General features: G+C 55.8%; 50 protein-coding genes and 1 tRNA gene (1 of these 51 running past the window's edge). 29 read left to right on the top strand and 22 right to left on the bottom strand.

Annotation, left to right across the window (positions count from 1 at the left end):
• Positions 1–54: 54 nt before the first annotated feature.
• A complete protein-coding gene (locus IE102_RS14780; protein WP_189488069.1) occupies positions 55–291 on the bottom strand; it encodes a hypothetical protein in 237 nt (78 codons plus the stop codon).
• A 778-nt stretch (positions 292–1,069) separates the two neighbouring features.
• On the opposite strand from IE102_RS14780, the gene typA reads away from it, so the two are divergent.
• The 3 genes from typA (at position 1,070) to IE102_RS18115 (ending at position 4,907) form a co-directional block, all read left to right on the top strand.
• Positions 1,070–2,905 carry a translational GTPase TypA gene (gene typA / locus IE102_RS14785; RefSeq protein ID WP_189488071.1) on the top strand — a complete coding sequence of 612 codons (1,836 nt, stop codon included), beginning with the start codon at positions 1,070–1,072 and terminating at the stop codon, positions 2,903–2,905.
• 227 nt (positions 2,906–3,132) lie between these two features.
• Positions 3,133–3,573 (top strand): hypothetical protein, encoded by a 441-nt coding sequence (locus tag IE102_RS14790; RefSeq protein WP_189488073.1) that lies wholly within the window; start codon positions 3,133–3,135, stop codon positions 3,571–3,573.
• A gap of 1,139 nt (positions 3,574–4,712) precedes the next feature.
• A complete protein-coding gene (locus IE102_RS18115; protein ID WP_373295615.1) occupies positions 4,713–4,907 on the top strand; it encodes an HU family DNA-binding protein in 195 nt (64 codons plus the stop codon).
• 171 nt (positions 4,908–5,078) lie between these two features.
• On the opposite strand, the gene IE102_RS14800 is transcribed toward IE102_RS18115, so the two are convergent.
• The 3 genes from IE102_RS14800 to IE102_RS14810 form a co-directional block, all read right to left on the bottom strand.
• Positions 5,079–7,991: a TonB-dependent receptor domain-containing protein gene (locus IE102_RS14800; protein WP_229807792.1), complete on the bottom strand. Its 2,913-nt coding sequence runs from the start codon at positions 7,989–7,991 to the stop codon at positions 5,079–5,081.
• A 217-nt stretch (positions 7,992–8,208) separates the two neighbouring features.
• Entirely contained in the window at positions 8,209–10,215 is a 2,007-nt protein-coding gene (locus IE102_RS14805; protein ID WP_229807793.1) for an alpha/beta hydrolase family protein, read from the bottom strand.
• Positions 10,216–10,509: 294 nt separating this feature from the next.
• Positions 10,510–10,647: a hypothetical protein gene (locus IE102_RS14810; protein ID WP_189488075.1), complete on the bottom strand. Its 138-nt coding sequence runs from the start codon at positions 10,645–10,647 to the stop codon at positions 10,510–10,512.
• A 1,090-nt stretch (positions 10,648–11,737) separates the two neighbouring features.
• On the opposite strand from IE102_RS14810, the gene IE102_RS14815 reads away from it, so the two are divergent.
• Complete coding sequence (locus tag IE102_RS14815) at positions 11,738–12,376, top strand: hypothetical protein (protein WP_189488077.1); 639 nt, start codon at positions 11,738–11,740, stop codon at positions 12,374–12,376.
• 10 nt (positions 12,377–12,386) lie between these two features.
• Here the strand turns inward: IE102_RS14815 and IE102_RS14820 are convergent, their stop codons facing one another.
• Entirely contained in the window at positions 12,387–13,235 is an 849-nt protein-coding gene (locus IE102_RS14820; RefSeq protein WP_189488079.1) for a DMT family transporter, read from the bottom strand.
• Positions 13,236–13,402: 167 nt separating this feature from the next.
• Here IE102_RS14820 and IE102_RS14825 point away from each other — a divergent pair, with 167 nt between their 5' ends.
• The 4 genes from IE102_RS14825 to IE102_RS14840 all read left to right on the top strand — a co-directional run bounded on the left by IE102_RS14825 (position 13,403) and on the right by IE102_RS14840 (position 22,188).
• Complete coding sequence (locus IE102_RS14825) at positions 13,403–14,491, top strand: FUSC family protein (protein ID WP_189488081.1); 1,089 nt, start codon at positions 13,403–13,405, stop codon at positions 14,489–14,491.
• 644 nt (positions 14,492–15,135) lie between these two features.
• Entirely contained in the window at positions 15,136–18,279 is a 3,144-nt protein-coding gene (locus IE102_RS14830) for a TonB-dependent receptor (protein WP_189488083.1), read from the top strand.
• A 211-nt stretch (positions 18,280–18,490) separates the two neighbouring features.
• Positions 18,491–20,296 (top strand): DUF885 domain-containing protein, encoded by a 1,806-nt coding sequence (locus tag IE102_RS14835; protein ID WP_189488085.1) that lies wholly within the window; start codon positions 18,491–18,493, stop codon positions 20,294–20,296.
• Positions 20,297–20,364: 68 nt separating this feature from the next.
• The gene (locus IE102_RS14840) at positions 20,365–22,188 is read left to right on the top strand and encodes a DUF885 domain-containing protein (RefSeq protein WP_189488087.1); all 1,824 of its coding nucleotides are present in this window, start codon (positions 20,365–20,367) and stop codon (positions 22,186–22,188) included.
• A gap of 125 nt (positions 22,189–22,313) precedes the next feature.
• Here IE102_RS14840 and IE102_RS14845 read toward each other — a convergent pair whose 3' ends face one another.
• Entirely contained in the window at positions 22,314–23,087 is a 774-nt protein-coding gene (locus IE102_RS14845; protein WP_189488088.1) for a hypothetical protein, read from the bottom strand.
• A gap of 164 nt (positions 23,088–23,251) precedes the next feature.
• On the opposite strand from IE102_RS14845, the gene IE102_RS14850 reads away from it, so the two are divergent.
• Positions 23,252–24,100, top strand: coding sequence for a hypothetical protein (locus tag IE102_RS14850; RefSeq protein WP_189488090.1), 849 nt, complete (start codon positions 23,252–23,254; stop codon positions 24,098–24,100).
• Here IE102_RS14850 and IE102_RS14855 read toward each other — a convergent pair.
• Both IE102_RS14855 and IE102_RS14860 read right to left on the bottom strand, forming a co-directional pair.
• Complete coding sequence (locus IE102_RS14855; protein ID WP_189488092.1) at positions 24,081–24,686, bottom strand: YdeI/OmpD-associated family protein; 606 nt, start codon at positions 24,684–24,686, stop codon at positions 24,081–24,083. The two genes, IE102_RS14850 and IE102_RS14855, sit on opposite strands and share 20 nt — an antisense overlap.
• Positions 24,679–25,113: a VOC family protein gene (locus IE102_RS14860; RefSeq protein WP_189488094.1), complete on the bottom strand. Its 435-nt coding sequence runs from the start codon at positions 25,111–25,113 to the stop codon at positions 24,679–24,681. Before IE102_RS14860 ends, IE102_RS14855 begins: the two co-directional genes overlap by 8 nt.
• A 139-nt stretch (positions 25,114–25,252) precedes the next feature.
• Here IE102_RS14860 and IE102_RS14865 point away from each other — a divergent pair, with 139 nt between their 5' ends.
• From IE102_RS14865 to IE102_RS14885, 5 genes are all read left to right on the top strand, one after another.
• On the top strand, positions 25,253–26,020 hold the full coding sequence (locus tag IE102_RS14865) for a CPBP family intramembrane glutamic endopeptidase (RefSeq protein WP_189488096.1): 768 nt from the start codon (positions 25,253–25,255) through the stop codon (positions 26,018–26,020).
• The gene (locus IE102_RS14870) at positions 26,017–26,496 is read left to right on the top strand and encodes a hypothetical protein (protein ID WP_189488097.1); all 480 of its coding nucleotides are present in this window, start codon (positions 26,017–26,019) and stop codon (positions 26,494–26,496) included. The genes IE102_RS14865 and IE102_RS14870 overlap by 4 nt, the downstream gene beginning before the upstream one ends.
• A gap of 102 nt (positions 26,497–26,598) precedes the next feature.
• Positions 26,599–28,113, top strand: a complete 1,515-nt coding sequence (locus IE102_RS14875) for a cellulase family glycosylhydrolase (protein WP_189488099.1) — start codon at positions 26,599–26,601, stop codon at positions 28,111–28,113.
• Between the two features lie 40 nt (positions 28,114–28,153).
• Positions 28,154–28,339 (top strand): hypothetical protein, encoded by a 186-nt coding sequence (locus IE102_RS14880; RefSeq protein WP_189488101.1) that lies wholly within the window; start codon positions 28,154–28,156, stop codon positions 28,337–28,339.
• Positions 28,340–28,542: 203 nt separating this feature from the next.
• Positions 28,543–28,884 (top strand): hypothetical protein, encoded by a 342-nt coding sequence (locus IE102_RS14885; protein WP_189488103.1) that lies wholly within the window; start codon positions 28,543–28,545, stop codon positions 28,882–28,884.
• A gap of 294 nt (positions 28,885–29,178) precedes the next feature.
• Here the strand turns inward: IE102_RS14885 and IE102_RS14890 are convergent, their stop codons facing one another.
• The 3 genes from IE102_RS14890 to IE102_RS14900 all read right to left on the bottom strand — a co-directional run bounded on the left by IE102_RS14890 (position 29,179) and on the right by IE102_RS14900 (position 31,855).
• The gene (locus tag IE102_RS14890) at positions 29,179–29,781 is read right to left on the bottom strand and encodes a hypothetical protein (protein ID WP_189488105.1); all 603 of its coding nucleotides are present in this window, start codon (positions 29,779–29,781) and stop codon (positions 29,179–29,181) included.
• On the bottom strand, positions 29,771–30,271 hold the full coding sequence (locus IE102_RS14895; RefSeq protein WP_229807794.1) for an RNA polymerase sigma factor: 501 nt from the start codon (positions 30,269–30,271) through the stop codon (positions 29,771–29,773). The genes IE102_RS14890 and IE102_RS14895 overlap by 11 nt, the downstream gene beginning before the upstream one ends.
• Before the next feature lie 369 nt (positions 30,272–30,640).
• A complete protein-coding gene (locus tag IE102_RS14900; protein WP_189488107.1) occupies positions 30,641–31,855 on the bottom strand; it encodes an SGNH/GDSL hydrolase family protein in 1,215 nt (404 codons plus the stop codon).
• A gap of 58 nt (positions 31,856–31,913) precedes the next feature.
• Between IE102_RS14900 and IE102_RS14905 the strand changes: the two genes are divergently transcribed.
• Positions 31,914–32,258, top strand: coding sequence for an MmcQ/YjbR family DNA-binding protein (locus IE102_RS14905; RefSeq protein WP_189488109.1), 345 nt, complete (start codon positions 31,914–31,916; stop codon positions 32,256–32,258).
• 98 nt (positions 32,259–32,356) lie between these two features.
• On the opposite strand, the gene IE102_RS14910 is transcribed toward IE102_RS14905, so the two are convergent.
• Positions 32,357–32,920: a fasciclin domain-containing protein gene (locus IE102_RS14910; RefSeq protein WP_189488111.1), complete on the bottom strand. Its 564-nt coding sequence runs from the start codon at positions 32,918–32,920 to the stop codon at positions 32,357–32,359.
• 188 nt (positions 32,921–33,108) lie between these two features.
• On the opposite strand from IE102_RS14910, the gene IE102_RS14915 reads away from it, so the two are divergent.
• From IE102_RS14915 to IE102_RS14925, 3 genes are all read left to right on the top strand, one after another.
• Positions 33,109–33,807 carry a hypothetical protein gene (locus IE102_RS14915; protein ID WP_189488113.1) on the top strand — a complete coding sequence of 233 codons (699 nt, stop codon included), beginning with the start codon at positions 33,109–33,111 and terminating at the stop codon, positions 33,805–33,807.
• A 150-nt stretch (positions 33,808–33,957) separates the two neighbouring features.
• A complete protein-coding gene (locus IE102_RS14920) occupies positions 33,958–34,629 on the top strand; it encodes a DUF1134 domain-containing protein (protein ID WP_189488115.1) in 672 nt (223 codons plus the stop codon).
• Between the two features lie 304 nt (positions 34,630–34,933).
• Complete coding sequence (locus IE102_RS14925) at positions 34,934–37,228, top strand: TonB-dependent receptor (protein WP_189488117.1); 2,295 nt, start codon at positions 34,934–34,936, stop codon at positions 37,226–37,228.
• A gap of 100 nt (positions 37,229–37,328) precedes the next feature.
• On the opposite strand, the gene IE102_RS14930 is transcribed toward IE102_RS14925, so the two are convergent.
• From IE102_RS14930 to IE102_RS14955, 6 genes are all read right to left on the bottom strand, one after another.
• A complete protein-coding gene (locus tag IE102_RS14930; RefSeq protein WP_189488119.1) occupies positions 37,329–38,372 on the bottom strand; it encodes an oxidoreductase in 1,044 nt (347 codons plus the stop codon).
• On the bottom strand, positions 38,362–38,997 hold the full coding sequence (locus IE102_RS14935; protein WP_189488121.1) for a TIGR02466 family protein: 636 nt from the start codon (positions 38,995–38,997) through the stop codon (positions 38,362–38,364). The genes IE102_RS14930 and IE102_RS14935 overlap by 11 nt, the downstream gene beginning before the upstream one ends.
• Before the next feature lie 232 nt (positions 38,998–39,229).
• A complete protein-coding gene (locus IE102_RS14940) occupies positions 39,230–39,709 on the bottom strand; it encodes a DUF805 domain-containing protein (RefSeq protein WP_189488123.1) in 480 nt (159 codons plus the stop codon).
• A 107-nt stretch (positions 39,710–39,816) separates the two neighbouring features.
• Positions 39,817–40,677: a M23 family metallopeptidase gene (locus tag IE102_RS14945; RefSeq protein WP_189488125.1), complete on the bottom strand. Its 861-nt coding sequence runs from the start codon at positions 40,675–40,677 to the stop codon at positions 39,817–39,819.
• Entirely contained in the window at positions 40,674–41,414 is a 741-nt protein-coding gene (locus IE102_RS14950; protein WP_189488127.1) for a hypothetical protein, read from the bottom strand. The genes IE102_RS14945 and IE102_RS14950 overlap by 4 nt, the downstream gene beginning before the upstream one ends.
• A 166-nt stretch (positions 41,415–41,580) precedes the next feature.
• On the bottom strand, positions 41,581–42,321 hold the full coding sequence (locus IE102_RS14955; protein WP_189488128.1) for an SIMPL domain-containing protein: 741 nt from the start codon (positions 42,319–42,321) through the stop codon (positions 41,581–41,583).
• A 278-nt stretch (positions 42,322–42,599) separates the two neighbouring features.
• Here IE102_RS14955 and IE102_RS14960 point away from each other — a divergent pair.
• The 3 genes from IE102_RS14960 (at position 42,600) to IE102_RS14970 (ending at position 44,914) form a co-directional block, all read left to right on the top strand.
• Positions 42,600–42,675 (top strand) — tRNA-Ile (locus IE102_RS14960).
• Positions 42,676–42,720: 45 nt separating this feature from the next.
• Positions 42,721–43,290, top strand: coding sequence for a hypothetical protein (locus tag IE102_RS14965; RefSeq protein WP_189488130.1), 570 nt, complete (start codon positions 42,721–42,723; stop codon positions 43,288–43,290).
• A gap of 553 nt (positions 43,291–43,843) precedes the next feature.
• A complete protein-coding gene (locus tag IE102_RS14970) occupies positions 43,844–44,914 on the top strand; it encodes a DNA topoisomerase IB (protein ID WP_189488132.1) in 1,071 nt (356 codons plus the stop codon).
• On the opposite strand, the gene IE102_RS14975 is transcribed toward IE102_RS14970, so the two are convergent.
• Positions 44,907–45,410: an SLATT domain-containing protein gene (locus IE102_RS14975; RefSeq protein WP_189488134.1), complete on the bottom strand. Its 504-nt coding sequence runs from the start codon at positions 45,408–45,410 to the stop codon at positions 44,907–44,909. The two genes, IE102_RS14970 and IE102_RS14975, sit on opposite strands and share 8 nt — an antisense overlap.
• A gap of 104 nt (positions 45,411–45,514) precedes the next feature.
• Between IE102_RS14975 and IE102_RS14980 the strand changes: the two genes are divergently transcribed.
• From IE102_RS14980 to IE102_RS14990, 3 genes are all read left to right on the top strand, one after another.
• Positions 45,515–46,441, top strand: coding sequence for an SMP-30/gluconolactonase/LRE family protein (locus tag IE102_RS14980; protein WP_189488137.1), 927 nt, complete (start codon positions 45,515–45,517; stop codon positions 46,439–46,441).
• Positions 46,442–46,545: 104 nt separating this feature from the next.
• Positions 46,546–48,213, top strand: coding sequence for an MFS transporter (locus IE102_RS14985; RefSeq protein ID WP_189488138.1), 1,668 nt, complete (start codon positions 46,546–46,548; stop codon positions 48,211–48,213).
• A gap of 67 nt (positions 48,214–48,280) precedes the next feature.
• A complete protein-coding gene (locus tag IE102_RS14990; protein WP_189488140.1) occupies positions 48,281–49,540 on the top strand; it encodes a spinster family MFS transporter in 1,260 nt (419 codons plus the stop codon).
• Positions 49,541–49,564: 24 nt separating this feature from the next.
• Here IE102_RS14990 and IE102_RS14995 read toward each other — a convergent pair whose 3' ends face one another.
• Complete coding sequence (locus IE102_RS14995) at positions 49,565–49,984, bottom strand: DUF6644 family protein (protein ID WP_189488142.1); 420 nt, start codon at positions 49,982–49,984, stop codon at positions 49,565–49,567.
• Between the two features lie 2 nt (positions 49,985–49,986).
• Positions 49,987–50,388, bottom strand: a complete 402-nt coding sequence (locus IE102_RS15000; protein ID WP_189488144.1) for a DUF6152 family protein — start codon at positions 50,386–50,388, stop codon at positions 49,987–49,989.
• 215 nt (positions 50,389–50,603) lie between these two features.
• Here IE102_RS15000 and IE102_RS15005 point away from each other — a divergent pair, with 215 nt between their 5' ends.
• From IE102_RS15005 to IE102_RS15020, 4 genes are read left to right on the top strand one after another with little or no spacing between them, the layout of a single operon-like run.
• A complete protein-coding gene (locus IE102_RS15005; protein ID WP_229807795.1) occupies positions 50,604–52,256 on the top strand; it encodes a GH35 family beta-galactosidase in 1,653 nt (550 codons plus the stop codon).
• 46 nt (positions 52,257–52,302) lie between these two features.
• Positions 52,303–53,202 carry a transglutaminase family protein gene (locus tag IE102_RS15010; RefSeq protein WP_189488146.1) on the top strand — a complete coding sequence of 300 codons (900 nt, stop codon included), beginning with the start codon at positions 52,303–52,305 and terminating at the stop codon, positions 53,200–53,202.
• A 9-nt stretch (positions 53,203–53,211) separates the two neighbouring features.
• The gene (locus IE102_RS15015; RefSeq protein ID WP_189488148.1) at positions 53,212–54,024 is read left to right on the top strand and encodes a transglutaminase-like domain-containing protein; all 813 of its coding nucleotides are present in this window, start codon (positions 53,212–53,214) and stop codon (positions 54,022–54,024) included.
• Positions 54,021–54,740 carry an N-formylglutamate amidohydrolase gene (locus IE102_RS15020; protein ID WP_189488150.1) on the top strand — a complete coding sequence of 240 codons (720 nt, stop codon included), beginning with the start codon at positions 54,021–54,023 and terminating at the stop codon, positions 54,738–54,740. The genes IE102_RS15015 and IE102_RS15020 overlap by 4 nt, the downstream gene beginning before the upstream one ends.
• Positions 54,741–54,788: 48 nt before the next feature.
• On the opposite strand, the gene IE102_RS15025 is transcribed toward IE102_RS15020, so the two are convergent.
• Complete coding sequence (locus IE102_RS15025) at positions 54,789–55,766, bottom strand: phosphatidylinositol-specific phospholipase C1-like protein (protein WP_229807796.1); 978 nt, start codon at positions 55,764–55,766, stop codon at positions 54,789–54,791.
• Between the two features lie 298 nt (positions 55,767–56,064).
• On the opposite strand from IE102_RS15025, the gene IE102_RS15030 reads away from it, so the two are divergent.
• Positions 56,065–57,671 carry the 5' portion of a TonB-dependent receptor gene (locus IE102_RS15030; protein WP_189488154.1) on the top strand. 1,144 nt of this gene lie beyond the right edge of the window, so 1,607 of the gene's 2,751 nt are visible here — the first part of the coding sequence; it begins with the start codon at positions 56,065–56,067; its stop codon lies off the right edge, out of view.

A 57,671-nucleotide genomic window follows, 5' to 3' on the forward strand; every position in this document is an offset into this window, starting at 1 on the left:
CTCTCCTTGCTTCCGTTTTATAACGAGCAAAGCGTCTACAATTCTAGGGGCACCTCAATTAATGTCGATGCGAAGCTCGTTTCCACCTCTTAAAGCACGTTGAATTTGATTTCGAGTTTCCTTAGCTCCTCTATTGAAATCAGTGACTAGAGTTGATGCAATTTCCTGAGAACGTCTAGCTGCTTTCAGATCGGCCAATGCTCCCAATGTAAGGGGGAGTTTTTCACGAAGCCATGCTTCATTTTGTTTCAACTCTTCAGTCTTGTTATATTCGCGCAAAGCCGCGTCCATAACTTCTTTATTCGCGCAATTATGTCCTATAAGCGCAACGTGCCCGCTGTGGAGCATGTGCACAAGGTAACCAGTCTTTGTAAACTTGCTGCGATTCCAGCACATAGGGCATGGTATTAAATCTCCTACCCTTCGCGCCTTTCCAAGGTCTGGCAGTCGCGCACGTATCTTGAACAATTCGTCCCGCGATAATGGAAGATACCATAGGCCTGGGTATGTCTCAGGGCGTGAGGTCACCTTTACATGCTCTATAAAGCCACGAACATAATCATCAGGAATTTCCGTGAATGATTGTGGTTGGTGATTTTCAATTAGGGGGACGTTGCGTGGTTGCCCACGAGCCGTTTGTATTGCCATGGAACAAATCAAGCACGATTCGCGTAAAATTAAAAGTTTTAGCTGTAATGCTTAGTCTCACAACTGGATTCCCGTGGCCTTAACCCCCTCCGACAAAATGCCGGTGTCCCCCCTGAAATCAGGGGGGATTCTTATTATGCCCGGTTTTGGGTGCAGGGGGCTTGCCCCTTGCGAACCTTTGCTTACCGTCTCACCACCCCTTCCACGCTGCGTATGCGAAAAAATATGCACAGGCGGGGGTGGCGCTTGCGCTCAGTTTCGGTTATACAGCGCGCGATTCAGACATTCTGAGCCGGTGCCGGGACCATATCTCTTAAGCGGGCTCACGATTTGACGCGCATCTTTTACCCGTTTGGGGGTGCGCCCCAACCCCGCAGCCTCTCTGATGCCTGAGAGGCTTTTGTGCGTTTAAAGGCCTTTTATGAACTTAAGAAATATCGCGATTATCGCTCACGTTGACCACGGCAAGACGACGCTGGTGGATGCGCTGCTGGCACAGTCCGGCGTCTTCCGCGCCAATGAGGCGACGGTTGAGCGCGCCATGGACTCTAATGACCAGGAACGCGAACGCGGCATCACCATCCTTGCCAAATGTACCTCCGTTCTGTGGAACGGTAAGGCCGGTGAGACGCGCATCAACATCATCGACACGCCGGGCCACGCGGACTTCGGCGGCGAAGTTGAGCGTATCCTCGGCATGGTGGACGGCTGTGTGATCCTGGTGGACGCCGAAGAAGGCGTCATGCCGCAGACCAAGTTCGTGCTGGGTAAGGCGCTGAAACTGGGCCTGCGTCCGATCCTGTGCATCAACAAGGTTGACCGCCCGCACGCCGATCCTGACCGCGTTCATAACGAAGCGTTCGACCTGTTCGCCATCATGGGTGCTACCGAAGAACAACTCGACTTCCCGCACATCTATGCGTCGGGTAAGGCCGGTTGGGCGACTATGGATATGAAGGAGCCTTCGGAAACGCTGGCACCGCTGTTTGACCTGATCGTTGATCACGTCCCGCCGCCCGCCGCGCAATCGCGTGTGGATGAGCCGTTCCAGATGCTGAGCGTTCTGATCGAATCCGATCCGTTCCTGGGTCGCATCCTGACCGGTCGTATTGCTGCCGGTAAGGCCGTTGCCGGTCTGGCCATCAAGGCGCTGAACCGTGACGGCGTTGAAATCGAGCGCGGTCGGATCACTAAGGTTCTGGCTTTCCGCGGCCTTAAGCGTCAGCCGATCGACGAAGGTACCGAAGCCGGTGACATCTGCGCGATTGCTGGTTTGTCCAAGGCGACTGTGGCCGATACCCTGTGCGATATGTCGCTGAATGAAGCTCTGCCCGCACAGCCGATCGATCCGCCGACCATCTCGATGACCGTATCCGTCAACGATTCACCTCTGGCCGGCCGTGAAGGTTCCAAGGTGCAGTCGCGCGTCATCCGTGACCGCCTGCTGAAAGAAGCCGAGTCCAACGTCGCTATCCGCGTAACGGAAACGGCTGAAAAAGACGCCTATGAGGTTGCCGGTCGTGGTGAACTTCAACTGGGCGTTCTGATTGAAAACATGCGCCGCGAAGGCTTTGAAGTGGCCATTTCGCGTCCGCGCGTGGTCTATCAGATCAACGAAGAAACCGGCGAGCGCATGGAGCCAATCGAAGACGTCATGATCGACGTGGACGATGAGTTCTCCGGCATCGTTATTGAGAAGCTATCGGCCCGTAAGGCTGAGCTTAAGGACATGGGCCCGTCCGGTGGTGGCAAGACCCGCATCCAGCTCAAGTCGCCATCGCGCTCGCTGATCGGGTATCAGGGCGAGTTCCTGACCGATACGCGCGGGTCGGGCGTGCTGAACCGCGTGTTCTCGCACTATGAGCCGTACAAAGGCATCATCGACCAGAACCGTAAGGGCGTGCTGGTCTCCAACGGTGACGGCGAAACGGCGGCCTTTGCGCTGTGGAACCTCGAAGACCGCGGCACCATGTTTGTGGGTGCGGGCGAAAAGACCTATCAAGGCATGATCATCGGCGAAAATGCCCGTTCGGACGATCTCGATGTCAACCCGATGAAGGCCAAGCAACTCACCAACGTGCGCGCTTCGGGTAAGGATGAAGCCATCCGCCTGACGCCGCCGCGCCGCCCGACCCTGGAGCAGGCGATTGCCTATATCGAAGACGATGAACTGGTCGAAGTGACACCGCTCAACATCCGTCTGCGCAAGCGCGAGCTGAACCCTTCGTTCCGCAAGAAGCGCGTGAAGGCGGACTGATTTCATGGGGGAAATGACTTTCCCCCATGTGCCCCCTTTAAGAATTGAAAAGGCCCCTGCGATTAATCGCGGGGGCTTTTTTGTGATTTTAGGGGCTTTAGGCGGAGAGGGCAGATGTCGGTATTGCGCCCAAGGCAGACATTAACCGGCACCTGCGGGTCATTCGATTGCAAGAGCCCCCCTCTACATTTATAGGAATCTGCACAAACTCAACGGGCAACCATACCATGAATGACCTGGAAAAATTATTAGAGCGATTTGCCCGGAGCTCGAATGCGCGCTGGTGGGTGGGAGAAAGGCCAGAAGGTCGTGACGGTCAGGTATCGCGGCTCATTGCGGACCGTATCGACTATCCCACGTCAAAAGCCGACCCCTTCAAGGACTATGGCTTAGTTCGCTTAGACCGAAATCAAGCTGCCCATGTACTTGCTGTGGCTGGGACCATGAGCTTGGCTCATTTCAGCGGCTCAGCATCAAAAGGCCAAATTGAAAATGCCAGCGAGGCGCTAAAGCTGCTGGATGGCGACGCGGTTTTCCTTAGTAATGGCTTTTGGGGCCTTCGTGGCCCACTTTCTTGGACTCCGCTCACAGACGCGACCTTCGATTGCGGTGTGATTGGCTATGATGCCGCTAGCGCTTTCATATTTTGGGTCGAAGAGGAGGATTAGGACTAACGGCTCCACACACCCATTTATGATTTTAACTGGGTGACATTTGTCTGCTCGTGGGCAGGAAAGGTCTTCTCCTGTGCGCCCCTTGCGGACATTGTGCCCAACCGCGTGCGAGCACACCATAAGCGGACTTTTCCAAACCGCACGCTTATTCTCAGCCGTCGTCGTTGGTTTCAATCCGTGGTACAATGGCAACGTGCAGAAGCGAGTTGTGGTGGGAGGGCCGGCGGAGGATACGTCATGTCTGAAGACCAATTTCCCACTCACAGCCAACCTTGGAACAAAGGCCTACTGGTTGGCCGGAAAAAGCCGCTCCAACCCAAACACGCCTGGTCGATCCGCGTTCGGATCGAATTAAGCCAATCGCCTAGAGACCTCGCGCTCTTCAACCTAGCCATCGAAAGTAAACTTCTTGGCGCAACGCAAAGACTGTGGACGTCTTGCCGCCCGGCAGTCGGCGGATCGGCAAGCTGCGCGTACGAGCCCATCTCATGACCGTTGTGCGGTCACGGTTAAAATATGCGCCGATCGCCTTCCATCCGTCGATACGATCTGATGACATCCCATTCCCTTGCCTGCGTCGCAACTATAGTGTGCGGCTACCGCGATGATCAATCCTCTTGATGGCAGTCTCTAAGGCAAATTTTGTCGACAGAAACGGGCGTGGCCAGCAGCGTGTTTGTCGGCCGGTGTAAAAATACCTAGGTTTTGTCGATTTACTCTCATTGCAATCCGTTAGCGATCATCCACATCGCTTCAGTATAGCAAAATTAGGGCATAGAATTGAACACTCAAATTACCTATTGATAATTTTGACGTTTTTTAAGGCAAATTATTTCAAAATCGTCAAGACCATCATCTCCGCCTGTGTCGCTCTTAGCGCCCGCTGTGGACATTCTCGCTCAAAAACCAAGATCTAATGAGCGGAAACTTCCCCTTCGATGATAATTTCACATTCCATTTAATCTTTATCGTACAGGCAATATTTTGAAGGCAGCATCTTAGTCCATCAGACCCGTTGAACTAAATCCAGCGCCCCAAGGAGGAGATGGGCCTATATATTCAAATGGTTAGTTGTTCCTAGTGGGAGAAATAAACTACGGAGGTGCAACTCCCTCATCGAATTAAAAAGAACTATTGCCGAAGCCGTCCGACATGGAGAAGAGATAACATTTTCGGGGTTCGGCAAATTCAAGGTTAAAGCCAAACCTCAACGCAAAAGTGCAAGCAGCCCAACTGCGGGGAACATCAAGCTTAAAGCATCAAAACAGTTCTTGTTCCAACCGAGAAATTTGATATTAGATTTACTTAACTCTGATGTGGCAAAATAGAATTTTGGCAAATCATATTGGCATCTATAACTTCTTAAGTTTCCAAAATACGAAAATTACAAATTTGAATATTTTATAAAAATGATAAGCTAGAATTTGCACGTCAACGTAGACGTTTTGTTTAAGTAAAAAGGGCGGCAATGATTTGCCGCCCTTTTCAATACTCAATACTTAGAAACTCTTGCTCATTCGTAAGTAGAACTGACGTCCCAGATAGCCGGAACGATACTGGCTACCCCAGGCATAGATGCCCAGACGACCCGGTGAACCCGTATTGTCACCATAGCTGATGATAGGCGCTTCTTCATCAGCGATGTTGATGACACCGGCATTAACCGTCCAGGTCTTGGCCTGATAGCGAACCGTTACGTCATGGGTCGTCCAGTCGTTGGTGAAGTTCTTGTTATATGCCAGAGGCGCATAGCTAAGGTTCACAACGCCATCTTCTTCACGATAGCCCTGATTGGTCGACTCGCCGACATAGTTGAGTGTCCAGTAGAAGGTCCAGTCCTTGTGCTTGAACGAAGTTTGGATATCACCCACCATTTTAGGATCAGCTATGGTGCCATTGTAATCGAGGACAACATCACCTGGGAAGAGCTGTGTCTTGGAGTCTTTGGTGAAGGTTGCATCCAAATCGATCGCCAGAGTACCGAAGTTGAATTCCTTTTCATAAGATGCCGTGAAGTCCACACCACTGGTTTCTTCGCTCGGGATATTCCGATAGCTGGCATCGATAAACGTAATGTAGTTTGTCGAAGGATCGCGCGTGAAGAGGCCGCAGAAACCATTATTTGGGTAGGTTTCCTGACCGTAACAGGCCCCGACCACACCGGCGCCGGTGCTGAGGATCTGATCTTCGACTTCAATACGCCAGAAATCGATAGCCATTTTAAAGCCTGTATCCGGTGGGGTCAGAGCGAAGCCAAAGTTGGTTGCAGTTGACTCCTCAGGATTCAGACTGGTGCTGCCGGAATATTCGATCAGGGTCGAAGGTCCGTTACCATTATAAGTGGCAGGTATACCTTCGGCCGCGCAGTTGTCACGGATCGTCTGGCTCTTGACCAATTGGCCGCTTTCATTGGTGGCACCCCAGTTGATACAAGGATCAACCGTACGTTGAGACAGATAAGCCGTCTGAGCGTTCAGGAACATTTCATAAAGGGCCGGCGCACGGAATGATGTGCCGTGGGTGGCGCGGAAACGGAAGGTGTTATCGATCGCCCAGTTCAAGCCAACCTTATAGGTGAAGGCGTCTCCAACGCTGTCGTAGTTCGAATAACGGCCTGAAAAGTTAAGCTTGAGATCTTCGAAGAAAGTCTTCCCGTTCACGATCGGAGCTTCAAGTTCGAAGTAGGCTTCCGAGAGAGTATCTTCGCCCTTGGTGATGCCGGCGCTGGCCGAACCCCAGGCGTTGGCGGCACGGGAATATTCACCCGGCACATCGTTAATCTTATCCTTGCGGATCGCGATACCGAAAGCCGCACCTAAAGGTCCCGCCGGCAGGTCGAAAAGATCACCAGTCGTGCTGGCTTCGAAGATAGTCTGCTCGTATTCAGTCTTGCCAGTTTCCGTTAGGAAAAAGTAATCCCGCTCGGCTTGGGTCAGCACGCCGTCATTTAGGGCTGCCGGTGTCAGCAGATTAAGCGGTACGCAGCCCGCAGGGGCTTCCGGCGGACATACACCAATGAATTCAAACGTGTCTTCGTTCAAGCCTGTACCATAGAAAAGGCGGTCCTTTGGGACCACATCGCCGGTGTATTCGCCCTTGCTCTTGGAGTAGGACAAATAGCTATCCCACGCCCACCCCTTATAATCACCGCGTGCGCCAAATACGCCGCGATAAACGTCAACTTCTTGAGAGTCATCGGACTTTGTCAGGAAATACGGATAAACGTAGGCACCAAAACGTGCAGGACCGTCTGCAATGTCATAGGCTGAACCTGTACCAAAAGGGTTCTGGGGCGACTGCGGATCATAGTACGGGAAAATGTAACGAATGCCGTGTTGTTCGGATTCACGACGGTTGACCAGTAGTTCCGTATATAGCTCTGCACCACCAGCCCATTCCGGACGATATTCGCCCTGAGCAAAGAAGGTATAACGCTTAACCGGTGAAAATACAGTGACCCGATCTTCTATAGCCGGGTCTAACTGGCGGTCAGCAAAGGGCACTGGCCCAAACCATCCAGGCACCCCAAAGGCAGAACTGCCGTCCCGCGGTATACGGAAATAGGTATCATCGATGAGAATACCGCCGGTCGTCGAACCCCAGCAGGCATATTCGCCCGTCAGATTGCTAACGAGGTCGGCGCGGGTGCCATCTTCGTTGTAGAGATATTCCTCGGCGCAGTCGAAACCCTTACGGTCGCCCTGAGTGACGGCCTTTGTTTCCGAGTAGCTTCCCGACACTAAAAAATGCCCCTTGTCGACGCGCTTGCCCCATATCCCCGAAAAATCATAGGTTTCACCGGCACCTGCTTCAGGGACCCGTGCCGTGGCGTTAAATTCCAAGCCTTCGAAATTGCTGCGGGTGATGACGTTGACCACACCGGCCACAGCGTCAGAGCCATAGATCGACGAGGCGCCATCCTTCAGGATTTCATAACGGCTAACCACCGCGTCCGGCAGGGTGTTCAGATCAACGGCGGCAACCGTGCCACTTACGCCAGCGGGCGGCATACGGCGGCCATTCAGCAGAACCAGCGAACGTTGAGCCCCCAGACCGCGCAAGGAGATGGTGTTAATACCGCCACCACCATCAAGAACGTAACCTGTGAACGTCGAGTTGATCTGCCCCGAACCATTTGCCACCGAAGACCCTTGCAGAACTTCCGCAGCGCTGATCAGGCCTGCCGCCGTTGATTTTTCAGCGGTAATGATGGTCACCGGCGAAGCAGAGGTGAACTCTTTGCCCTTGATGCGCGAACCGGTGATGACGACTTCGGTAACCACTTCTTCTTCAGTGGTGGTCGTGGTCGTCGTCTCTGTCGACACTTCCTGAGCCAGAGCCGGCGCCGTCATCATCATGCCGGTTAAAACGCTGCTGGCCAGTAACCATTTACGGGGAGATAAAATGGACAAGATGCCCTCCAATTAATACCATTCACTAAAGCGACACTATCCCGTCACTTTTCTGACGCAATCCATAATCCGTAAACAAAGAAACAATATGCCCTAGTGTGGCATTCAAGACGCATTTTCGCCGTAATGGCGACAACCATTAGCAATTTGTGTAATAAAAAGGCCTCGTTTTCGCAAAAACGAGGCCTAATTAAGTTTATAAAGATACTGGTTTCGGTTACATAAGACCGCATTTCGGACTTTTCAGATACCCCTCAATCAAACCCAGGGTCTCTTCGTGCCATTCGGTGCGCCAAGGCAAGGTATGCCACATACCTTTGATTTCGTAGTATTCCACATCCTTGCCCGCCGCCTTCATCGCCTTGGAGAACATGCGCGAATGATCGGTATCAGCCTGCCGGTCATGATCGCCATGGTACAGCATGATCGGGATATTGGCCTTATCGACGTTTTTCATCGGGTCCATGCCGGTTACCGTCCAGCCCTGCACGTCGCGCTGAAGGTGATTGTCGCCCCACAGATTGCCGATACGGTCAAGGCTGGCAACCCCTGCCCCGGCGATCGCACATTTATAAGGGCTATTGGGCCGCACGGAGGCCGCAATCGCTGCAAACCCACCATATGAATAGCCGAAAATGGCCATCCGCTTAGGATCGGCTACGCCTTTTGAGACCAGATAAGCCGCCGCATCGTCCTTATCGTCCTGCATCTTTTGGCCCCATTCCTTATCCCCGGCGGTCCAGAGCTTATAGCCCCATCCGTCAGAGCCGCGGTACTGCGGTTGAACGACCGCTATACCGCGCGTGGCCAGAAACTGTGTCCAGCCGGCCCCGTCCCACCCCAGGTCATCGCGCGCCCACGGGCCGCCATGGGGCATAACCACCAAAGGCACGGGCCCCTTGGCAGGCGTCCACTCGGGCGGATAGGTCACAAAGGCCGGAATTTCCAGGCCGTCGCGCGCCTTAAAGGTAATGTACTCAGCCTTACCCAACGTCTTAGGATCAATCCAGGGCCGCTGCTTGCCGAGCAGAGCCAGTTTGCCGCCCTTATAGAGGTAATATTCCGGCGGCAAGTCCGGCGCCTCAACGGTCACAATGGCACTGTCGCGCGTATCTTTATTCAAGTTAATGTAAACATTTTTATCCGGAAACGCTGCCTTGATTGAGCGCTGAACCGGCTCCCACTGCTCATCGAGAATGACCTGTATCGCCGCAGGGCCATTGACCGTAATGCTTGAAATCGTAGAGGTCTTGGCTGCCCGGTCAGGTTTGAATCCCACGCCTGAAACGTCGAATTTATCATTGGCGAACAGAGGCTCTGCCGAGAATGTCTGTGATTTGATGTCGTAGCTGTAGATCGCCTGATAATTGCGATTGAGGTTGCTGGCAACAATCAGCTTTGACGGATCAGTGTCAAAGCCCATCGGGGAAATATTGCGACGGTTTTTAAGCTCATAGCTCAGCGGCGCATGATAGACCCATTGGCCCGTGCCACGATCCTTGATGTAAACCTTGTACCAAAATTCGTTGCTGACGGGCTCAATTTCAGCCTTGATCAGCGGCTCACCGGTGGCCAGATCGACACCCGCAGACAGGAATGCCGTCTTTTCACCGCCCTTAGCCAAAAGTCGGGTTTGGGCCGTCTTGGTGTTAAATTCAAAAATTTCCTGCGCGCCCGTATCGAGATCGGCTTTCTCCATCAGGACCAGATCTGGATTATACAGATCATCATTGAAAATACCGACCGTAATGCCACGTTCCTCGGCTTCGCGAACCGCTTTATTGCGAGTTCCTGCTGTGCGGAAAGGTTCCTCAAACGAGCGGCCCTGAAGGTCCGTGAAATAAAGTTTACGTGTCAGGGTTGGGCGGCCGTCCCGGCCAGTGATGGCCGTTTCCGTAATGAAGAAAATTCGGTCATTGCCAATGAAGTCCACTCCGACAATGCGCATATTTTGCGACGGAACCCATACCGGCGTCTTTGAGAGATCATTGGCATCCCAGATCGAAATCACTGGCCATTTCTGCCCTTTGGCAGCGACAATCGCCGCGACATGCTTACCGTCCGGCGATATGGTCGCGTTAGTGATAGCTTCATACTGAGACAAGGCTTCGATGGGTAAGGGGGCCGCCAAAGTGCTGCCAGAATATGCCGAGCCTGAAACGGCCAGAACCGCATATGCAACTTTCTGCCAGCCTTTGAGGGTGTTAGTTATCTTGTGCGCCACGGTCACCTCCAGAAATTACGCCCTAAATGAGACGCTATATATCAGCCTCGTCAAGTGCTTTAGTTTCAACCGAAGCTATTTCTCCACATAGCGTGTTTGCGATTGCAAACACTTTTGAGCGAGCGGCGCAATTGCAAAGGACAGCATAGCTCCCAACTTTAGTAGCTATTCCAATCCGTTTAGGGCCAACCCTGCGCCGTGGCTGCGTCCGCTTTCGACAGCCAACGTCATGCATTTGCTTCCGCTAAGGGCCATAATGAGCCAGAAGCCGCGCATCCACTGCGCAGATTGCGACTAAGTGGTCGTTATGCGTTGGCGTTTCGGCAGAAACAGCCACAGACCTGCGCCGATGATCAGGACGACCCCCAGCAGCGTGATCAGGTCGATGCGGTCGTGGAAAAAGACATAGCCCAGCCCTAGTCCCCACAGCATTTGCGGAAATGGGCACGGCGACTGTCTGACTTCACATCAACCCGACGACCCGCTATGTGTAATTTGATAAGGCAACAAAGAACAAAGTGCCACAAAGGACTCGTATGCTCCTCCAGAACGGATTTAGGATTTTTTCGAATGACCATACCAGTGGGAACTGTTTTGCTCCGACCGGTCCATGGCAGACGGCATACGCAAAGGAAATGCAGCGCCGCGGGATTACCACACTGAGATTGAGTCATTCCAACGGGTGGCGCGACACTAGTATCGCCTTCCTTGCTGAGTTGGACTTCTTAACCGGCGTCGAGATTTACAACTGGGAAATAACGGACTTGAGCCCGGTATTGAACCTGCCTAAGCTTGAGCATCTTAGCGCCTACTGTACATCCAAAAAGCCGCTAAACATTTCCCAACTTAGTGCGTTGTCAGTTTGTGGCTTCCATTCAAGATCCAAGTTCATGGGTATCGAGGACTGCCTGAACCTAACCCACTTGAGTATCGAAGGGTCAACAGATGGTGACCTCAGTCGCTATGGAAATCTGAGGCTTCTCAAGACTCTATCTATTACATCTCGGAGTCTGTCATCTCTTGCCGGAATTGAGCAACTTTTAGGTCTTCAGACACTAGATATACATGATGGCCGGAAACTCGTCGATGTCACCAGTCTTACTGAATGTCCCACTTTGCGTCATATTGAACTAACTAGCTGCAAGAACATAGCTAGATTACCAGAGCTCAGTCACCTTAGACATCTGAACACAATCAACCTCATTGATGATGGCAAGATTGATAGTCTTGCGCCCATTTTCGGTTGTCTGTCACTGCAATCGCTTTGGTTTATTGGGAACACCGACATTCAAGATGGCCGTCTCGCGCCCCTTTTAGACTTGCCCAATCTTCGCTCGCTTCGATTTGGCCGACGCCGACACTACGACCTGAAACCGGATGAGCTACCGGTCAGGTATCAGTCGGACTAGACCGGCGCGACAGCACTCAAGTTGGAGATGAATTTACCGGATTTCATTGATTGCCCCTTACCCTCACGGTAAAATTGTATAAGGCGCTGAGGGTTTTGGGAAGGTCGGGTGGTGTGAAGTCGGGTAAAATCAGCGCATTGGGTATCGTCGCGGTTCTAGCGGGATTTGCCTTTGTGATCGGGAGTCGGAGGGTTGGGGAAGCCGATCTGCGCTGGATGCGTTGGGAAGCGCCGCCCGAAGCGAGTTTGACGGTCGCTCAGGGATATTTCTACCCACAAGCCCATGATCTGCAATGCAAGCCGCCTGGATGTCGTCAGGCAGAGCTGTTGTTTAAGCCGGATGGCGGGGAGGCTATCGAGCTTAACTGCGAGCCGTTTCCGGCCATAAATACGTGCCTTTATGACAGGGAGGGGACGGGGGACAATCTCTGGATCGCCGGGAAAACCGTTGAGATTAAATATTACGACCGCTGGCCCGGTCAGCGCACGGATGAATATATGCTCATGGCCATCAGCCAAAACGGCAAGGCTGTTATGCGCTATGATGATCGGGTCGCCTCTGTCAGATCAACGGCGACCAATGAGCGGATTCGCGGGGGTCGAAGATCTGGAGATCTCTACTTTTATCGCTGGGTGGGGCGAAGCTTCTATTTTCAGTTGACGATCTGGGGCGGTATTGTGGGGGCAGGCGCATCGGCGGCCCTGTTGATCCGGCATATCATCAGAGTTCGCCGAAGGCGCTCAGAAATCTGAACGGCGGCGGTCATGTCGCCCGACGTTTCGGCAAAAAGAGCCACAGGCCCGCGCCGACGATCAGGACGACCCCCAGCAGCGTGATCAGGTCGATGCGGTCGTGGAAAAAGACATAGCCCAGCCCCAGTCCCCACAGCATTTGTGAATACTGGGTGGGGGCGATCTGGCTGGCGGGCGACAGGCGTGACGCGAACATCAGCAGCATATTCCCGCCGGCCGACAGCGTGGCATAAAACGCAATCGCCACCCACTGCATCGGCTTCGGCGGCACAAAGCCGGGGATCATCAACAACGCAAAAATCACCAGCGGAAACAACTGACCGGCCCCAAACAGGCTGATCGGCTTTTCGGTCTGCCCGACTTTGCGCAACAAAACCGACAGGCCCGCGCCGGTAAATCCGCAGGTGAGGGCTGCAATATGGCCAATCTCAATCTCACGAAACCCTGGCCTTAAGACCACCAGAACGCCGATGAATCCTAAGCTAATGGCCGCCCAGCCGCTTAACGTGACCTTCTCACTGAGGAACCACACCGACATGGCCGTGACCGCCAACGGCATCAGGAAGATCAGGGCAAAGGCTTCGGCCATGCTCAGGTGGGTGAAGGCCAGCACGCTGGTCAGGATATTGATGACCGACAATATGCCGCGCAACACCCACAGGCCCGGCCGCTTGGGGCGGACCAGATCAACCGCCGCCGTGCCGCGCGTCCACACAAACGGCAGCAACAGCACCGAAAAGGCCGCGCTGAAAAACCCAAGCTGATAGGCGGGCAGGGCACCGTGGATGGATTTGATAAAGGCGTCGGAAATGGCAAACGACGCAAAGGCCAAAAAACCCAGCAAAATCCCTTTAGGCATGACACACACTCTATAGTTTACAAATACAGACATGGCCACGGTTCTCCCGCTGCTCTATGAGGCGGGTAATAGCACGGCTGCGCAGAAACAAAGGTCTCAAATCTTATTGCATTTTATGGACGCGGGTGATGATCTGATCGGCGGTCCGATCCTTATGAGGCGGTGGCGTGAAGTTAAGCTCATATCCGAAACTGGCGGTACGACTGACGCCGAAAATCTGGCGCCGGGTATCGGGGCGCGTGGTCGGACGCTGGCAGCGGGTGTGGCGCGATGCCCTGGCCTCATCGATCGCGGCGGTGGTGACGTGGTTTCTGGCCCGGCATCTGTTCGGCCATGAGATGCCGCTGTTTGCGGCCATCAGCGCGATAATTTGCCTGGCGCCCGGTCTGCCCAGCCATTCGCGGCAGGCGGTGGGGATTCTTGTGGGCGTATTCACCGGTATTGTGGTCGGGGAAACCGTGCTGTGGCTGCCGCCGGACTGGCGGCTGGTGCAGTTTGCGCTGGCGCCGTTTCTGGCCATGATTGTCGCGTCAAGCTATGGGCTGCCAGTGGTGGTGCCGATACAGGCGGGGACATCGGCGCTGCTGGTGATCGCCATCGGGCCGGAAACCGCCGGTGAAGCGCGGATGCTGGATGTCATTCTGGGGGCCGGGGTCGGGCTGCTGTTCAGTCAGATCCTGATCACGCCCGACCCGTTGCGCACGATTGACGGGGCGGCGCGTGAGCTGTTGAGCAGCCTGGCCGACGGCATGGAAGGCTGCGCCGAGGCGCTGCGCCATCAGCAACCGTCGCGCTCCGAAGCGGCCCTGATCGGGCTGTCGGACGCGCACCGCAGTATCGTCAGCATGAACAGCTCGATCTCCAATGCCCGCGATGACGCCAAATGGTCCCTGCGCGGGCGGTTCATGGCGGCGGAGGTGCGTGATATCGCTGCCCGTTATGACCGCCATGCCATCCGGCTTTATGCGGCCAGTGTGCTGTTTGCCGATAACCTTAACTATGTGCTGCGGGAGACGGCCAAAGACGCGGGCGGGTCGCCGCCGGAAAGCCTGATCGTGCGGGTTGAGACTATGGCGGATATCCTGCGCCATATGGCTGAGGGCGATCCGCTCAACATGCCGGCAGGTTCCGACGCGCCGCCCGATTATCCGCGGCTTCAGGCCGAATCTGCGGCGTGGGTGGTGTGTTATCACCACCTTGATCTGGTGAATAAGGCGCTCAAGGCCTTCAATCCCCACGAAGTGCGGCAGGGGTAACCCGAATTTTTCTGACACAATTGAACAATATTGCGGCGGCCCTGATTTCGCGGGGCCTGGGGTGTGGTTGCGCCTGACACTATTTTGTCGGCGTGATTGAAGTTGATTTCATGATTTCACAGGTAATTTTCTATTCAATAATAAAAAATAATAATCGATCATGATTTTTATAAGTAAAATTATAAGATTATCTTATCATAAGTATTAGTATTGATTGCGCTATGTTGCAATTTTGTTTGGATTTTGACGCAAATATTGGATGTATTTTTCAGTATTGTTTGTGTGTAATGTTAGTAATTGTGGTGTCTAAAATGTGGCGATTGTGTGTCTGTGTTGTGATGTGCTTAAAATTTGATATCTTTGTTATGTCAAAAAGGGCTTTGGTATTTACAATTTTGTCAAAACAGCTTGACTGATCGTAATTGATTGTTAATGATGGAATGAGATAAGATTGATAAAACGATCACAAAAGATCATGCACGGGAGAAGGTTCGGCCATGGTGTCCTCAACGGACAGCATGTCGGGCGATGGGGTTGAGGGCGCAGTTTGGGCGTTCTGGCACGCTTCCGGGTCAGTCTTAAAGCACCAGATCGGCGCGATAAACGCGTCGGCAACAACACTACGCCAGGAGCCCGCAATAGCTATGACTTCCCGTATCACGCACACATTTGGCGCGCGTCTGCGCCGCAGCCTGAACCTGAGCACCGCCATGGTCGCGGTGGCCGTCATGTCGGCTTCCGGCGTCGCCATGGCTCAGGAGGCTGCCCCGGCCGCGCAGACCATGTCGGAAGCGGTTGACGATCAGGTGCAGGAAGTCGTCGTTGTCGGCACGCGCTCCAGTCTTCAGTCGGCCATGAACCGTAAGAAGCGCGCCGGCACGGTGTCGGATTCGATCGTTGCCGAAGATATCGGTCAGTTTCCCGACAAAAACGTCGGTGAAGCTCTGGGCCGTGTTACGGGCGTGCAGTTGTCGCGTGATATGGGTGAGGGCAGTGCAGTCTCGATCCGCGGCGTTGAGCCAGACCTGAACCGTATCGAAATCAATGGCATGAGCGTGCTGTCGACGGCGGGCAACCTTAACGTCTATGGCGGCGGTGGCCGTTCCAACGACTTCCGCGAACTGCCATCGGAAATGGTCAAGTCGATCGACGTGTTCAAGGGCTTTACGGCTGATATGACCGAAGGCGGTATTGGCGGCACGGTCAGTGTTCAGACCCGCAAGCCCCTCGACTTCAAAAAGCCGACCTTCTCGATCACGGCGTCAGCGCAAAACCTGGATACCATGGACGGCTGGAAGCCGCGCACCAGCCTGTTTGGCGCGACCCAGTTGTTTGATGGCAAGCTTGGCCTGATGGGCAGTCTCAACTTTGATAAGGTTGTCACCCGCGGCGACTATTATGACGACCATTCGTGGGCGCGTCTGGCGGATTTCGACAATTCTGACGAAAAGACGGTCAGCTATTTCAACCAGACCTACGGCAACGACGTCAGCGATTACATCTCAGGCTTCCAGACCGAGGCAAGCTGCGCCAGCATCGCCGCGGTTGGCACCCTGACCGCCACTCAGGCCCGCACAGCGTGCGAAAGCCAGTGGTATGATTATCAGCCGCGCGTGCCGCGCTACCGCGTCTGGACGCGTGATGATAACCGCTCTTCGGGCGAATTTACCGCGCAGTACAAGTTTAATGATCAGATGGACGCCTTCGTCACCTATCAAAAGAACAAACGTACTCAGGTGCTTAACGACATCAACTATGGCACCGATTTCACGGCTCTGAACCGTTTGAACTATGGTTCGGCCTGTAACGTAACGGTTGCCAACGCCGGGGCCGTACCGGGTGTAGTGGTCGATGAAAACCACAACGTAACTGAATATGTCGTCGGTAACTGCCTTGGGACGACGGGGCGCGGCGGCAACAATGCCTTCAGCGTTTCCTCGCGCGATTTCCAGTACGAGTCGAGCTCCGAATACGTCTCTTACGGTTTCAACTATAATGGTGAGCGCTGGACGGTAAAGTTCCAGGGCAGCAATGGTGAAACCGAGACCCTGAGCGAAACCAACAATGTCAGCGTGAGTTACAACACGCCGGGCCTGAAGGTCACTATCGACCCTAATGGTTCTGCGCCCATCTTTACGTTTGCTGATGGCTACAGCCCGTCTGATGCCAGCGCGGTCAGCCAGTGGCAGATTCAGTATCGTCCGTCGCAATCGGCAAACAGCGAAGATCAGTATAAGCTCGATTTCGAATATCGCGCCGAACTGCCGTTCCTGAAAGCCGTTAAGTTTGGTGGCCGTATGACCGACGCCACAACTTCGGGCTATGGTTACGGCGGCTTCATCGTCGATGCCGGGGCAAACCTGGGCAGCGTGCTCGACAATACCGTGATCTACGCCAACTCGGTCAATTCCACAGCGCTGGTGTCTAACGGAGCCACCGCCGATCAGACCGAAGCTGTGTACGGCAATCCGTATGAAACCAACTTCTGGAACACCACCGAAACCTGGTCACGCGGCTTCTCGAACCAGATTTTTGCGGGCGCTATGACGCCGCTGCCGTCTTCGTTCTATTATGGCGGCGGTGGTCTGCCGACAGACTGGCTCTACCCGACTTTTAACGGCGTGGCTCAGTATCTGGATACGTCGCATTTCAATCTGGATAACCTCTACACGACCACTGGCAGCGACGGTAAGCCTTACGACCAGATCCCATACAACATTCAGGAAAAGACCGACGCCCAGTACGTCCGTTTTGACTATGCCTTCCCGGCTTTTGGTTACGAAGTTGACGGTAACTTCGGCGTTCGCCGCGTCCACACCGAAACCACAGCCACAGGCCAGAACACCCGCCGCGAAACCCGCGACGTTAATGGCACCGCTACCACTGGCATAGTGTCCAACACTCTGACCTCGATGACCAAGGACTATACGGTCTGGTTGCCGAGCTTTAACATCAATACCTGGCTGATCGACAATGAGCTGAGCGTGCGCGCCGGTTTCGCCAAGCTGATGGCGCGGCCTTTGGTCAACTTCCTGCAACCGAGCATCGACTGCACCATCAACTATTCTAATGACGTTAGCGATCCGGGGGCGCTCGATAGCTGTAATGCCGGTAATCCGGGCCTGAAGCCTTATCGTGCCGATCAGTTCGACCTGTCGTTCGAGTGGTATCCGAACCGCGATACTCAGCTTTCGGCTGGCTTCTTCCATAAGAATATCCGCTCGTTCTACATCTCCTCGCGCACCAGCCTTGGGCCTACGGATGTGTTCGGTGATGGCGTGATTTACGATTACAACACCTATGTCAACGGTTCAGGGGCCAAGATTTCGGGCCTTGAACTGACGGCGAAAACGGCCTTCACATTCCTGCCGGGCTGGCTGTCGGGCTTTGGCGCCGATGCCAACTACACCTATCAGGAAGCCAAGGATGTTGGCGTCTACAGCCAGCTTGATGGTTCTGAATTGCCCTATCCGGGCCTGTCGTCTGACAGCTATAACCTGACCTTCTGGTACGATAAGGGTCCGATCAATGCCCGTCTGGCCTATAACTATCGCTCTGAATATCTGGTGACGGCGGCGGATGTTTCGCTCAACCCGATCTTTAAGGACCCAACCGGCTATCTGGACGGTAAGATCACCTGGAAGCCGGGTCCGGAAGGCCTGTCATTCTTTGCGGAAGGTAAGAACCTGACCGAAGAGGACGAGTCGACTTGGGCGGGCGATATCCGCCTGATCAATACCGGTTATTCTGGCCGGCGCTTCTTCGTCGGCATGACAATTAAGCGCTAACCAACCCTAAATCTCCTCCCCGAGATTGGTTCCAAGACTAGTCCTCCTGGTGCCATGACTTTACCGCCGCTCTGTTTGATCAGGGCGGCGGCTTTTTTATGCGCCGGTTAAACATTACGACAATTTCATCTTGGCCCGTCGCAAAACCGTTGCGAATGTAAACACATGGTCATAGGCTCCCCCGCAACAGATTAATGACGGAGTGAGTGACATGGTCGATCGGCGTTCGGTACTGATGGGGGCAGGGGCTTTGGTGGGGGCGACAGCTCTGGGGGGCGCAGCACAGTCTGCCACAACCCCGGCGGCTCAACTTAATGCGACATTTGAATCCATCTTCAAGGAACTGGTCGCCAATTCGCCAATGACGGCGACGGGGCTGGGCCTCGATAAGGGTGAACTGGCACCGCTAAAGGCCAAGCTTGATCCGTCAACGCCCGCTGAGCGCGCCCGGGGCCAGGCCTTCCTTGAAAAGTCGATCGCGGCTATCAAAAAGGTTGATCGCTCTAAGCTTACCGGCATGGACCGGATCAATTACGACACGGTTCTGTGGGACTATTCCAACACGCTGAGCGGCTATAAAGCGTTCGATTTTGGTGCGCCCGGTTATCCGGCCCCCTATGCCATCACCCAACTGACCGGCAGCTATCAGAGCCTGCCGGATTTCCTTGACAGCCAGCACAGCATTGAAACCAAGGCCGATGCCGACGCCTATATGTCGCGCCTGAGCGGCTATGCGACCCTGCTCGATCAGGAAACCGCGCGCTTTAAAGCCGATGTCGCCAAGGGCGTGATTGCCCCGGATTTCGCTCTGCAAAAGGCGATCACGCAACTGAAAGGCCAGCGCGACACCAAGGCCGCCGATTCGACGCTGGTGACCTCGATCACCCGCCGTACCAAGGAAAAAGCCATTGCCGGTGACTGGCAAACGGCGGCCACCAAGGCCTATGAAACCGAGGTCGTGGCGGCTCTGGATCGCCAGATCGCGGCGCTTGAGGCGACCCTGCCCAAGGCGACCCATGATGCGGGCGTATGGCATATTCCAAACGGTGAGGCCTATTACGTCTTTGGCGCCCGCAGCGGCACTTCGACCGACATGACGCCGGATGAAATCCATAAGATCGGGCTGGATAAGGTCAAGGAAATCAACGCTGAAATTGACCGGATTATGCGCCCGCTCGGCATGACTGGGGGCACGACGGGTGAGCGCCTGAAAGCCATGGCCAAGGACCCGAAGTTTATCTATCCCAACACGGATGCCGGTAAGCAAAAGCTGCTGGACGACCTGAACGCGCAAATTAAGGTCGTTGAGGCCAAGATCCCTGACTATTTCGGGGTCTATGCCAAATCGCCGGTGACGGTGCGCCGTGTGCCGGTGGCGACGGAGCTTGGGGCGCCCGGTGGCTATTACTGGCCGGCGTCGCTGGATGGTTCGCGTCCGGGGGCCTATTACATCAATCTGCGCGATACGGCCGAGGTGCCAAGCTGGACCCTGCCGACCCTGACCTATCACGAGGCGGTGCCGGGTCACCACATGCAGATTTCGATCCAGCAGGAGAACAAGAACCTGCCGATGCTGCGCCAGATTTCAGGCTTTAACGCCTATATCGAAGGTTGGGCGCTCTATTCCGAAGAGGTCGCGGCCAACGACATGGGCATGTACGCAACCGACCCTTATGGCCGGATCGGTTATCTGCATGACGCCCTGTTCCGCGCCTGCCGTCTGGTGGTCGATACCGGCATGCACGAAAAGCGCTGGACGCGGGAACAGGCCATGGCCTTTATGGACACCAATCTGGGTGACCCGAACGAGACGGAGATTGAACGCTACGCCGTCTGGCCGGGGCAGGCGCTGGGTTACATGGTCGGCAAGATCAAGTGGCTGGAGCTGCGCGCCAAAATGCAGGCCAAGCAAGGCGCCAAGTTCGACATCAAGACCTTCCATGATACGGGCCTGCTCGCCGGTGCCGTGCCTCTGGCCGTGCTGGAGCAGGTCTATAAGGATAAGGGACTCATATAACTCGTGAACAAAGTTTTTGGCTAAAGCCAAAATACTTTTTCACGGAAGGTAGATAGCGGGAGATGACCATGGACAGACGGCAATTACTCACCGGTGCGGGCGCGGTTCTGGGGGCGGCGGCCCTGCCGTTAAAGGTCGGGGCGGAAAGCGCCTCCGATCCGGCGACGGTCAAGGCGCTTAATGATCTGTTTGATGGCATCTTCAACGAAGCGGTCGATAATTCTCCGACTTTGGCGACCTCCTTGGGTCTCGACAAAGGTGATCGTGCGGCCTTGAAATATAAGCTGGGCGACGCCTCCGAGGCCGAAGAAGTCCGCGATGTGGCGCGCAATGATAAGTATATCAAATCGCTGAAAGCCATTGACCGTTCCAAGCTGTCGGGCATGGACCGCATCAATTACGACACGGTTCTGTGGAGCGGTGAGAACCAGAAATCCGGCTATGATAAGTTCAAATTTGGAAGCTGGGGCAGCGGTCAGCCCTATGTGCTCAGCCAGTTAACCGGCTCCTATCGGTCGGTGCCGGATTTCCTCAATAACCAGCACACGATTGAAACCAAGGCTGACGCGGAAGCGTTCCTCAGCCGTATGGACGGTTTTGCGACGGTCATCGCGCAGGAAACTGAACGCTTTAAATCCGATGTCGCCAAGGGCGTCATCCCGCCCGATTTCGCGCTTGATCGGGCTTTGGGACAGATGGAGGCCATTCGTGCCATTAAAGGCGCCGACAGTTCGATGGCCAAGGCTCTGGCCACTAAAACGCAGTCCAAGGGCATTGCCGGGGACTGGGCCGGTGAGGCGGCCAAACGGGTCGACGGCGCAATCGCCAAGGCGCTGGACGCGCAAATGGCCGCCGTCAAGGCTGTGCGCCCCAAGGCGGTGCACGACGCCGGCGTATGGCGTCTGCCGGACGGTGAGGCCTATTACACCTTTGCGGCGCGCGCCGGCACGACCACGACTCTGACGCCCGATGAGATCCACAAAATTGGTCTCGATATGGTCGCCGAACTGACATCTGAGGCCGATACACGCTTTAAGGCGCTCGGCATGACCAAGGGCACCGTCGCCGAACGCATGAAGGCCTTGGGCGATGATCCCAAATACCTTTATGACAACACCGATGCGGCCAAGGAAAAGCTGCTGGAAGACCTGAACGTGCAGATCCGCGCGGTCGAGGCCAAGCTGCCCGAATGGTTCGGCACCCTGCCCAAAACCGCCGTCACTGTGCGGCGGGTGCCGAAGGAGATCGAGGCGGGCGCACCGGGTGGTTATTATCAGCGCCCGACCCTGGATGGCTCACGCCCTGGTGCCTATTACATAAACTTACGCGACACCAAAGAATGGCCGAAGTGGTCGCTGCCGACGCTTACCTATCACGAAGCCTTGCCCGGCCACCACATGCAGATTTCGATCCAGATGGAGGCGCAAGGTCTGCCTATGCTGCGCCGGATCGGCGGGTTCTCAGCCTATTCAGAAGGCTGGGCACTTTATACGGAACTCGTCGCCGCGGAAATGGGCATGTATGACACCGATCCGGCCGGCTATATCGGCTATCTGCAGTCGGCTCTGTTCCGGGCGATCCGGCTGGTGGTCGATACCGGCATGCACAGCAAGCGCTGGACGCGCGAGCAGGCGATCAAATACTTTGTCGATACCAATGGCGATGCGGAATCGGCGGCGACCACTGAGGTTGAACGCTACTGCGTCTGGCCGGGGCAGGCCCTGAGCTACATGGTCGGCAAGATCAAGTGGGCCGAACTACGCGAAAAGTCCAAATCCCATCAGGGTGCTAAGTTCGATATCAAGGCTTTCCACGATCGCGGTCTGGTCAATGGCCCTGTGCCGCTGCAGGTGCTGGAGCAGGTTTACCGCGACGGTGGGTTTATCGCGTAACTCTCCTCCCTACGTAGTGGGGAGGTGGCCGCGAAGCGGACGGAGGGGTATTAGAGACGGCAGGTACCCCTCCGTCTGCTCGCTGTGCTCGCATCCACCTCCCCACCGAGTAGGGAGGAGAAGATTTACGGCACCGTCGTCGTGGTGGTGACTTCACACGTTCTGGGGGCGCGGACACGGCTGACCCACAAAGGCTCCATCAGGCGGTCACCATCATAAAAGCCGGTATCGCAGGCCTCATCGGCGCGGGAGCGGTTGGATTTGCGGGCATCATAGCTGTAGGATATCGCCAGGCTCTGGGTCTCGCCGCCACGGCGCGCATAACCATATGGATGGCCGTACCCACCGCCGCGATAGCCTGCGTGGCCGTAACCGCCATAGCCAATCGGATCGTAACCCATCGGGTCATAACCGTACCCATCATAGCCATAGGGGCTGTAGCCACCATAACCGTAACCATACGGATCGTAGCCGTAGCCATAGACTCGGTTATTGCCATAATCGGTCTTGCCAATGGCGATGCCGAGCGTGCCGTGTTCACCGACCGGTATAAGCGAGGCGATATAGCCGCTGCGGTAACCGCCGGTGCCGACGCTGACGCTCACCTCGGTCTGGATGCGGCGCTTGTAGGGGTTTTTATCGAGGGTAACCGGCCCGTCGCGGTAGCCGATAGGGTCGTCTGAGGTGCGCTCAATTTGGGCGCTGCCATCAAGCGTGGCCAGAAACTGGGATTTTGTGGCATCCAGCGCGGATATGGGTTCAGGCGCAGGGGGACTTTGTGTTTCCGTTGCGGCAGGCAGGGTGCGGGCGGTGGCGACCACGTCTTCGCTGGCGTCAGCATAGGCGCTGCCGGTTAAGGCCGCCATCAGGATCGCAAGGGTAACGGGAAACGCACGCATGAACTCTACCTCCACACAGGCACACTGCATCGCCTATGTAGCGGAATTAAGGCGTATTTTTATCGGGTTTATTGATCTGGTAGCAAATGATATGGACACTAGTTTAGAGTGTCACCTTTAAGCTAACAGTCATGGCGCAATAATTTTCGGATTTGGGAGGGGTAATGGATTTTTTCTGGGGTTTGCCAACATTTGTTTCGTCGGCAATAGCTGGTGCGGTAGCCGCTTTAGCCGCACTATTACTGATTGAGCTTGGGTTCAAAGTCTTTGGAAAGCGAGGTTCTGAAAAATCGAAACGAGGGATTGCAGGTGTTGTAATTACAGTATTTGTGATCGTATCGGTTCAAGCTTTGAATGCTTACAGAGAGGCGAATGCAAAACAAAGCCCAGAAAAAATAATAGAAAATGTGAAAGCATCAAACCCATTGATGGCTACAATCTTCAGGGTTCATCCAGAGGCGGAGGCTGAGCTTTTAAAAGAAATAAGCATGACTTCGAAACTGCCTGAAAGCGAGCAGGTTGTAAGATTTACAAATTCCTCAAACGCTATAATTAATCGTTACTATTCCCAACACCTATTGTTTGCTCCGAACGACGCGGTATTTGCCTCGATTAGGCATTCTTACTCGGCTTTGACACAACTAGAAAATCAACCAGAGAACTGCGCAAGTTATTTTCTTGACGGATTAAAATACCCTGAGCGCGTGCCGGAAGGGTTCATAAAATCCGAGCAGGAGAACAAGGCTAAAGTAATTGAAGCCTCCGTAAAAATGCCGACGGCGCCACCTGAAAAAGTCGATGAAGACCAACTCGCAGAAAAGATTGCCACAACCTATGAAAAACAAGGTGCTTATTTAAACAATTATGTCAAACTTTCGCAGATTGAGGCGCTGACACCGGTTGAAGCTTGTAATGTTGCAACCGAATTTATGAAATTGTTGGTGGGCCTTCCAGAGGCAGAAGGCGCTTACATTATCAAGGCAACTATAGTGCTCAGCCAGCAACCAGAATAGCGCGGATACCTTCGTCAGATAGTGCCTCACCACGAGCCAGTTTGGCGATGAAGTCGTCCATGCGTTTTTGGCGGGTATCAGGGCGGGTGGCGGTGTGCAGGCGGTGATAGATGACGAACAGACTTGCGCGGTTTAAGGCCTCAAACCCTGCCTTGGCGTGCGGGTTTGCCGCCAGCACCGCCAGAAAATCATCAGGGATAACAACGTTCGCTGATCCGGCATAGGCCTTGTCCCAGCGCCCGTCCTGCTTGGCGGCCTCAACATGCACAAGGCCGGGCGGCTGCATAAGGCCCTGCGCGATCAGCCGTTCGACGTGGTCGCAGTTTTTTTGTGACCAGTTCGATTTGGGCCGGCGCGGCGACAGGCGCTGGACGAACGATACCTCATCCAGTGATTTCCTCTGGCCGTCGATCCACCCCCAGGCCAGCGCGGTAACCACGCAGTCTTCCCAGTTCACCGACGGCGTCCCGCTGTTCTTTTTATACATCCGCACCCACAATTCGCGCTCGGTGGCATGGTGCACAGATAGCCAGCGCGACAGATGCGCGGGCGTTTCAAAGCTAAGATATTCGGCAGCACTACTCATCAAACTCAACCACCACGCTGTCGGCGGAGCGGCGGGCGGGGCCGTGATAGACGGCTTCTATGTTATTGCCGTCGGGGTCGATCACAAAGGCGGCGTAATAACCTGGGTGGTAGGGGCGTAAACCGGGAGCACCATTATCCGTGCCGCCGCTCTTGAGAGCCGCCTCATAAAACGCCTGAACCATAGCCTCGTCCTTGGCCTGAAACGCCAGATGGTGGCGGCCGGTCAGGTGGCCGTGGGCGGCGGGGCTGTCGGCGCTGGAGACAAACAATTCATCGACCCAGAAATAGTCATCGCCGGTGCCGCCCATCGGGATATCGAGGGCAGCCAATACCGCTTCATAAAAGCGCTGGCTGGCGGGCAGGTCTTTGACGACCAGTTGGATGTGGTCAATCAGGCGACCGCGATGCAGGCTTTGCGTTTCCATATACTCTCTCCGTTCGGGTGATCACCCATAGGATGAAAAATCATGTTTTCGTTCGCCCCCGGAGTGTGTATCTTAACCGGACGTGATCAGCGCGGCAATCTAAGCGGGTGGAACAATGCGACTGACCATAACTTTACCCATGGCACTGTCAGTTTTTGTCATCTGGCTGGGCCTCACCATCGGATTGGATCAGATTTTGTCCGGCGGGCAGCAGATGCCGCTGTCCGATGTGGTGAAAAACGGCGTGGGCATAAGCTGGGTTCTGGCTGCGGTCTTTGCGGTGGTGGTCGGTCTGATGGCCGATCGCAAAGCCGTGGGTTTTCAGGCACCTAGGCCGCTGAAATCACTGCGGGTGATCTGGCTGCCGGTAGTTTATCTATTGGTTGTGTTGGCTATGGTGATGGCTAAGGGCTGGCCACCGGCCCAGGTTATTATGTTTGTGGCCATCAATACCGCTTTGGTCGGTATTTCCGAAGAGGTGATGTGTCGGGGCATTTTATTGCGCGGGTTTCTGACGCGGTTGACAATCTGGCCGGCGATCTGGCTGTCGTGTCTGGCGTTCGGGCTGATGCATGTGCTCAATGTGTTTATCACCGGGCAGTTTATTGAGGCCGTTATTCAGGCCACGGCCGCCTTTATGACGGGTGTCGGTTATATGGCGGTGCGCATACGCACGCGGTCGCTATATCCTATGATTATTATCCATGCGTTGTGGGATTTTCTGGTCTTCATGCTGGCGACCGGATCGCCCCCGCCGGATGGGGCTGCGGCTGTCAGCGCTGTGTTTGCGCCGGTGCTGCTGACCCTGCCGATGTTTCTTTATGGCCTGTTTTTGTTGCGTAATGTCCATCGCGATTTCGCATGGATGTCTGATGTTTCGCCAAAACTTTCAGGAGATGTGTCATGATTTCAGTATCGGCTACGCTTATTGCCCTGCTCGCCGCTGCCAGCGGTGACGACTATGACCGCGACTACCGCGAGGATCTGCAACTGGTCTGCTACGGAGAGGCACAGACGATTACGGCGCAGACCCATTCGGGCTATGAATGGGATGCGGATAAGCACAAATATATGCCTAAGACCTCAATTGAAACCGGCCGAAATCAGTTCGACACGGCTGTGACCATTTCCATCCATGGCGATGAGGGGCAAATCCGCCTGCCGAAACCGATGGTGCCGCCGATCCATTCCGGCGGTGACGGCAATTGGTGGCCCATTGATGACCTGATTGTCGGTCACAACGAAATCCGTGGCCGGTTCGCACTCAATGGCCTGAATAAACCCAATATCGTCATCAATCGCCGCAGCGGTGTGATCACCATTGACGGCATGGTTAAGTTCAGCGGGCGTTGCGACGCCGATGATGGTCACCGTCGGTTTTGATGGTGGCCTGACAGCGCTGACAATTTTTCGTTTCACGGTAATTCGACCCTGTGTTAGGTTAATACAATAACCATACATAAAAATTAAATACAGGGATGATCTATGTTTAAATTCAAGACCTTATCGGGTCTGCTTGTGATGCTGTGCGCGCTGCTTGCGCCGGTTATTGCGATGGCCCAGCCGACCAGCTTTACCGCCGAAGCGCAAACGCAAACTATGCGGCGCGGCGTCAATATCATCGGCTATGATCCGATCTGGAGCGATCCGGCCAAGGCCCGCTTTCAGCAAAAACACTTCAAAATCATCAAGGACGGCGGCTTCGATGCGGTGCGGGTCAACCTGCACGCCTTTGGCCATATGGATGGCAATAACCGTCTGAAACCGGCCTATCTGAAGACGCTCGACGGGGTGGTTAAGGGTGCGCTCGATGCTGGTTTGACGGTCATCCTTGATCAGCACAATTTCAATGAATGTGCCAAGGATGTGCCCGCCTGCCGGGTTAAACTCAAGGCCTTCTGGACGCAGATTTCGGAAGTCTATAAGGACGCGCCGCCGCAGGTTGTTTTTGAAATCCTCAATGAACCAAACATGGCCGTTGATGCGGCGTGGAACGATATGGTGGCGGAAAATCTGGCCATCATCCGCGCCACCAATCCCACCCGCAATGTCATTATCGGGCCGCAGTCATGGAACAGTCTCGATCAGTTGCCGAACCTGAAACTGCCGCAGGATGACCGGCATATCATCGTGACCTTCCACTACTACACGCCGATGGAGTTTACCCATCAGGGGGCATCCTGGGCGCCGGCCTTTACGCAGCTTGGGGTGCGCTGGGGCACGAAAGGTGACCGCGATCAGCTTGAGGCCAATTTCGATAAGGTGGCGGCGTGGTCTAAGGCCAATAACCGCCCGATCCTGTTGGGGGAGTTTGGCGCCTATGATAAGGCCGATATGGCCTCACGCGTGGCCTATACGGCGGCGGTGGCGCGGGCCGCCGAAGCGCGTGGCTTTGCCTGGGCCTACTGGCAGTTCGACAGCGATTTCGTGGTCTATGACGTACCGGCGGATTCATGGAATGCGCCGATCCACGGGGCGCTGATCCCGGAAAAAGCCTCAGCCTCAGCGGCGGTACCGGCTAAAGAAGAGGATGATATCCTCAAATATCTGATTAACAGCCCGAAGGTTAGTGGCTGGGCCGTTTACGGCGAAGGCCAAACCCATGCCCTGCGGCAGGATAAGTCCTCCGTGGTGAAAAGCGCGCTTAGGGTGACCGTGCCCGCAGCCCGGCCCAATCCTTGGGATATAGGTGCTGCGGTCGCGCTCAACGGCAATATCAACAAAGGTGATAAACTGGTGTTTGCGGTCATGGCGCGCCTCGACAGCGCTGAGCCGACGGCAAAGGCCCAGATCACCGCCATCATCCAGCAAAATGAAGCGCCCTATACCGGCATAGTGTCAGGCCAGATTACCCTGACACCGCAGTGGGAAACCTTAAGCTTTGCTGGTATCGCGCCGGCCGATTATCCGGCGGGTAAGGCCAATGTGTCTCTCCATCTGGGGCATATCAAAGGTGGCGTTGAGTTGGGCCCGGTCTATGTGCTGAATATGGGCCAGTAACGCTACACGAGGTACGGGGAGATGAGGGGCGGTTGCCGGAATGGCAATCGCCCTTTGTCTTGATCTGAGCTGCTCCAACCTTTTGCGGCGCTATGTGCATGGGCCGGGCACGGATGACCCTATCGTCTGGCAGGAGAGTTCCAACTGGAGCGAACGCAAGGATTTCCACGCCAACTATCAGGGCTCGGTGATTGCGGTCAGCGACGCAGAACTGTACCTGGCCTAAGCGATGTTACACCTACGGCCCATACGGTGAGCCTAAAACCGGGGTATTTGAAGACGCACTCAGTAGGTTGCAAATTGTAGAGAGCGCGGGCGGGTGTTATGGAACTGTGAATGTGAGGGGTAAAGGAACTATGAGTGCTAACGACTTGCGCATAGATTTCAAGTAAACAGCGGTGATAAGAATTTAATTCCAGAATGATGCAGATGAAACCTATTGATCCTATTGAATTCTACGCTATTTTAAGAGCTTATTTTATTGACTTATCCGAAGATAAAGGAGTCGTTATTGCGCCTTTGTTTGGGCAGAAGCGAAATATTAAGCTCTCAAATACCCTATATTTTGAATATATGGATAATCGAATTATAGACATTAAATTTATCGAAGAGGGGGAGATTGATGACCGATTCTGTATTTCTAATTTTAACATGTATGGGAGAGATTGCAGGATGCTAACGGTACAAACCAAATGTCTTTTGGACGACCTACCGGTGCTTTGGGAGGTTCGCAATCATTGGATATCTTTAGGTCTAGAGCCCGAATTATGATCATTCCTCAGTTATTAATTGACCTTAAATAAATTAAAAACCTTATATGAAGGGCGTTCAACGGTTTATGGTTTTTATGACCTCGGCCGGCTGACCAGTCTTGGTACGGACTTAAGCTGTGCGGATTACGATATCGGTTTTAACTTCAGCTACAATCCAGCATAGAAACTCATCAAGCTAAGCAACATCAGCGCCTCGGTCTACGACCTTAAGGTGTCGCCGCGCAACGATCCACGCACCTATAATGGCCTCAATCAGATTGCCGTGGCAATCTGTCGATCAAAAGCAGTCGCCTTAACTATTGTAATCCTCCAGCAAAGCTTTCAGACGCGCCCCTTCGGGTTTGAGGACGCGGACATAACGGATGACCTGCCACAGGGCCGAGACGGCCAAGGCCCCACCAAACAACAGGGCGGCCTGCTGGACATGGGCCGGCTCCATCTTGCCCGTGAGCATCAGTTGCCACAGGGCCAAGCTGGTAATGACCGGGAAAATGGCGATGATCACCAGCAAAATAAGGGCTTGTGTGCGGGCGGCGCGGTTTTCATCGGCCATGATGCGCAGGGTGTCGGGCAAGGTGCCTTCGGTATGGGGAAAGGCGTTCAGGTGGCGGTTAAAGCGCCGACGCATCAGTAGGAGCGCTATCCATGGGGCGGCTAGCATCAGAAGCGGTGCCCATTCGCGCGTAGGGTCAAGGCTGTCGTTTTTGATCATGTCATAACCAGCCACAAAGGTTATCGTGCCCAGAATGGCGGTCATCAGCAGGAAAAACAGGTTTTGGCGGTCGCGGCGTTGTTTCAGGATTGTCATCATATCCTCCAGTAAATAGGCCTGCGCGGTTTGACTAAGGTCGTTGCTATGGGTGCGCCACAGGCGCGCAAACGCTTCAGTATTCATCGGATACCTCATGGATCAGGGCCGAAAGACGGGCGCGGGCGCGGGTCAAACGCGCACCGATATTGGTCTGCGTCAGGCCATGCAGAGCGGCCATGTCGGCATAGGGCGTGGCTTCCAGCCACAAAAGCATCAGCGACCGGTCGATGGGCGATATCTGACGCAGGGCCGCATAAAGCGCCTCAAGCTGCGCACTCTCCCCGTCAGTGCCGCCTTCGTTTAAAGCCGCCATATCGATCTGCGCGGCTCGTGCGCGGAAAAGGGTCAGCGTCTGGCGCTTTTTCCACGTCAGGGCGCGGTTGTGAGCGACGCGGTAGATGAAGGTCGAGGGCTTGGCGTCGCCGCGAAAAGCCGGCATGGCTCTCCACGCGCTGATCATCAGTTCCTGCATCAGATCGTGCTGATCGGCGGGCTCGGCAAAGGCGCGGGCGATGCGCATCAGCGCGCCCATGTGCGGCCTTATCCAGGCATCGAATTTGGCGGTGCCGTTCACCTAATCCCCTTCATATCTGTGGTGTGTTCGTAAGGTTAGACGTCTGCGACCAGGGAAACCTTACAGTCGGGGACCAAAAAATCAAAAGGGCGGCCGGAACTTAATCCGGTCGCCCTTTTTGAATATTCAGGTATGTAATCAGATGGCCGATTACAGGGCCGCAGCCACCGCCATCAGAAATCCGATAAGTAAAGTTACCGGCATGGCAAATACGGATACCTGTTCAAGTCTTTCGCTACGCATAATCAAATCTCCTGTTTGTTTGACAGGCTGTATATATGCTGCGCATGCGAGATAATTAAGGGGCGAAAATGTCGCACCCTTACACATCGTGTAACGGGGGTTTTCTGTTGGTGTTAAGGTTTGTGATCACTTCTTGAACAGGCTGAGATCAATGGCATCGGCCATGGCTTTAAAACCTGCCGGTGACGGGTGGATATGATCGCCCATATCGTATTCGGGCTTGAGACGCGGCGGATCGGCTGGGTCGCGGGTGGCGGCATCAAAGTCGATGACCCCGTCAAAATTACCGGGCGTGCGTATCCAGGCATTGAGCGCCTGACGGTCGGCTTCGTTCAGGGCCGTTGGGCGGTAATAATCAAAGCCCATATAGGCCATGACGGTGGCGCCATAAACCTTGAGGCCGTGGCTGCGGGCGCGGCTGATCATCTGCTGATAGGCGGTGATTAGGTCAGCGACATGGGTTTTGTGGGCGGCGTCGCTTACCGGCGCTTCGCGGGTCAGGGTGCCGAGGTCATTGACCCCTTCGAGCACGATCAGATAGCGCACCCCGGCTTGCGACAGGACATCGCGCTCAAAGCGGGCCATGGCGTTGGGGCCTGAGCCATCGTTGAGGATGCGGTTGCCGCCGATGCCCATATTGAGCACGCCCAGGTCTTTGAGCTTACGGTCGGCTTGCAGACGTTTGGCCAGAAAATCGGGCCAGCGGTCATTGCCATTGGTCGTTGATCCGCGTCCGTCGGTGATCGAATCGCCGATAGCGACGATGGCCGCACCTTTTTTAGCCTCAACCTCGATAGCCGCGATATGATACCAGCGATCGACCTGGGTTGGGTTTGTGAAGTCGGTGGCGGCGACCTGATTGCCACTGACGCGGTAGGAGGTGGTGCGCGATCCCGGATGGCCGGTCTGACGCGTCGGAACCTTGGGGATATAAAGGCTGATAGCAAGGTCAGACAGGGGTTTAAGCACCATATCAACCGGATCGCTCTCATAGGTCGCGCCCGCCGGAATGGTCACCGAGGCACGACCCGAAAAGGTCAGGGCGGTGCCTGATGCGGCATCAATCCGCGCTGAACCCGGTGTGCCGGTAGCGATGTGGGCCGCGCCTATGGTCAGGGCTTCCGTGCCAAAGGCGTTTGAGATGCGCACCTTAAAGCGCTCACCGCCACGCGAGACACGCACGATCTGGCGCAGAGTGATGTCCTGAGCGTCAGCGGGCAGGGCATTGTCACCTTCGGCCAGATATTGCGATGATCCCCATGTCCCGACCCATTTTTCTGCAAACGCTGCCGGTGCAGACATAACTAAGGCGGCGACCGCGGCCCACATAAAGCGTTTCATAGAGCTCTCCCTTTTTGTGGTAGCCTAGAACCAAAGCCACCACGGAGGCAAGAAAAGCATGGTCACGTTTGAAGATATCCGCGCGATTATTTTAAGCTTTCCCGACACGACCGAGGGCATGTCGTGGGATGCGCGCTCATTCAAGGTCAACAAAAAGGCGATCCTGTTCTGGAATCCGCAATATGATTGCCCGGTATTTAAGGTTGCGTTTGAGGAGCGCGATTTCCTGCTGGAAGTTGATCCGGACACCTTTTTCACGACCGATCATCACAAGCCCTGGCCGTTTATTCTGGGGCGGCCTGAGCGGCTCGATATCGACTGGGTTAAGACTAATATCGAGCGGGTATGGCGCGCACAGGCGAAGAAGGCAACGATCAAAGCCTTTGACCTCGCGCAGTTGTAGGCGAAAAAAAAGCCCCCGAAGAAGGGGATGCTTCGGGGGCAGGTAGGGGGCCTAATTGGGGATCTAGGCTGGAAGTATCTCGAACACTTTAGTCAACGCTACTGGGGTAATACGACCTTATCGATCACATGGATCACACCGTTCGATTGCCAAAGATCGGCAGCGGTCACATGGCCGGACGCGCCGGTTTCATCGGTCAGTTTGATCTTGCCCATGTCTTGCGTGGCGGTGAGGGTATCGCCGCTGACGGTGGTGATCTTGTAGCTGCCGCCGCCCGCCGCGATCAGTTCACCAAGCTTTTTGGCCGACACCTTACCGGCGACAACGTGATAGGTCAGGACCTTGGTCAGTTGGGCTTTGTTTTCGGGCTTGAGCAGAGTATCGACCGTGCCGGCGGGCAGGGCGTTAAAGGCGGTGTTGGTCGGGGCAAAAACGGTGAACGGGCCGGTGCCGGACAAGGTGCCAGCCAGATCTGCGGCCTTAACGGCGGCAGCCAGGGTGGAAAAATCCGGATTAGCGGCTGCGGTTTCGACAATCGTCTTATCGGCTTTCTTGGCATGATGATCGGCCATAGCCGGGACGGCCATCAGGCTGGCACCGATCAGTATGGACGCGGCAAATCGGCTCAGGGGGCGCAAACTCTGGGGGCGCAGATGTGTCATGGTAACTCCTTGAAGGTCTTAAAAGGGGAACATGGAAATCAAAGCGCGCTTCTGATCAGGAATACGCCGCCGACCGGAGCGCGGATTGCCGTGATCTCAGATTTTGCCGATATTTTATTTTGCCCATGCTCGTCTGCGGTAACCTAAAGGCCGCAATTGCGACACAGGGCGGTGGTTCAGTTCAGGCTATGGCGGCCCGCAAACTGAATGATAAAAAGCCGATCCTGCTGGGTTTGGGCGTCGCTGTGATTGTGCATGGCCTGACTGGCTGGGCGCTGTGGCAAACTAAAGGTAGGTTTGATCTGCCGGAGGTGCGGGCTATTGAGGCCGTTATGGTCGAGATGCCGCCTGTGGTGCCACCAAAAGGTGCCGACACGCCCGATGAGCCAGTACCGGCCCAACCGAAACCAAAAACCATTACACAGCCGCACGAAAAACCGCCGGTTAGCGTAACGCCGAAATCGTCAGGGGTGCCGACATCGGCGCCCAGTCCAACAATCGTGACAGCACCTATCGCTCCCAAAGGTGAGGCCGCATCTGCGCCCTCAACCTCTGCGCCACAAGGCACGGCTCCGGGTGTGGTGACGCCCAAGGCCTATGGTGGCGGGGGCACGCGCGGGGCGCTGACCAAGGCTTTGCTCAAGCGCGAACTGTGCCAGCAGCAGCGTCTGGCCGGAAAGCCAATGGATAAGGATTGCGCTTTGGAAGATATAGCCAAGGACGCCAAGCCTCTGCCACTTCAGCCGCGAGAAACCCGCGCGGCTAAACTATGCATTGCCGAACGCGAAAAGGACTGGAAACGCTACCGCGATGGAACAGGCCCTTATCCGGGCCTGCGCAACATGATCAAGGGCAACAAAGACTGCCTGAAAGACTGGCGCGATTGACGGGTTTGCCATCCGCGCCACAATCGCGCCGCAAGCGGTAACTAGGCTGTCACATGAACCGCAGATTAATGGCTGAGTAAGACTTTGGTCATAGCTCTAGGGTTAATATCAGGTTATCACATAAGCCTTTTCTCAGGAGTATTCGCGCCTATGGACCGTCGTCAGTTAGAACGTCGTCAATTCGTCACCTCTGGTCTGGCACTGGGGGCAGCACCTCTGATCGGTGGCCTTGTGCCGGGTTTGGCCAATGCCGCCCCGCCCATGACCTCGCAGCCTGCGGCTCAACAGCCTGTGGCCACGCCGACCTATCAGAACAATCCTGCGTCCGAAGACAGCACCTATTCGCGCGACGAAGTGCTCAATGCCGGCTCCAATTTCCTAGGCGTGACAGTTGAGGCTCTGGGCGGCGCAATTGAGCGCATCTTTGGCGATTATGGTGACCGTCCAACCGGCTATATTGCCGGTGAAGAAGGCTCCGGCGCGATTGGTATCGGCCTGCGCTACGGTAAGGGGCTGGTGCATATGAAATCGGCCCAGCGCCCGACGACGGTGTACTGGCAGGGGCCGTCGATTGGTTTTGACACCGGCGCCAATGCCTCGCGTGTGTTCACACTGGCCTACTTCCTCGATAATCCTGAGCAGGTGTTCCGCCGTTTTCCGGGCGTCGAAGGCTCAGCCTATTTTATCGGGGGCTTGGGCGTAAACTATCAACGTGCCGAGGGCATCGTGCTGGCGCCGATCCGCGCCGGTGTCGGCTTCCGTCTGGGGGCCAATGTCGGCTGGCTGTCCTATTCCAAAAAGCGCAATATCCTGCCGTTCTAATCGAAGGCAGGCGATCAAAGAATCAGCCCGGTACGCAGGTTTTAGGCCTCTGTGCCGGGTTTTTCTTTGTGCGCAAGGTGTCTGGCCGTGACATTACGGGCACAGGGCTTAAGCATCACGCGGGGGCAATGATCCGGTAACGGCATAATTTTCTGAAACATTGTTCCATAAATTCAGAAATTTGACAGCGGTTGTTATGCTGTCGTCGCACGACTGACGTGTGGGTGTAATTTATGTGTCGCTGATCTGTCGTCATGTGCGCCTAAAGCGCCTTCAAAGCCATGTGGGCTTTGGGGATACGACAATGAAGACAGCTTTATTTACCAACGTGGCCGTTGTGGCCATCCTGAGCGCCGCCACGTTTGCGCCGGTCGCTTTTGCAGACACCGTAGCGGCGCCGGATGCGGCCGCCGCAGATGAAGCCATCACCGAAGTTATCGTCTACGGTCAGGGCCAGAGCCGCCAGATCCAGGCCGTCAAGGCGAGCGAACTGGCGCTGGAAGCGCCGGGCACCAGCCCGCTGAAGGCCATCGACAAACTGCCGGGCGTGACCTTCCAGTCCGCTGATCCGTTTGGGGCCTATGAGTGGTCGACCCGTATCGGCGTGCGCGGCTTCAACCAAAACCAGATGGGCTTTACGCTGGACGGCGTGCCGCTGGGCGACATGTCCTACGGCAACCACAACGGCCTGCACATTTCGCGCGCCATCACCAACGAAGACGTGGCTCGCGTAGAACTGACGCAAGGGGCGGGTTCACTGTCGACGGCCTCGACCTCAAACCTTGGCGGCACGCTGCAGTTCTTCTCGCGCGATCCGTCTAATGAGATGGGCGGCGAAGTTGCGGGCACCGTCGGTTCCGAAGCCATGCACCGTCTCTATGGCCGCTTTGAAACCGGTGAAATCGCCCAACTGAACAACCTGCGCGCCTATGTGTCGATCGCCGATCAAAAGACCGACAAGTGGAAGGGCGGCTCCGAGCAAAAGCAGCGCCAGATCAGTGCCAAGGCGGTCATGCCGATCGGCGAAGGTGAACTGACCGGCTTCATCAACCGCTCTGAGCGCCGTGAGCAGGACTATCAGGATATGTCGTTCGACATGATCAGCCGTCTGGGCCGCGACTGGGATAACTTCCAGCCGAACTGGGCTCTGGCCAATCAGGTCGCCGCCGCCTACCTTACAAATCAGCCCTTGCCCGCGCCGGTGGCGACGGTCGATGATGCCTACTATGCCGGTGCGGGCATCCGCGACGACAATCTGGGTGCCGTCAGCATCAATTATCCGCTGACCGACATCATCAGCGTCAAGGCCAGCCTCTATAAGCACACCAACGAAGGTCAGGGCCTGTGGTACACGCCTTATGTGCCGTCTCCGAACTTTGGTGTGTCAGGTGCGACCAGCAATAACGCTGCCCTGTCGATCCGCACGACCGAATATGACGTCGATCGCACCGGTGCCTTCGGGTCGCTGATGTTCGATCTGGGCTCTCATCAGGTTGAGGCCGGGTTCTGGATTGAAGACAACGACTTCAATCAGGCCCGCCGCTTCTATGGTGAAACCCTCTCGGCCCCGTCGCGTGATCCGCTCGACTTCCAGTCCGGCGCTTTCTTCACCCAGTGGGAATACGCCTTCAACACCAAGACCACGGTCGGTTATGTTCAGGACGTCTGGACCGTCACCGACGCCTTTAAGGTCAATTTCGGCTTCAAGTCCGTCAAGGTCGAGAACGAAGTCAAGACCGTTACCGCCGCCGCGCCCATGAACGGCTCGCTTGAATCCAAGGACAGCTTCCTGCCGCAGGTCGGGGCGGTCTATAAGCTTGACGACAATATCGAACTGTTCGGCGGTTATACCGAAAACATGGCGGCCTATGTATCGGCCGCCACCTCCGGCCCGTTCGGTGCCCAGTCGCAAGCCGTACTGGATTATGTGAAGTCGTCGATTGATCCGGAAACTTCCAAGACGTTTGAAGGCGGGCTGCGGCTGAACGCTGGTTCGGTCTTCCAGGGCGTGCTGGCGCTCTACCATGTCGAGTTTGATAACCGTCTGCTGGGTGTGGCCCAAGGGGCGGCAATCGTCGGCAATGCGACCGTGCTGTCGAACGTCGGGGGTGTTGAAACCAACGGGCTCGAAGTGGCCGGTACCTACCGCATCACGCCGGAATGGAAGCTCTATTCGTCCTACAGCTATAACGACTCCCAGTATCAGGACGATGTTATCAATGCCGAAGGTACGATCACGGCCCGCACCAAGGGCAAGACCGTCGTTGATACGCCTAAACACATGTTCAATGCCGAAGTGGCTTATGACAACGGTAAGCTGTTCGGTACGCTCGGCATGAAGTTTACGGGTGAGCGCTACTACACCTATGAAAACCGCGGCGGTAAGGTTGACAGCACAAAGGTGGCTGACTTCACGGCGGGTTATCGCTTTGGCAATGATCTGGATGTGCAGGTAAACGTCACCAACCTGCTGGACGAAGACTACATCTCGACCATCGGTTCGGGCGGCTTTACCAATGCTGACACCGCGGGGACAGCTATGACCATCCTGCCGGCGGCTCCGCGCATGGCCTTCATCACGGTCAAGAAGCGGTTTTAATTAATTCACCTGAAAGTTATCATCGCTTTGCGATGAGATACTTTCAGGTGGGCAATTAAGGCTTAGTTTCAGCTCAGGCGAAAGCCTGAGCTGAATGCGTTTAGAGATGCACCTCTGTGCCCTCATGGGCGCTGAGTTGGCCCAGTTCCAGGATACGCATGACCTCATAGGCCTCTTCGGGGAGGACGGGGTTGGGCGCGTCGTCCATGAGGGCGGCGGCAATGGCCTCATAAAAGCTGAGGTGACGCCCGCGTTCAGACATCACGCTTTCATTCATGCCGACATGGTCGTCAATGATCACCGGCCAATAGCTGCCTTCGTGGCCATCGATGCCAAAGCTGGGATCAGTCGGATCGCCCCCGGCCTTGAGCGCGTCCTCCTGCGGGTCGAGGCCGTATTTCACAAAGGTGCCTTTGGTGCCGTGAACTTCAAAGCGTGGACCGGCAGCGGGGGTGAGCACACTGGCGCTGACCGTCACCCGCAGGCGCTCATATTTCAGAGTGACGTTGAAATAGTCATCAACCACGCTGCCGTCGCGTTGGCGGGCCATATCGGCCATCAGTGACACCGGCTTTCCGAACAGGCACAGCATCTGATCGACCAGATGCGGGCCCAGATCGAACCACAGACCCGCCCCCGGCACGTCCTGCTCACGCCAGCGGTCGCGCAGTTTGGGACGGAAGCGGTCAAAGCGCGACACAAGGCGGGTGATCTCGCCGAGTTTGTCGTCGGTAATCAGCCGTTGAACCGTCAGGAAATCGGCGTCCCAGCGGCGGTTATGAAACACCGACAGCAGTCGGCCCGATGACTTGGCTTCAACCATCAGGCTTTCCGCCTCATCAAGATTGAGGCAGAACGGTTTATCGACCACCACATGCTTACCGGCGCGTAAGGCCGCCAGCGCCTGCGGGGCGTGCATCGCATTGGGCGTCGCAATTACCACCAGATCAATCTCAGGATCGCTAAGCGCGGTCTCTAAGTCGGGGACGACCCGCACACCGGGCACGGCAGCCAAAACATCGGCGGGGCGTGACGAGACGATGGTGTGCAGGTTCAACCCACTCGCTGCACGGATCAGCGGTGTGTGGAAGATACGTCCGGCATTGCCAAAGCCAACGATGGCGGCATTCACATTAGAAACCATAGTTAAAACTCACACTTATGCGGACATCATCGCTCTGGTTCATCGTCACTTCGTGGCGCAGCCAGCTTTCCCACATCAGTATAGTACCCGCGGCGGGGGCCTCGTAAGCAAAGATTTCGTGATCGCGGCGGTGCGGGGTTTTGCGCGGAGGGGCGTTCATAAAGCCCATCAGACGCGGGTCTTCGAACTTTAAGGCTGAGGCCTTATCCGGTACCGCGACGTAAAATGTGCCGGAAATGACGCTGTGCGGGTGGATGTGGCCGGAATGAAAGCCGCCGGGTTCCAGGATGTTGATCCAGATATTGTCGAGTTTCAGCTTCTTGCCGCCCAGATCGTATTCCAGAACCTCAGCAAAGGCGTGGACGTGGGCATCGAGCTGTTTTTTAAGGACGGCAAACACCGGCGCATACTGGGTGAGGTTGCTCATCGACCCATAGGAGGTATAGCCCGGATAGGCGTTTTTCTCACACCAGTCATGGCCCGCGTCATCGTCATCGGCAAAGGCGCGGCAGGTGTCGTCGATCTCTTCGATAAAGGCCTCGAAGCCGGCCTCACCGGACAGGTCGGCGCGGTAGATTTCGGTGACAAACAGCGGTGTTATGGTGGCGGCGGCAGGTGTTTTCATGACGCCTGTTTAGCGCCGATGTTAAGCGCTGAGCAAGCGGTTAACTTTAGAACCTCCCCTCTTGGAGGGGTTTGACGCCAACAAACGATCCAGTGAATCGTTTGTAAGTCATGGGGAGGCCGTCAGGCCGGAAGGTGGGGTAAATATGCACAAGTCGGCGAAAAGTAACCCCCTCTTTCATTTGGCAGGACAAATGAAAGCTCCCCCTGCATCAGGGGGAGTTCTAAAGCAATCAGTAAGCCTCCTCGGCCATGCGTACCACACCCGGCGGCGGGCCAAAGCGGTTGGTGCGGTTAACCCCCGGAATAACGGCCAACAGCAGAAACAACCCAAAGCTGATCAGGGCCATGATATTCAGGCCGATCCCCGCCCATTCAAACATCCGCGCCAGATGTTCGGCATCGGCCGTGTAGTACTGCGAGCGGGTAAAAAAGATCACGATCCCGATCAGCGGAATAAACTGCACCAGCGCCAGCACCGCAGGCCATTCGATATCATGCAGCCGCTTTACCGTGACCGCAAACAACGGCCACATCAGGACTAATGTAATCACCCCCGGTATGGCCGCGATCATCATGTCGTCAATCGGCAGCGGCGGCATATACTGGCGCTGGGCATAGCCGATGGCCTCAATCGCCAATTTCACCCCAATGACAAAGGCGATAAACGGCAACCGCGCCACCCGCCCGCTAAGCGAAAACAGAAACCCCATGATCAATCCCCCTTATCCCCTCGGATAAGGCGAGTATGCCACTATTTTGCAACTGCGCAATGGCAGGGGGGACACAGTGCCAAAGCGATTTAGCCAATCGCCCTATTTTACTCTATCGTCTGGCAATCGCCGCCCAGCTTGCGCTCATAGGCATCGACCAGCGCCACATAGGGCGGCACAAAGGTATTAGCCGACAGTACCGTCCCGTCCGGCAGGGTTTCCGCCTGCGCCACCCGCACCTCAAAATGCATGTGGATGGTCGTGTACTGCTGAACGCCGTTTTTGAGGCCGAGATTGTTGGACACAAGGCCGAGTTTCTGCCCGCGCACCACATGATCGCCGTAAGCGACCTTAAGGGTCGAAGACTGCATGTGCAGATAGCGATAGATGCGGTAGGGCGAGGATTTGCCGGTGATGGCGACCGTCATGGAGGCGACATTGGTCACCACGCCGTCTTCGGCGGCCACGGCCCAGTAGGTGTTGGTCTTGCAGGTCTTGGGCCGGATATCCTGCCCCTGATGGCCCTTGGTGCCGGTCTTACACATCATGTTGGTGCCGGTGCGGGTCTCACAGAAATTGTCTTGCCACGGATAGGCGTAGTTTTCCGGCGCGCACTGGCTGGGGTTATCAGGGCGTTCATAGCCGCCCGGTTTCCACACCTGAGAATTGGCATAGGACGGGGTATCGGCCAGCGGAAAACAGATGCCCGGCGCCCAGTTTTTGGTATTGGTATAGCTGGGGCCGGAGCCTGCGATCAGTTGGGTTGGGGGATCGTAGGGAAAGGGGGCAGCACCTGATGAGGCGACCTCCGATGACGTCTCATGGGCGATCTCAGAAGCGGCTTCGGATGCAGTTTCAGTTTCGGTGCCGACTTCGGGTACGGGGGCCGGTTCGGGCGGACTGTCGCAAGCCCACAGGCTGATGGCGGCAAAGCCAATGACGGCGACGGCAAACAGCATCCGGATCATAAGTTCGCTCCGGCTGCGCGGGCGGCGGCAATGGCGGCATTACCCATCACCACATCGGTCAGGTCAGCGACGACGGTGCGCAGATAACCGTCGGTTTTGCAGGCCGCGGCTTCACTGTCGTCGCAGGTCAGATCGGCGGTGTAGGTCACATTGAAGCGGGTGAAGCTGGCGGTCCAGCCATCTTCGGTACGGTCGATCTGCACCGGCTCCAGAACGCCCTGAATACGGGCGGCGCGCTTTTCAAGGCGGCTGATGGCACCGGACGGGACGGGCATCGCGGCGGCATTGCCGGACAGGGTAATCTGCACGCCGTCGCCCTGCGGCAGGTTCATGGAATAGGCGTCGCCAAAGGAAATGAGCTTAGCCTGCGCGGTTTTCAACGCACCGCCGCTGCGGGGCAGCAGGATCGGCAGGCGGGTCTTATCCAGTTCCGGGCGGGGCAGGCGGGACACGATGGCGGCGGTGGTCTTGGCGACGATCCCGCGCTGATGGCGGGCGGCGGCGGCCTGCCAGTCGATGCGCGGGCGTTGCGTTACAGGTGCGGGGGTTTGCTGGGTTTGGGCGACTGGCGCGCGGGTGGCGGTAATGGGGGCGACTTGGGCTACGGCCAGTTGCGACAACCCAAGACCAATGACCGGAGTCAGGATAACGATCCCCATGCCGACCGTGACCATCACATAGGGATGGGTCATTTTTCTGATGATCCGGCGACGGATTTTGGTGCGTTTCCCTGCCATTGGCTTTAGCCCCCACACACGGCCTTTTGCTGCGTTAAGAAGTTGTTAACAGGTGTGGACAGATTTGTCATCCGCCGCAAACCCTTGAAAAACAAAAGGGTGCGGCCTGTGATCGAAAGGCCGCACCCTGATGAATTTTTTCGCGCTGCGAGAGATTTTGCCGGAATTATTTCTCCAGTTCGAACTCAGCGCTGACGCTGATAGCGATATTTAGTTCACCGGCGGTGATCGGGGTGGCATCCATCATCTCGGCGCGGGCCATGGTTTTATAGACCGGCTGAGGGGCGTAACCGCCGGATTCCGACAGGGTGATGATGCGTTTGACCTTGTACCCCATAGCCGACGCATAGAGATCGGCGCGCTGGGTGAGGGCGGCGACGGCGGCTTTGCGGGCATTGTCTTCGGCGGTTTTAGAGTCTTTCAGGCCAAAGTTTATGCCGTCAATCTGGTTGATGCCGGCCTTTACGACCGCATCGATGCTGGTGCCCAGGCGGGCCAGATCGTCAACCTTAACCGTCACGCGGTTCGACGCCTGATAGCCGCGCAATACGGCAGGCGCGTTTTGCGGATAGTCGTACTGGGCGTTGAGGTTGAGGTTCGAGGTCTGGATGTTTTTGTCGGCAATGCCGAGTTTTTTCAGCGCGGCGAAGACGGCGGTCATGCGATCGCGGTTGAGCTTCATGGCTTCTTCGGCGGTCTTGGCCTCGGTCATGACGCCAAAGTTGATCGACGCGGTGTCCGGCGTGGCCTTGACTTCGCCCTGAGCGCTGAGGTTGAGCGTGGTCGGTTTAGGCATCATGTGGGCTGCGTGTGAGGATTGCATGTCCTGAGCGGCGGCGGGCAGGGCGATTGAGCCTGCCATAAGCACCGCGACGGCGGACAGCGTGGTTATGATGGGTTTAGTCATGTTAGTTTAGTCCTGAAAAGCGTCAAAAAAGTCCCTTATTCCCAAGGCTGATCACAAACCACAATTACGGCGCGATTAAGTCTGGGGCGTGACGGGACAAAGACGGTCCACACCTGTGATATTTATGCGGGTGGGGGAGGTGGCGGCACCTGTTGAAATTCTAAATCAGGCCTTTAAATTGCGGACGCGGCATGTTAGGCAAGCCGTCCTTTTGGCGCACCGCGTCTTTAGGCCTTTTGAAGCGCCCGGTCGCAACGGCTGTGTTTATGCGTTTTCGGGGGCGAGTAGCTCAATGGTTAGAGCCGACCGCTCATAACGGTCTGGTTGGGGGTTCGAGTCCCTCCTCGCCTACCACTTGTTTAATTTTGGCAGACTGTAATTCTTTAGAAAAGAGAAGTTATGCCCAAAGTATATATTAAAAAAGGTGGGCATGGTGGCGCACGCTCTGGGCCTAATCGATTTGATGAAATATCAATAGAAGAGCGAAAAAAAATCGCATATCGATTTGAATTGATCATACAAGAAAGAATTAACCATTTAGTTAATGAGAACCGTCGTCAATTTCTAAGAAGTTATCTTTTGCAGAAAAGTGACGGAGATTTTTTTCTCTGGCGGGTTATAGAGTCTCAGATGAAGGTCTTAAATAGTAGTGAAAATTCTACTGAAACAACTAGAAATTTTGAGACAGCTAAAGATATTGTGAGTAATCCTCATCATTATAAAAGCCATTTTACAGACCCAAAAATTCCGGACCAAATATTCAGATATCTTCAGATTGCGCTTGTGCCGGAATGGCAGCCCCCTGAGCTTGAAATTTTATTAAAAGGTAAGCGCACAGGGATATATGACGCAATTGCAGAGGTGATTGTATCTGAGCGGCGTTTGGATAAATCTCTACCGCTCGAAATGCGTAAAAGGTTTTTATCTAAGCGCTTCGTTATGGATTGTTGGAGGCAGTATCGGTTGTAATCTTTAATCTCGGTGGGTATTTGCTTTTGGCTGTGGACTCTTTGTTGTTTTTGCGAAATTTCATCGCGTAATTTTATTATAATTGTGGATAATTAAATTTAATGCCTTGATATTTAAGGGGAACTTGATCCGTTTTTCATGTTTTGCGTTTTTCTCAGAATCTGGGTCATCATGCGGCATCATCAACCACATGAAGAAAGGATTCTTGATGGATAAAAGTCAGACTTTGTTACACTTTAAGTGCAAGTACTGTGAGATTTATTTAGGAGAAAGTGCAGGGCAGATATTTACGGCGTTCCTGCAATTTTTGATCTTGCAGCCAAACGCCGTAAACATGCTTCAACTTATACTTCCATCATTCAATTAATGGGCGATAAGCCACCGGTGAAGTTGCAGCTTCACCGGTGGTTGACATTACAATTTGCAACTTGATTTTGCAAGATAGCTTAAATTAATCACATCTTTATGGCTTCAATAAATTAGGATGTTTCCTTTATTTTTAAGCCATCTAGTCCGAATGGCGAAGCCGTAAACCGTCCTCTAAACTCCACGTATGGATACCTCCGCGCCGTTAATTGCCGATGATCTGAAAACCCTGATGAAGGCGCAGGGGCTGCGCTATGTCAGCGATACTAAGCCCGGTTTTACACGGCGAAAGCGCGGTAAGTCTTTCGTGTTTTTCGACACCGCGGGTGAGCGCATCCGCGACGAAGAGACCATCGCCCGCATCCGCAAGCTGGCCATTCCGCCCGCCTATCAGCGGGTATGGATCTGCCCCTATGCTAAGGGCCATATTCAGGCCACAGGTTATGACGTGCGCGGGCGCAAGCAGTACCGCTATCATGCCGACTGGCGGGCCATGCGTGATGCCAATAAATTCAATCATATACTGGCGTTTGCTGAAGTTCTACCTGTCATTCGCGCGCAGGTTAAGGCCGATCTGTCACTGCGCGGGCTCACCCGCGAAAAGGTGCTGGCCTGCGTGGTGTCGCTGCTGGAGAAGACGCTGATCCGGGTCGGCAATGACGAATATGCCCGCTCTAATCAATCCTACGGCCTGACGACACTCAAAGATGAGCATGTCGATGTCACCGGCGCCACCATCCGCTTTCAGTTTAAGGGTAAATCGGGCAAGGCCTGGAACCTGAAACTCAGTGACCGCAGGCTGGCGCGGGTAATCAATGATTGCGCAGAGATCGACGGGCAGGAATTGTTTAAGTACCGGCATGAGGATGGCACTATTCGCGATGTGGCCTCCGGCGACGTCAACCAATATCTGCGTGAGATTACCGGTGGTGAGTTTACGGCCAAGGATTTTCGCACCTGGACCGGCACGGTGTTGGCGGCCATGGCCTTGCAGGAATATGCCGAATATGACTCGGACGTTCAGGCGAAAAAGAATGTCATCGCCGCCATTGATCGCGTGGCCAGAAGCCTCGGCAATACGCCTGCCATCTGCCGCAAATGCTACGTCCACCCGGAGGTGGTCAGCGCCTATATGGACGGCAGCCTGATCAAACAAATCAACCGTGAAATCAACATAACCCTGGCGCGCAAATATGAGCACCTGACGCCGGAAGAAATTCTGGTGCTGGCGTTTTTGAAAAAGCGGCTGGTTACTTAAGCTTGAGAGCGGCTTTTCTAATCGCTCGGTCCCAGATGTTTTGTGGCACGGCCGGCGCGGTTTCCGACAGGTCAGCCAGCTTGGCAATCAACTCGCTCAAGCCCGCTTCGGTGCGCGATTTTAGCGTCACGATCTCAAGCTGGCGGCGCAGGCTGGTATAGGCATTGGCGGCATTGAGGTGCTGCTGCGACCGCTCTGACCAGCGTAAACTCGCCTGAAGGATTGAGGTCACCGACACCAGCCCGCCAAGGATAAACAGCAATAGACTGACCGTATCTTTGTTGGCTTCATAGGCACCCGGCACCACGATCGGCAGCGCCGCCAGCAGCGATACCACAAACCCGCCGATCAGGTTGAACAGCATCAGCGTGCGAGACAGGGATTCAAAAACCTGGGTCGCTTCCCAATGGGCGTGCTGAGCATGGCTGATGCGGGTTTGAGTCTCACGCAGGATGCGCGCAAAATCCGCCTCAGTCCCCGTCGTTACGCTGTCCATGATTGATTGCCCCCCAGAGGTTCAGTATTAACCCACAGGTTCGGGGTGGGCAAGAGGGCGAAGCTGTCCTAAAACCGGCATCACCTGAAACCGTGAGTCATGGCATGTGGCAGCCCAGCGAAATCTATCCCGACCCCTCCATTGAAATCCTCGATCCGCGTTTTGAGCGCTATCGCCTAAGCTTAAGTGCGGTCGAAAAGCTTTATGACGGCACGCGCTGGGGGGAGGGGCCGGTGTGGTTCGGCGACGGGCGCTATCTGCTGTGGAGCGATATCCCGAATAACCGCATCCTGCGCTGGGACGAAGAAACCGGGGCGGTCACGCACTTTCGCAAACCGTCAGACTATGCCAACGGGAATACGCGCGACCGGCAGGGGCGGCTGATTTCCTGCCAGCATGGCAGCCGCAGCGTGACCCGCACTGAATATGACGGCACGGTCACGACCCTGATCGACCGGTTTGACGGTAAGCGGCTCAATTCGCCCAATGATGTGACGGTTAAATCTGACGATTCGATCTGGTTCACCGACCCGACCTTTGGGATCGGCGGCGACTATGAGGGCCATCGCGCGACACCGGAACTGCCGACAAATGTTTACCGGCTCGATCCGGCCACGAGTGAGGCAACGGTGGTGGCGACCGATATTGATCATCCCAATGGCATTTGTTTTTCGCCTGATGAAACAAGGCTCTATATCGCGGAATCTAATGCAAAACCTAAACGTATCCGCGTCTATGATGTGGCGGCCGATGGCCGGACGCTGACAGGTGGGCGGGTGTTTACAGGTTGCGGTGAGGGCGCACCCGATGGGTTTCGCTGCGACGAAGACTGCAATCTGTGGTGCGGATGGGGCGGCGGCGTGGGCCTGAACGGGGTGCGGGTGTTTGCGCCGGACGGCACGGCCATCGGCCATATCCACCTGCCCAACCGCTGCGCCAATCTGTGCTTTGGGGGTAAGGCTAAAAACCGCCTGTTCATGGTGGCGGGGCAGTCGCTGTTCAGCCTTTATGTCAATACCAGAGGTGTGTAACCTCAATAAAGTTTCCCGTAGGCGATACAAGGGCTTGACCAATCCCAATAGTCGGTCAAACCTGCGCGCAATAAGAAAATGCCACATCAGGGAGTACAGATTGCATGGCAACCCAAGGGGAAAGTGCGCCTAAGCACCATAAAGCGACCCAGAACGAAAAACTGGTGATCGCCGCATCGTCGTTGGGGACGGTGTTTGAATGGTACGATTTTTACCTTTATGGCCTGCTGGCCACCTATATTTCCGTTCAGTTCTTTTCGGGCGTCAATGAAACGACCGGCTTTATCTTTGCATTGGCGGCGTTTGCGGCTGGCTTTGCCGTGCGGCCGTTCGGGGCGCTGGTGTTCGGGCGTATCGGTGACCTTGTGGGGCGCAAGAACACCTTTCTGGTGACCATGGGCCTGATGGGGCTGTCGACCTTTGCGGTTGGTTTGCTGCCATCCTATGCGACGATTGGCGTGGCGGCACCCATTATTCTGGTGGGCTTGCGACTGATTCAGGGGCTGGCGCTGGGCGGTGAATACGGCGGGGCGGCGACCTATGTGGCGGAACATGCGCCCAACAATAAGCGCGGGCTTTATACCTCCTGGATTCAGACGACGGCGACCATGGGCCTGTTTGCCGCACTTCTGGTGGTTATCGGCACGCGCACCGTCATTGGCGAAGAGGCGTTCAAAGACTGGGGCTGGCGTCTGCCGTTCATCGTGTCCATCCTGTTGCTGATGGTGTCGTTGTGGATTCGGATGCAGCTCAATGAGAGCCCGGTCTTTCAAAAGATGAAGGACGAGGGCAAGACCTCGAAAGCACCGCTGGCGGAAGCGTTTGGCAAATGGGGCAATATGAAGTGGGTGATCATCGCCCTACTGGGTGCGGTCGCGGGCCAAGGGGTGGTCTGGTACACCGGTCAGTTCTATGCGTTGTTTTTCTTAGAGAAAACGCTGATGGTTGACGGGGCGACAGCCAATATTCTGATTGCCATTTCGCTGGCTCTGGCCACGCCGTTCTTCGTGTTCTTTGGCTGGCTGTCGGACAAGATCGGGCGTAAACCGATCATCCTGTTTGGTTGTGCGCTGGCGGCGGCAACCTATTTTCCGACCTTTAAGCTGCTGACCGATGCGGCCAATCCGGCGCTGGCGGCGGCACAGGTCAGTGCTCCGGTCACGGTCACGGCCCATAAGGACGACTGTTCCTTCCAGTTCGATCCGGTCGGCAAGAATAAGTTCGATGCCAAAAGCTGCGATATTGCCAAGACCTATCTGGCCAAAAGCGGCATCAACTACACCAATATCGAGGCCCCGGCGGGCACGATCGCCAGCGTAAAGGTCGGTGATCAGACCTTTACGGCCCCTGATCCGGCGTTCCTTAGCGGCGACGCTAAAAAGGCCGCCATCGCCACTTATCAGGCCGATCTGAAAGGTGCGTTGACGGCGGCGGGCTATCCGGCCAAGGCCGATACGAGCCAGATGAATAAGCCGCTGGTGGTGGGCATACTGTTCTACCTCGTGTTTCTGGTGACCATGGTTTACGGGCCGATTGCGGCGTTACTGGTTGAGTTGTTTCCGTCCAAGATCCGCTATACCTCCATGTCGCTGCCCTATCATATCGGCAATGGCTGGTTCGGTGGTTTCCTGCCGACCACGGCCTTTGCGATGGTGGCGGCGACGGGCAATATCTATTACGGCCTGTGGTATCCCATCGTGGTGGCGGTCGGCACGGTTATCATCGGGCTGTTGTTCCTGCCTGAGACGTTTAAACGCAGTATTGATCAGTAGCGGCGTTTAACCTAAAAGATGCGCGGCCCACGTCAAAAGCGTGGGCCGTTTGCTTTGGAGAGCGGTTATGACCGAACCCACACCGCCAAAAGGTCGCTATGTGGCGCTGGCTTTGCTGGTGGTCGTCTATGCGCTCAACTTTCTGGACCGGCAGATCATCAGCATCCTCAAAGACCCGATTGCCGAAGAGCTGAATCTTAGCGATACCCAACTGGGGTTGATGGGCGGCCTGGCGTTCGCATTATTATATACCACTCTGGCGGTGCCGGTGGCGTGGCTGGCCGATCGTTTCTCGCGGGTGTGGATCATGACCGGGGCCTTGGCGCTGTGGTCGGGGTTTACGGCGTTATGTGGATTAGCCGGTAATTTCAGCCAGTTGTTTCTGGCACGCATGGGGGTAGGGGTCGGCGAAGCGGGCGGCGTGGCCCCGGCCTATAGCTTAATTTCCGATTATTTCCCGCCTAAACAGCGCGCGAGGGCACTGGCGATTTTCGCGTTTGGTATCCCTATTGGCTCCGCGGCAGGGGTGCTGTTTGGCGGTCTTTTGGCCCAGCAGGTCGACTGGCGTTTTGCGTTTGTGGTCGTGGGCCTGATCGGCGTGCTGTTCGCGCCGATATTTCGACTGCTGGTCAAAGATCCCCCCAGAGGCGGGATGGATGGGGCGGTTACGGCTGAGAAACCAATGGGATTTCTGGCGACCGCAAGGCTGGCGACCGGAAAACCGGGGTTCTGGCTGCTGTCGCTGGGGGCAGCCTTCACCTCCATGACCGGCTACGGTTTTATGTATTGGCTGCCGACCTTTTTGTCGCGCTCACTTGAGATGGATTTAGGCACACGGTCGTGGTTTCTGGCGGCACTGCTGCTGATCGGCGGTATGGCGGGGATGACGCTGGGCGGGGTGTTGGGCGATCGTTTGGGGCAAAAGTCGCGGGCGGCCTATCCGCTGATACCGGCGGTGGCGCTTTTGATCTGCGTGCCGCTCTATGCGGTGGGCGTCAATGCGCAAGCCCCCGCGGTCGTGTTTGTGATGCTGCTGATCCCGCAGGCTCTGGGGCTGGTGTGGATGGGGCCGGTGATCACGGCGGTTCAGCATCTGGGGCCCGGCCCGTCACGCACCATGATGTCGTCGCTGTTTTTGCTGATCAACAACCTGATCGGCATTGCGGTCGGCACCTGGTTTTTCGGCTTTATGTCCGATCATCTGCGCCCGCAATATGGGGATGACTCGATGAAATACGCGTTTCTGATCGGGTTGTCGTTCTATGTCATTGCCGCCGGTTTGTTCTTTGCGGCCTCGCGCCGGATGAAGGCTGATTGGGTGGAGTAAACCTAAGCCTTTTCAGGCTGAGCTCTAAATGAAGCCGATCCACCGTCCGGCAACCAGCACCGATAACCACAGGATGAAGGACGCAATGGCGGATAATTTGACGCCTGACGTTAATGGCCCGCCTCTGAGCGCGCGTTGAAAGGCCGGATTGAAGTGCTGAAAGCCTATATTGAGGATCGCGACTGCCAATAAACCGGCTTTCACCAGAAAGGCCTGATTGGTCAGATAGTCTTTGGGGGCCACCGAAAACAGCCATAGTCCGGTTACAACCGCCAAGACCATCCCTGTCAGGGCGCAGCGTGACAGAAATGGCCCCATAAGGCTCAGCGGCAGTATGGCCCCAATAATCAGGCCTATGCCCAAAATATGGCTGGCATTGACCAGCAGATAGGCGGTGGAGGACATCCGCAACCACACAGCCCCGAACCAGACGGCCTCATCCATCCCTAATTGGCCTTAAGGCGTTCCGGGTACATGTCATAGTTTTTGTCGCCAAGCGTGATGCGCACGGCCTTCATGTGCATCTTGTCCTTATCGAGCGAGCGGTTGCCCAGAATACTGATGTCATCGCCGACCTTGGCGGTGGTGCCGGTAAAGCCCGAACGCTCGGTCTGGGTCGGATTGCCAAGGTCGATCTGCCATAGGACGCCATCGGCCGCTTTAACGTGTAAAACCGGATGCGGCGGGGCCATAGAGATCTTTTCAACCTTGCCACTCAGGCGGCTTTGTTCGGCTTCGGCCCATGACCAGCCATGGTGGGCCTGCGCCGGCATCATCGCCCACACCGCCACGATTGCAAGGGCGGCGGCCCCGAACAGCCAGTATCTAAGCGGCAGAGCGCGGATCATGTTGTTCCCTTTGCAGGTTCTATTCAGTAGTACGATTCGCTTTTTACGAGTGTGCCTGACGACCGATAAGAAATCCATGGGTTTGGTTAAGGCTGGGGCAAAATCACGATGCATATCGTTTTAGAGTTGCGATGGTAGCGCTAACCTAATACAAAGGTCTGACAAAAAGCCGCAACTGGTATGACAAGTCAGCGGCAACAACAGGGACATTGCCAATGACACCATCTTATAGAAAATCACTGTACTGGTTTATGGCCGCAAGCCTGATGGCGCTTAGCGGGCCGGTCATGGCGGCGGAGGTGCCGCATCTGAAAACGCAGGGCACGGCGACCCAGCTTATGGTCGATAATAAGCCATTTCTGATGATCGGTGGCGAACTGGGCAATTCGACGGCCTCAGACCCTGAGCATCTGAAAACCCACTGGCCAACCCTGAAAGCCATTGGCGTCAACACCATACTGGCGCCGGTCGAGTGGGATCAGGTTGAACCTGAAAAAGGCCGCTACGATTTCAAGGTCGTCGATGCAATGATCGCTCAGGCTCGCGAGCAGAATATCAAGATCGTTATCCTGTGGTTCGGGGCATGGAAAAATTCCATGTCGACCTATGTGCCACCTTACGTGAAGCGCGACTACAAGACCTATGACCGGGCCGAGGATGACAAGGGCTTAGCGCAGGAAATTTTAAGCGCCCATGATCCGGACACGCTGGCGGCGGATAAGGCTGCGTTTGCCGCCCTGCTGGGGCATCTGAAAACAACCGATACAGACCGCACCGTCATTATGGTGCAGGTCGAAAATGAGATCGGCATGTTGCCGACCGTGCGCGACTATAGCCCGCAAGCCGAGGCCGCGTATCGCAAAGCCGTGCCCGCTCAACTGATCACATATATGTCGGCCAATAAGGCGCGCCTCAATCCGTTCCTGCGCGACCTGTGGGCGGCAAATGGCAATCGCACGTCGGGTACGTGGGCGCAGGTTTTCGGCTCTGGCATCGAAGGTCAGGAAGTGTTTCAGGCCTGGGGCTATGCGACCTTTGCCAATGAGCTGACCAAGGCCGGTAAGGCGGCCTATCCGCTGCCGATGTATGTCAATGCTGCCCTTAATCATCCCGATAAAAAGCCGGGCGAATATCCCAGTGCCGGGCCTCTGCCGCACCTGTTTGATGTGTGGAAGGCGGCGGGGCCCGAGATTGACGTGCTGGCTATCGATAGCTACTGGCCGGATTTTGTCGGTTGGGCCGATAAGTTCAAGCGCCATGACAATCCGCTATTCGTGCCCGAAGCCAATCAGGCGGGGAAATCCGAGGCGGGCGGCAATGCCTTTTACGTTTTTGGCGAACACGACGCTATGGGCTTTTCGCCGTTCTCGATCGAGGATCTGCCCAACCCTGAAACCAACCGTCTGACGCAGGCCTATAGCGTGTTGCATCAACTGACGCCGGTTATGGTGGCCCATCAGGGCAAGGGCAAGATGCGCGGTTTCAAGGCGGCGGTAGACATCAAGGGCGTGGTTGATGAGACGCCGCGCACCTTCGATCTGGGCGGCTACAGTGTCAAAGCCACTATGATTGATCCGTGGACGCCGAAGGACAAACAGGACATCGCCGCCCACGGCGGGTTGATCATTCACCTTGGGGGCGATGAATTTCTGGTGGCCGGATCGGGTGTAATCCTGACCTTTGCGGATGCTGAGGCCGGTTCCGGCTACCGTATCGGCATCGAGCAAGCGATCGAGGGCACTTATGAGAACGGTGTCTGGAAAGACGGGCGCTGGCTGAACGGCGACCAGACCCATCAGGGCCGCCATTTGCGCCTGCCGCCGGATCGCTTCTCAATCCAGAAGGTCAGGCTTTATCGTTACCGCTGAGGACGCGGGAGTGTATAGTGCGGCTCACACATAAAGGAGGCGCACCATGACCCTGCTTCGGGTGCATCATATCACCCAGTATAATTACCGCCGTCCGGTTGGTTTTGGTGAGCATCGGCTGATGTTCCGGCCACGTATCAGCCATGATCACCGCCTGATATCCTCGGCTTTAAGCATTTCACCGGTGCCGAGCGACCTGTTCTGGATTCATGATGCTTTCAACAACTCGATCGCCGTGGCGCGCTTTGGAGAGGCGGCGGATCACCTGCGCTTTGAAACGACGGTGGTGCTGGAGCATACGCCTTTGCTGGGCCTGCACTACCGCACAGAGGAGGCCGCGCGGCAATGGCCGTTTGAATATGACGAGGAAGACCTGCCCGACCTGATGCCGTCGATGCAGCGCCAATATAGCGACGGCGGCATGACTGAGGCCTGGGCGCGCAAGTTCATCAATCCGAACGGCCCAACCGATACGGCACGGCTTCTGGAGGCGATGACCCACGCCATTCATGATGAGTTCAAATATGCCCGGCGCACCAATCCCGGCACCCAGACGCCGGAAATGACGCTCTATAGTTTAAGTGGCACCTGCCGGGACTATGCGCTGCTGATGATGGAGGCAGTCCGGTCGCTGGGGTTTGCGGCACGGTTTGTCACGGGTTACATCTACGTGCCGACGCGTGATGGCGCGGAACTGCTGGGGGGCGGGGCGACCCATGCCTGGGTGCAGGTCTATCTGCCGGGGGCGGGGTGGGTCGAGTTTGATCCGACCAATGGCATTATCGGTAATCGCGACCTGATTCGCATCGGTGTTACCCGTACGCCGCGGCAAGCTATACCTTTATGGGGCACACATACCGGAACCCGCATGGACTTTTTAGGTATGGACGTTCAGGTTAATGTGACAACGCTGAGTGACAGCGCCGAATCTGACACCTCCATCTGAAAGGTCACCATGAGAATCAAGGCCGGTTATGAGCTTACCTATGAGTGCCCGCAGCCGACGCCCATGCTGCTGTGCCTCAATATCCACCCGTCGCGGCGGGCCGACCTGCTGACACCGCAGACGGTGGTGTTTTCGCCGGCGGTCGAGACGTGGGATTATCTCGACAGCTTCGGCAATGTCTGTACACGGGTAACGGCCCCCGCCGGGTCGATGACCGTATCGACCGAGTTCATCATCCACGATACGGGCCGGCCTGACTATGTGCCGGTGGATGCGATCCAACACGAAGTGCGCGACCTTCCGGATGAGGTTTTGCTCTATCTGCTGGGATCGCGTTACTGTGAGACCGATAAGTTGGGGGACATTGCCTGGAGCCTGTTTGGGCACACCGCACCCGGTTGGCCGCGGGTAAAAGCGGTGCTCGATTTCGTGCATAACCACATTCGTTTTGACTATCAGTTGGCTGATAAGACCCGCAGCGCCTTTGATGGCTATCAGCAAAAGGTCGGGGTGTGCCGTGACTTTGCCCATCTGGCCCTGACCCTGTGCCGGTGCCTGAATATTCCGGCACGCTACTGCACCGGATATCTGGGGGATATCAAGGTTGAGCATAGCTCGTCACCGATGGATTTTTCCGGCTGGTTTGAGGTCTTTCTGGGCGGGCACTGGTACACCGCCGATGCCCGACATAATAAACCGCGCGTGGGGCGTATCCTGATGGCTATCGGGCGTGATGCCACCGATGTCGCGATTTCCACCCAGTTCGGGCCGGGGGTGTTAAGCCGGTTTGAGGTGGTTACCGAAGAGGCGGACTATGCGTGACTGAGGTGGATGCGGTAGAGATTTGGGGGGAGGGCGACGCCAGCGAGATTGTGCTGTTGTGTGAGCATGCCTCAAACCATATCCCTGAGCGCTATAACGGTTTGGGGCTGCCGCAGACCGAACTTCAGCGCCATATCGCCTGGGATATCGGGGCGGCGGAGGTCACGCGCAGGCTGTCGGATGCATTAGGAGCGGTGGCGTTTCTGGGCGGTTATTCGCGGCTGCTGATCGATCTGAACCGGCCGCTGGAGAGCCCAAACAGCATCGTCACGCGCTCCGAAGCCACCGACATTCCCGGCAATATCAATATTGATGAGATTGAGCGCGCCCATCGGGTCGAGACGATGTTTACGCCGTTTCATGATCGGGTCACCGCTCATCTGAATGCGCGGAAGACTAGGGGGCTGCCCACCCGTATCGTCAGCATCCATAGCTTCACGCCGGTCTATCACGGTGAGGTGCGCCAATGGCATGGCGGTGTTCTGTTCGATAAGTCGCAAACCTACGGTGAGGCAGTGCTGGAACGTCTGCGTGAACCCGGGCTGATGCTGGGGGCCAATGTGCCGTACCAGACCAGCCGCGACGAGGACTATGGCGTTCCCATCCACGGTGATGACCGGGGCATAGAGGCGATCATGATCGAAATCCGGCAGGATCTGATCAGCGATCCCACCGGTGTTGACCTCTGGGCGCAGCGGCTCACTAGGGCACTTTAAAGGGCGCGCATTTGATTCCAAAAACCGCTTCACACTTTTTGGCATGCGCTAGCGTGCCGGATTTGCGCGGGCGGCGGCACCATCTGGTAGAGCGACCTTATAAGGACTGAACTCAAGCCGCGGGGTCGGATAGTCGGTCGAGATATAGTGTGCGCCGGATTTAAGCGCCGCCTCAAACCGGCTGAGATCATTGGTGCGGGCCTCAATCGTTTCAGCGTCAGCGCGGGTGCGGACGATAAAGCCGGATCTAACGGCGGCCTGAATCCGGTCTAACTGTTTTACCGGATCGTTCATCGTGAAATAGGCGGCGTGATCGGCGCTTTCGCTAACGGAGTTGACAAACACCGGCAAGCCCTCCAGCGATGAGTGGCCACGCATATAGATCGCGACCTTGGCCGGGCCTTCGTCTAGGGCAAAAAAAACCTTGCCGCGCGCCGTCTCCAGTGTCGGCCAACCGCCAGCCAATACGCCGTCGCGAAGGGTCTTGTGATTGCCGCGCACCATATCCGGCGTAATCAGTTTGTCCGGCCCAAACACCGAGCGGATTTCACCGTCGAGCGCGTCAAAGGCCTTGGCGTCGTAATCAAACGCATCGGTGCCGCCATCAACAGTTGATTTGCCATCCTTGGCGTTCATCATGATCAGGATCGGCACATGATTGGGATGCGCCTCCGACCAGTCTTTGACCTGCTGCAGGCACCAAACAAAGGTCGCGCACTGGCTGCGGACATCAGCGTCCGGCATATGCAGCACCTTGTAGCCGGGTCTGTCCATGCCGGTCGCGTCATAGGCGACGCCACTCAATTGCGGCAGGACGGGGCGGCTATATCGCCCGCCGTCGGGATCATAAAGCACGTCAATTTCAAGCTGGCGCATCCCCAGATCAAGCTGATCCTTTAGCGGCAGATGGCTGTAATCCAGCGACAGTGCGGCGGCTTCGGAGCGTGTGGCAATTATGGTCAACTCTGCCGGTGGTATGGCGATCTTATAGCTGTTGTGCGTACCAATCGCTTGCAGGTCGTTCATGCGCAAGCCTGACGTAGCGGAAGGTTCTAAATCCTGCGCTATCGCTGATGCGGCAAGGCAGGCAGAGAACAGTGTTATGAAGGTGTGGCGCATGGTTCAACTCGTGCTGTGTGCAAATTGGTATGTGTCCGCCGTACCACGGTTACATGACAATTGCGCAAATCTGACAGCGATATCATTGGGTAAAATCGTAATTCATATAACTGCTACAAATTCGCAAAATTCCGTTCACAATTAAGCCATATTGCGCGCTCCATCCCGCCGAACCTCCCATGACGGCGGCTCAATGGAGCTTTTTATGTCGAAATCCAATGCCACCCTGCTGACGAGTGCCGCCTTTGGTGTGCTGGCGCTGTCGCTTCTCAGCGGTGCTGCTAACGCTCAGGAAGCGTCTGAAACCGCCGTCCAAACTAATGACAGCGATGTTCAGGAAGTGGTCGTGCGCGGCTTCCGTAAGTCGATGGGCGCGGCCCGTCAGGCCAAGAAGACCGCCAATATCACTTCGGAAACCATCGTCGCCGAAGACATGGCCAAGTTCCCGGATCTGAACCTGGCGGAATCGCTGCAACGTCTGCCGGGTGTGGCGATCAACCGTGAAGGCGGCGAAGGTCGTCGGGTGTCTTTGCGCGGTCTGGGGCCAGATTTCACCCGCGTGCAACTGAACGGCATGGAAGTGCTGGGCAATGTTGACTCGCCGATGGATAGCCGTGGTCAAACGTCACGCGACCGGGCCTTCGACTTTAACCTGTTCGCCTCCGACCTGTTCAAAAAGGTTGAGGTGCGCAAGTCGTTCTCGGCGGAGCAGGACGAAGGCGGCATGGCCGGCACCGTCGGTCTTTATACCGCCAAGCCGTTTGATTATGGCACCGGTTTTAAGGGCGCGGCCTCGTTCCAGGGCGGCACCAACTCGGCCACTAAGGATTTTCAGCCGCGTTCCGCCGCTCAGTTCTCCTATAACTGGGACAACAAATTTGGCGCGCTGATATCGGTCGCCTACGGTAAGCGCGACACCGAAGAGCAGGGCTATAATACCTATGGCGCCGCCACCATCAAGGCGCCAGCTAATAACGTGACCAACCTCAGCGCGGCCGATCAGGCCAAGGCCATGAATGGTGAGCTGATTTTCCAGCGCGGCAACCGTTTGTCGGTTTGGGGCTCGGAACAAGAGCGCCTCGGCATCACGTCGGCGTTCCAGTGGCGTCCGGTTGAAAACCTGACCCTGACGCTGGATGCGCTATATGGTAAGTTCACCAACAACCGCAGCGAAAACCATCTGGCGACCCGCGCGTCGCTGGGCTCGTCGTCGATCCTCGGCGTCGCCACCCCGCACTCCGGCAACCAGATCGCTCCGGCGCCGTCGCTGAATTCGATCCGCTATGATCAATATAACTCAGTCAACTATGTTGATGCGGCCTACACCGTGTTTGCGACCGAAACTCGCCGTCAGGAAGCCGAGAACACCTTCAACCAAGTCGTTCTGACCGGTCAGTGGCAGGTATCGGATCAACTGACGATCGACGGTCATATCGGTAAGGAAACCTCGGATTACGACCTGCCGATCTCGGACAAGTTCTACACCGAAGCGTTCGGCGGCATCATTACCGAATATTGGGGCACCTCGGACGCGCACAATACCTATAAATGGGATACGGCCGACGCCAACAATTACCGCGCCCACGAAATCGATTTTTCCGCGACCTATCAGACGACCGAGCTGGAAAATGCCGAACTCAACGCGACATTTGCTCAGAATGAGTACCTGACCTACAAAGGCGGCGTATCGTACCGCAGCTTCTCGAACACCGGAAGCCAGTACACCAATGACGACGTCAAGAAGACCGAGTGGGAAAAAGGCACCTGGGGCACCGGGCCGGACGATAAGGTCAATGCCTATGCCATCGTCTT

Source organism: Asticcacaulis endophyticus (assembly GCF_014652575.1).
Classification (GTDB): Bacteria; Pseudomonadota; Alphaproteobacteria; order Caulobacterales; family Caulobacteraceae; genus Asticcacaulis; species Asticcacaulis endophyticus.

What these genes read in the sequence shown, in the direction of transcription:
- IE102_RS14885 (WP_189488103.1), top strand. Translation starts at nt 28,543, where the DNA reads ATGAAACCTATTGATCCTATTGAATTCTACGCTATTTTAAGAGCTTAT.
- IE102_RS14935 (WP_189488121.1), bottom strand. Translation starts at nt 38,997, where the DNA reads ATGAAAACACCTGCCGCCGCCACCATAACACCGCTGTTTGTCACCGAA.
- IE102_RS14880 (WP_189488101.1), top strand. Translation starts at nt 28,154, where the DNA reads ATGGCAATCGCCCTTTGTCTTGATCTGAGCTGCTCCAACCTTTTGCGG.
- IE102_RS14965 (WP_189488130.1), top strand. Translation starts at nt 42,721, where the DNA reads ATGCCCAAAGTATATATTAAAAAAGGTGGGCATGGTGGCGCACGCTCT.
- IE102_RS15015 (WP_189488148.1), top strand. Translation starts at nt 53,212, where the DNA reads ATGAGAATCAAGGCCGGTTATGAGCTTACCTATGAGTGCCCGCAGCCG.
- IE102_RS14925 (WP_189488117.1), top strand. Translation starts at nt 34,934, where the DNA reads ATGAAGACAGCTTTATTTACCAACGTGGCCGTTGTGGCCATCCTGAGC.
- IE102_RS14910 (WP_189488111.1), bottom strand. Translation starts at nt 32,920, where the DNA reads ATGACACATCTGCGCCCCCAGAGTTTGCGCCCCCTGAGCCGATTTGCC.
- IE102_RS14850 (WP_189488090.1), top strand. Translation starts at nt 23,252, where the DNA reads ATGGATTTTTTCTGGGGTTTGCCAACATTTGTTTCGTCGGCAATAGCT.
- IE102_RS15025 (WP_229807796.1), bottom strand. Translation starts at nt 55,766, where the DNA reads ATGAACGACCTGCAAGCGATTGGTACGCACAACAGCTATAAGATCGCC.
- typA (WP_189488071.1), top strand. Translation starts at nt 1,070, where the DNA reads ATGAACTTAAGAAATATCGCGATTATCGCTCACGTTGACCACGGCAAG.
- IE102_RS14875 (WP_189488099.1), top strand. Translation starts at nt 26,599, where the DNA reads ATGTTTAAATTCAAGACCTTATCGGGTCTGCTTGTGATGCTGTGCGCG.
- IE102_RS14945 (WP_189488125.1), bottom strand. Translation starts at nt 40,677, where the DNA reads ATGATCCGGATGCTGTTTGCCGTCGCCGTCATTGGCTTTGCCGCCATC.
- IE102_RS14995 (WP_189488142.1), bottom strand. Translation starts at nt 49,984, where the DNA reads ATGGATGAGGCCGTCTGGTTCGGGGCTGTGTGGTTGCGGATGTCCTCC.
- IE102_RS14840 (WP_189488087.1), top strand. Translation starts at nt 20,365, where the DNA reads ATGGACAGACGGCAATTACTCACCGGTGCGGGCGCGGTTCTGGGGGCG.
- IE102_RS14990 (WP_189488140.1), top strand. Translation starts at nt 48,281, where the DNA reads ATGACCGAACCCACACCGCCAAAAGGTCGCTATGTGGCGCTGGCTTTG.
- IE102_RS14845 (WP_189488088.1), bottom strand. Translation starts at nt 23,087, where the DNA reads ATGCGTGCGTTTCCCGTTACCCTTGCGATCCTGATGGCGGCCTTAACC.
- IE102_RS14890 (WP_189488105.1), bottom strand. Translation starts at nt 29,781, where the DNA reads ATGAATACTGAAGCGTTTGCGCGCCTGTGGCGCACCCATAGCAACGAC.
- IE102_RS14835 (WP_189488085.1), top strand. Translation starts at nt 18,491, where the DNA reads ATGGTCGATCGGCGTTCGGTACTGATGGGGGCAGGGGCTTTGGTGGGG.
- IE102_RS14830 (WP_189488083.1), top strand. Translation starts at nt 15,136, where the DNA reads ATGACTTCCCGTATCACGCACACATTTGGCGCGCGTCTGCGCCGCAGC.
- IE102_RS14810 (WP_189488075.1), bottom strand. Translation starts at nt 10,647, where the DNA reads ATGCTGTGGGGACTAGGGCTGGGCTATGTCTTTTTCCACGACCGCATC.
- IE102_RS14870 (WP_189488097.1), top strand. Translation starts at nt 26,017, where the DNA reads ATGATTTCAGTATCGGCTACGCTTATTGCCCTGCTCGCCGCTGCCAGC.
- IE102_RS14985 (WP_189488138.1), top strand. Translation starts at nt 46,546, where the DNA reads ATGGCAACCCAAGGGGAAAGTGCGCCTAAGCACCATAAAGCGACCCAG.
- IE102_RS15010 (WP_189488146.1), top strand. Translation starts at nt 52,303, where the DNA reads ATGACCCTGCTTCGGGTGCATCATATCACCCAGTATAATTACCGCCGT.
- IE102_RS14905 (WP_189488109.1), top strand. Translation starts at nt 31,914, where the DNA reads ATGGTCACGTTTGAAGATATCCGCGCGATTATTTTAAGCTTTCCCGAC.
- IE102_RS14855 (WP_189488092.1), bottom strand. Translation starts at nt 24,686, where the DNA reads ATGAGTAGTGCTGCCGAATATCTTAGCTTTGAAACGCCCGCGCATCTG.
- IE102_RS14975 (WP_189488134.1), bottom strand. Translation starts at nt 45,410, where the DNA reads ATGGACAGCGTAACGACGGGGACTGAGGCGGATTTTGCGCGCATCCTG.
- IE102_RS14920 (WP_189488115.1), top strand. Translation starts at nt 33,958, where the DNA reads ATGGACCGTCGTCAGTTAGAACGTCGTCAATTCGTCACCTCTGGTCTG.
- IE102_RS14950 (WP_189488127.1), bottom strand. Translation starts at nt 41,414, where the DNA reads ATGGCAGGGAAACGCACCAAAATCCGTCGCCGGATCATCAGAAAAATG.
- IE102_RS14900 (WP_189488107.1), bottom strand. Translation starts at nt 31,855, where the DNA reads ATGAAACGCTTTATGTGGGCCGCGGTCGCCGCCTTAGTTATGTCTGCA.
- IE102_RS15005 (WP_229807795.1), top strand. Translation starts at nt 50,604, where the DNA reads ATGACACCATCTTATAGAAAATCACTGTACTGGTTTATGGCCGCAAGC.
- IE102_RS15000 (WP_189488144.1), bottom strand. Translation starts at nt 50,388, where the DNA reads ATGATCCGCGCTCTGCCGCTTAGATACTGGCTGTTCGGGGCCGCCGCC.
- IE102_RS14860 (WP_189488094.1), bottom strand. Translation starts at nt 25,113, where the DNA reads ATGGAAACGCAAAGCCTGCATCGCGGTCGCCTGATTGACCACATCCAA.
- IE102_RS14930 (WP_189488119.1), bottom strand. Translation starts at nt 38,372, where the DNA reads ATGGTTTCTAATGTGAATGCCGCCATCGTTGGCTTTGGCAATGCCGGA.
- IE102_RS14865 (WP_189488096.1), top strand. Translation starts at nt 25,253, where the DNA reads ATGGCACTGTCAGTTTTTGTCATCTGGCTGGGCCTCACCATCGGATTG.
- IE102_RS14915 (WP_189488113.1), top strand. Translation starts at nt 33,109, where the DNA reads ATGGCGGCCCGCAAACTGAATGATAAAAAGCCGATCCTGCTGGGTTTG.
- IE102_RS14980 (WP_189488137.1), top strand. Translation starts at nt 45,515, where the DNA reads ATGTGGCAGCCCAGCGAAATCTATCCCGACCCCTCCATTGAAATCCTC.
- IE102_RS14955 (WP_189488128.1), bottom strand. Translation starts at nt 42,321, where the DNA reads ATGACTAAACCCATCATAACCACGCTGTCCGCCGTCGCGGTGCTTATG.
- IE102_RS14820 (WP_189488079.1), bottom strand. Translation starts at nt 13,235, where the DNA reads ATGCCTAAAGGGATTTTGCTGGGTTTTTTGGCCTTTGCGTCGTTTGCC.
- IE102_RS14790 (WP_189488073.1), top strand. Translation starts at nt 3,133, where the DNA reads ATGAATGACCTGGAAAAATTATTAGAGCGATTTGCCCGGAGCTCGAAT.
- IE102_RS14780 (WP_189488069.1), bottom strand. Translation starts at nt 291, where the DNA reads ATGGACGCGGCTTTGCGCGAATATAACAAGACTGAAGAGTTGAAACAA.
- IE102_RS14970 (WP_189488132.1), top strand. Translation starts at nt 43,844, where the DNA reads ATGGATACCTCCGCGCCGTTAATTGCCGATGATCTGAAAACCCTGATG.
- IE102_RS14940 (WP_189488123.1), bottom strand. Translation starts at nt 39,709, where the DNA reads ATGGGGTTTCTGTTTTCGCTTAGCGGGCGGGTGGCGCGGTTGCCGTTT.